This is a genomic window from Janthinobacterium sp. 61 (assembly GCF_002846335.1).
Taxonomy (GTDB): domain Bacteria; phylum Pseudomonadota; class Gammaproteobacteria; order Burkholderiales; family Burkholderiaceae_D; genus Janthinobacterium.
The window spans coordinates 5,034,526-5,091,313 of the sequence record NZ_PJMQ01000001.1; the positions used below are offsets into that span (position 1 = coordinate 5,034,526).

The 56,788-nt window shown below is 61.9% G+C and carries 50 protein-coding genes, 4 tRNA genes and 2 rRNA genes (2 of these 56 running past the window's edge); 27 read left to right on the forward strand and 29 right to left on the reverse strand.

What is annotated here, in order from left to right; translation table 11 throughout:
• Nucleotides 1-1,245, reverse strand: the 5' portion of a protein-coding gene (ilvB, locus tag CLU92_RS22815) for a biosynthetic-type acetolactate synthase large subunit (RefSeq protein WP_101483721.1). It extends 507 nt beyond the left edge of the window; 1,245 of the gene's 1,752 nt are visible here — the first part of the coding sequence; the start codon lies at nt 1,243-1,245; its stop codon lies beyond the left edge, outside the window.
• Nucleotides 1,246-1,344: 99 nt separating this feature from the next.
• On the opposite strand from ilvB, the gene CLU92_RS22820 reads away from it, so the two are divergent.
• Both CLU92_RS22820 and CLU92_RS22825 read left to right on the forward strand, forming a co-directional pair.
• Complete coding sequence (locus CLU92_RS22820; RefSeq protein ID WP_101483722.1) at nt 1,345-1,806, forward strand: Lrp/AsnC family transcriptional regulator; 462 nt, start codon at nt 1,345-1,347, stop codon at nt 1,804-1,806.
• Between the two features lie 93 nt (nt 1,807-1,899).
• Nucleotides 1,900-4,392, forward strand: a complete 2,493-nt coding sequence (locus CLU92_RS22825; protein WP_180338573.1) for a TonB-dependent receptor — start codon at nt 1,900-1,902, stop codon at nt 4,390-4,392.
• 128 nt (nt 4,393-4,520) lie between these two features.
• Here CLU92_RS22825 and CLU92_RS22830 read toward each other — a convergent pair whose 3' ends face one another.
• Entirely contained in the window at nt 4,521-5,195 is a 675-nt protein-coding gene (locus CLU92_RS22830; RefSeq protein WP_257561418.1) for a response regulator transcription factor, read from the reverse strand.
• A complete protein-coding gene (locus tag CLU92_RS22835; protein WP_180338574.1) occupies nt 5,192-6,100 on the reverse strand; it encodes a histidine kinase in 909 nt (302 codons plus the stop codon). The genes CLU92_RS22830 and CLU92_RS22835 overlap by 4 nt, the downstream gene beginning before the upstream one ends.
• 285 nt (nt 6,101-6,385) lie before the next feature.
• On the opposite strand from CLU92_RS22835, the gene CLU92_RS22840 reads away from it, so the two are divergent.
• The 3 genes from CLU92_RS22840 to CLU92_RS22850 are packed head-to-tail and all read left to right on the forward strand — an operon-like array spanning nt 6,386 to nt 8,430.
• On the forward strand, nt 6,386-7,039 hold the full coding sequence (locus CLU92_RS22840; protein ID WP_101483725.1) for an AIM24 family protein: 654 nt from the start codon (nt 6,386-6,388) through the stop codon (nt 7,037-7,039).
• A gap of 8 nt (nt 7,040-7,047) precedes the next feature.
• On the forward strand, nt 7,048-7,689 hold the full coding sequence (locus CLU92_RS22845; protein ID WP_101483726.1) for an AIM24 family protein: 642 nt from the start codon (nt 7,048-7,050) through the stop codon (nt 7,687-7,689).
• A 3-nt stretch (nt 7,690-7,692) separates the two neighbouring features.
• Nucleotides 7,693-8,430, forward strand: a complete 738-nt coding sequence (locus tag CLU92_RS22850; RefSeq protein ID WP_101483727.1) for an AIM24 family protein — start codon at nt 7,693-7,695, stop codon at nt 8,428-8,430.
• A 6-nt stretch (nt 8,431-8,436) separates the two neighbouring features.
• Here CLU92_RS22850 and CLU92_RS22855 read toward each other — a convergent pair whose 3' ends face one another.
• Both CLU92_RS22855 and CLU92_RS22860 read right to left on the reverse strand, forming a co-directional pair.
• Nucleotides 8,437-9,243 (reverse strand): enoyl-CoA hydratase, encoded by an 807-nt coding sequence (locus tag CLU92_RS22855; RefSeq protein WP_101483728.1) that lies wholly within the window; start codon nt 9,241-9,243, stop codon nt 8,437-8,439.
• A gap of 37 nt (nt 9,244-9,280) precedes the next feature.
• Nucleotides 9,281-9,910 carry a head GIN domain-containing protein gene (locus CLU92_RS22860; RefSeq protein WP_101483729.1) on the reverse strand — a complete coding sequence of 210 codons (630 nt, stop codon included), beginning with the start codon at nt 9,908-9,910 and terminating at the stop codon, nt 9,281-9,283.
• A 178-nt stretch (nt 9,911-10,088) separates the two neighbouring features.
• Here CLU92_RS22860 and CLU92_RS22865 point away from each other — a divergent pair, with 178 nt between their 5' ends.
• Entirely contained in the window at nt 10,089-10,646 is a 558-nt protein-coding gene (locus tag CLU92_RS22865; RefSeq protein ID WP_101483730.1) for a flavin reductase family protein, read from the forward strand.
• Between the two features lie 60 nt (nt 10,647-10,706).
• On the opposite strand, the gene gdhA is transcribed toward CLU92_RS22865, so the two are convergent.
• From gdhA to CLU92_RS22885, 4 genes are all read right to left on the reverse strand, one after another.
• The gene (gdhA, locus tag CLU92_RS22870) at nt 10,707-12,050 is read right to left on the reverse strand and encodes an NADP-specific glutamate dehydrogenase (protein WP_101483731.1); all 1,344 of its coding nucleotides are present in this window, start codon (nt 12,048-12,050) and stop codon (nt 10,707-10,709) included.
• A 248-nt stretch (nt 12,051-12,298) separates the two neighbouring features.
• Complete coding sequence (locus CLU92_RS22875; protein ID WP_101483732.1) at nt 12,299-13,546, reverse strand: DUF819 domain-containing protein; 1,248 nt, start codon at nt 13,544-13,546, stop codon at nt 12,299-12,301.
• Nucleotides 13,547-13,729: 183 nt separating this feature from the next.
• Nucleotides 13,730-15,091, reverse strand: coding sequence for a tRNA 5-hydroxyuridine modification protein YegQ (yegQ, locus tag CLU92_RS22880; protein ID WP_101483733.1), 1,362 nt, complete (start codon nt 15,089-15,091; stop codon nt 13,730-13,732).
• Between the two features lie 89 nt (nt 15,092-15,180).
• On the reverse strand, nt 15,181-15,819 hold the full coding sequence (locus tag CLU92_RS22885) for a TetR/AcrR family transcriptional regulator (protein WP_101483734.1): 639 nt from the start codon (nt 15,817-15,819) through the stop codon (nt 15,181-15,183).
• 105 nt (nt 15,820-15,924) lie between these two features.
• Here CLU92_RS22885 and CLU92_RS22890 point away from each other — a divergent pair, with 105 nt between their 5' ends.
• The gene (locus tag CLU92_RS22890) at nt 15,925-17,145 is read left to right on the forward strand and encodes a TCR/Tet family MFS transporter (RefSeq protein ID WP_101483735.1); all 1,221 of its coding nucleotides are present in this window, start codon (nt 15,925-15,927) and stop codon (nt 17,143-17,145) included.
• 29 nt (nt 17,146-17,174) lie between these two features.
• Here the strand turns inward: CLU92_RS22890 and CLU92_RS22895 are convergent, their stop codons facing one another.
• From CLU92_RS22895 to CLU92_RS22910, 4 genes are all read right to left on the reverse strand, one after another.
• Nucleotides 17,175-17,426 (reverse strand): DUF1059 domain-containing protein, encoded by a 252-nt coding sequence (locus CLU92_RS22895; RefSeq protein WP_101483736.1) that lies wholly within the window; start codon nt 17,424-17,426, stop codon nt 17,175-17,177.
• 66 nt (nt 17,427-17,492) lie between these two features.
• A complete protein-coding gene (locus CLU92_RS22900; RefSeq protein ID WP_101483737.1) occupies nt 17,493-19,847 on the reverse strand; it encodes an acyl-CoA dehydrogenase in 2,355 nt (784 codons plus the stop codon).
• 123 nt (nt 19,848-19,970) lie between these two features.
• Nucleotides 19,971-20,330 (reverse strand): hypothetical protein, encoded by a 360-nt coding sequence (locus tag CLU92_RS28450; RefSeq protein ID WP_101483738.1) that lies wholly within the window; start codon nt 20,328-20,330, stop codon nt 19,971-19,973.
• A gap of 279 nt (nt 20,331-20,609) precedes the next feature.
• Nucleotides 20,610-20,685: transfer RNA gene (locus CLU92_RS22910), tRNA-Phe, on the reverse strand.
• A 117-nt stretch (nt 20,686-20,802) separates the two neighbouring features.
• On the opposite strand from CLU92_RS22910, the gene CLU92_RS22915 reads away from it, so the two are divergent.
• Nucleotides 20,803-21,573, forward strand: a complete 771-nt coding sequence (locus tag CLU92_RS22915; RefSeq protein WP_143452638.1) for a hypothetical protein — start codon at nt 20,803-20,805, stop codon at nt 21,571-21,573.
• Nucleotides 21,574-21,615: 42 nt separating this feature from the next.
• Here the strand turns inward: CLU92_RS22915 and CLU92_RS22920 are convergent, their stop codons facing one another.
• The 5 genes from CLU92_RS22920 to CLU92_RS22940 form a co-directional block, all read right to left on the reverse strand.
• Nucleotides 21,616-22,053, reverse strand: coding sequence for a hypothetical protein (locus CLU92_RS22920; protein WP_101483740.1), 438 nt, complete (start codon nt 22,051-22,053; stop codon nt 21,616-21,618).
• A gap of 172 nt (nt 22,054-22,225) precedes the next feature.
• Nucleotides 22,226-24,643, reverse strand: coding sequence for a S9 family peptidase (locus CLU92_RS22925; RefSeq protein ID WP_180338575.1), 2,418 nt, complete (start codon nt 24,641-24,643; stop codon nt 22,226-22,228).
• A 104-nt stretch (nt 24,644-24,747) separates the two neighbouring features.
• A complete protein-coding gene (locus tag CLU92_RS22930) occupies nt 24,748-27,039 on the reverse strand; it encodes a bifunctional diguanylate cyclase/phosphodiesterase (protein WP_257561434.1) in 2,292 nt (763 codons plus the stop codon).
• A gap of 86 nt (nt 27,040-27,125) precedes the next feature.
• On the reverse strand, nt 27,126-27,536 hold the full coding sequence (locus tag CLU92_RS22935) for an energy transducer TonB (protein WP_101483742.1): 411 nt from the start codon (nt 27,534-27,536) through the stop codon (nt 27,126-27,128).
• A 90-nt stretch (nt 27,537-27,626) separates the two neighbouring features.
• Nucleotides 27,627-27,932, reverse strand: coding sequence for a PsiF family protein (locus CLU92_RS22940; RefSeq protein ID WP_101483743.1), 306 nt, complete (start codon nt 27,930-27,932; stop codon nt 27,627-27,629).
• 265 nt (nt 27,933-28,197) lie between these two features.
• Here CLU92_RS22940 and CLU92_RS22945 point away from each other — a divergent pair, with 265 nt between their 5' ends.
• From CLU92_RS22945 to CLU92_RS22955, 3 genes are all read left to right on the forward strand, one after another.
• A complete protein-coding gene (locus CLU92_RS22945; protein ID WP_010393404.1) occupies nt 28,198-28,737 on the forward strand; it encodes a DUF2058 domain-containing protein in 540 nt (179 codons plus the stop codon).
• A 252-nt stretch (nt 28,738-28,989) separates the two neighbouring features.
• A complete protein-coding gene (locus tag CLU92_RS22950; RefSeq protein ID WP_306821383.1) occupies nt 28,990-29,133 on the forward strand; it encodes a DUF2256 domain-containing protein in 144 nt (47 codons plus the stop codon).
• Nucleotides 29,130-30,479, forward strand: a complete 1,350-nt coding sequence (locus CLU92_RS22955) for a DASH family cryptochrome (protein WP_101483744.1) — start codon at nt 29,130-29,132, stop codon at nt 30,477-30,479. Before CLU92_RS22950 ends, CLU92_RS22955 begins: the two co-directional genes overlap by 4 nt.
• Nucleotides 30,480-30,592: 113 nt before the next feature.
• Here the strand turns inward: CLU92_RS22955 and CLU92_RS22960 are convergent.
• A tRNA-Phe gene (locus CLU92_RS22960) sits at nt 30,593-30,668 on the reverse strand.
• A 186-nt stretch (nt 30,669-30,854) separates the two neighbouring features.
• Between CLU92_RS22960 and dkgB the strand changes: the two genes are divergently transcribed.
• The 9 genes from dkgB to CLU92_RS23005 all read left to right on the forward strand — a co-directional run bounded on the left by dkgB (nt 30,855) and on the right by CLU92_RS23005 (nt 41,583).
• Nucleotides 30,855-31,679 (forward strand): 2,5-didehydrogluconate reductase DkgB, encoded by an 825-nt coding sequence (dkgB, locus tag CLU92_RS22965; RefSeq protein WP_101483745.1) that lies wholly within the window; start codon nt 30,855-30,857, stop codon nt 31,677-31,679.
• Between the two features lie 7 nt (nt 31,680-31,686).
• A complete protein-coding gene (locus CLU92_RS22970; RefSeq protein ID WP_101483746.1) occupies nt 31,687-32,622 on the forward strand; it encodes an LLM class oxidoreductase in 936 nt (311 codons plus the stop codon).
• Nucleotides 32,623-32,688: 66 nt separating this feature from the next.
• Complete coding sequence (locus CLU92_RS22975) at nt 32,689-33,921, forward strand: FAD-dependent monooxygenase (RefSeq protein WP_257561441.1); 1,233 nt, start codon at nt 32,689-32,691, stop codon at nt 33,919-33,921.
• A gap of 149 nt (nt 33,922-34,070) precedes the next feature.
• Nucleotides 34,071-34,787 carry a DsbC family protein gene (locus CLU92_RS22980; RefSeq protein ID WP_101483748.1) on the forward strand — a complete coding sequence of 239 codons (717 nt, stop codon included), beginning with the start codon at nt 34,071-34,073 and terminating at the stop codon, nt 34,785-34,787.
• A gap of 132 nt (nt 34,788-34,919) precedes the next feature.
• Nucleotides 34,920-35,378, forward strand: a complete 459-nt coding sequence (locus tag CLU92_RS22985) for a (2Fe-2S)-binding protein (protein WP_034753534.1) — start codon at nt 34,920-34,922, stop codon at nt 35,376-35,378.
• 10 nt (nt 35,379-35,388) lie between these two features.
• Entirely contained in the window at nt 35,389-37,653 is a 2,265-nt protein-coding gene (locus CLU92_RS22990; RefSeq protein WP_101483749.1) for a xanthine dehydrogenase family protein molybdopterin-binding subunit, read from the forward strand.
• Nucleotides 37,654-37,666: 13 nt separating this feature from the next.
• Nucleotides 37,667-38,245 (forward strand): NTP transferase domain-containing protein, encoded by a 579-nt coding sequence (locus tag CLU92_RS22995; protein WP_101484845.1) that lies wholly within the window; start codon nt 37,667-37,669, stop codon nt 38,243-38,245.
• A 48-nt stretch (nt 38,246-38,293) separates the two neighbouring features.
• On the forward strand, nt 38,294-40,192 hold the full coding sequence (locus CLU92_RS23000) for a M61 family metallopeptidase (protein WP_257561446.1): 1,899 nt from the start codon (nt 38,294-38,296) through the stop codon (nt 40,190-40,192).
• Nucleotides 40,193-40,407: 215 nt separating this feature from the next.
• Nucleotides 40,408-41,583 (forward strand): GGDEF domain-containing protein, encoded by a 1,176-nt coding sequence (locus CLU92_RS23005; RefSeq protein ID WP_101483750.1) that lies wholly within the window; start codon nt 40,408-40,410, stop codon nt 41,581-41,583.
• Here CLU92_RS23005 and CLU92_RS23010 read toward each other — a convergent pair.
• The 7 genes from CLU92_RS23010 to rpe all read right to left on the reverse strand — a co-directional run bounded on the left by CLU92_RS23010 (nt 41,534) and on the right by rpe (nt 47,656).
• Nucleotides 41,534-42,007, reverse strand: coding sequence for a hypothetical protein (locus CLU92_RS23010; RefSeq protein WP_133988718.1), 474 nt, complete (start codon nt 42,005-42,007; stop codon nt 41,534-41,536). The two genes, CLU92_RS23005 and CLU92_RS23010, sit on opposite strands and share 50 nt — an antisense overlap.
• A 20-nt stretch (nt 42,008-42,027) precedes the next feature.
• Nucleotides 42,028-42,828, reverse strand: a complete 801-nt coding sequence (gene trpC, locus CLU92_RS23015; RefSeq protein ID WP_101483752.1) for an indole-3-glycerol phosphate synthase TrpC — start codon at nt 42,826-42,828, stop codon at nt 42,028-42,030.
• A 34-nt stretch (nt 42,829-42,862) separates the two neighbouring features.
• The gene (gene trpD, locus CLU92_RS23020) at nt 42,863-43,906 is read right to left on the reverse strand and encodes an anthranilate phosphoribosyltransferase (protein ID WP_101483753.1); all 1,044 of its coding nucleotides are present in this window, start codon (nt 43,904-43,906) and stop codon (nt 42,863-42,865) included.
• 65 nt (nt 43,907-43,971) lie between these two features.
• Complete coding sequence (locus CLU92_RS23025; RefSeq protein WP_101483754.1) at nt 43,972-44,535, reverse strand: aminodeoxychorismate/anthranilate synthase component II; 564 nt, start codon at nt 44,533-44,535, stop codon at nt 43,972-43,974.
• 1 nt (nt 44,536) lies between these two features.
• Nucleotides 44,537-46,033, reverse strand: coding sequence for an anthranilate synthase component I (gene trpE / locus CLU92_RS23030; protein ID WP_101483755.1), 1,497 nt, complete (start codon nt 46,031-46,033; stop codon nt 44,537-44,539).
• A 232-nt stretch (nt 46,034-46,265) separates the two neighbouring features.
• Nucleotides 46,266-46,982, reverse strand: coding sequence for a phosphoglycolate phosphatase (locus CLU92_RS23035; RefSeq protein ID WP_101483756.1), 717 nt, complete (start codon nt 46,980-46,982; stop codon nt 46,266-46,268).
• Nucleotides 46,982-47,656 carry a ribulose-phosphate 3-epimerase gene (gene rpe, locus CLU92_RS23040; protein WP_101483757.1) on the reverse strand — a complete coding sequence of 225 codons (675 nt, stop codon included), beginning with the start codon at nt 47,654-47,656 and terminating at the stop codon, nt 46,982-46,984. The genes CLU92_RS23035 and rpe overlap by 1 nt, the downstream gene beginning before the upstream one ends.
• A 169-nt stretch (nt 47,657-47,825) precedes the next feature.
• Between rpe and apaG the strand changes: the two genes are divergently transcribed.
• Nucleotides 47,826-48,200 carry a Co2+/Mg2+ efflux protein ApaG gene (gene apaG / locus CLU92_RS23045; protein WP_034753698.1) on the forward strand — a complete coding sequence of 125 codons (375 nt, stop codon included), beginning with the start codon at nt 47,826-47,828 and terminating at the stop codon, nt 48,198-48,200.
• A gap of 24 nt (nt 48,201-48,224) precedes the next feature.
• Here apaG and CLU92_RS27895 read toward each other — a convergent pair whose 3' ends face one another.
• Nucleotides 48,225-48,371, reverse strand: coding sequence for a hypothetical protein (locus CLU92_RS27895; RefSeq protein WP_166674646.1), 147 nt, complete (start codon nt 48,369-48,371; stop codon nt 48,225-48,227).
• 97 nt (nt 48,372-48,468) lie between these two features.
• On the opposite strand from CLU92_RS27895, the gene CLU92_RS23050 reads away from it, so the two are divergent.
• Complete coding sequence (locus tag CLU92_RS23050; RefSeq protein WP_306821374.1) at nt 48,469-49,650, forward strand: murein transglycosylase A; 1,182 nt, start codon at nt 48,469-48,471, stop codon at nt 49,648-49,650.
• Between the two features lie 40 nt (nt 49,651-49,690).
• Here CLU92_RS23050 and CLU92_RS23055 read toward each other — a convergent pair whose 3' ends face one another.
• A complete protein-coding gene (locus CLU92_RS23055) occupies nt 49,691-50,128 on the reverse strand; it encodes a universal stress protein (RefSeq protein ID WP_101483758.1) in 438 nt (145 codons plus the stop codon).
• 137 nt (nt 50,129-50,265) lie between these two features.
• The gene (locus CLU92_RS23060) at nt 50,266-51,567 is read right to left on the reverse strand and encodes an MFS transporter (RefSeq protein ID WP_257561456.1); all 1,302 of its coding nucleotides are present in this window, start codon (nt 51,565-51,567) and stop codon (nt 50,266-50,268) included.
• Nucleotides 51,568-51,643: 76 nt separating this feature from the next.
• Between CLU92_RS23060 and CLU92_RS23065 the strand changes: the two genes are divergently transcribed.
• From CLU92_RS23065 to CLU92_RS23085, 5 genes are all read left to right on the forward strand, one after another.
• Nucleotides 51,644-52,420 (forward strand): enoyl-CoA hydratase, encoded by a 777-nt coding sequence (locus CLU92_RS23065; RefSeq protein WP_101483759.1) that lies wholly within the window; start codon nt 51,644-51,646, stop codon nt 52,418-52,420.
• Between the two features lie 378 nt (nt 52,421-52,798).
• Nucleotides 52,799-54,329 (forward strand): 16S ribosomal RNA (locus tag CLU92_RS23070).
• Between the two features lie 98 nt (nt 54,330-54,427).
• Nucleotides 54,428-54,504 (forward strand) — tRNA-Ile (locus CLU92_RS23075).
• Nucleotides 54,505-54,566: 62 nt separating this feature from the next.
• Nucleotides 54,567-54,642 (forward strand) — tRNA-Ala (locus tag CLU92_RS23080).
• A 249-nt stretch (nt 54,643-54,891) separates the two neighbouring features.
• A 23S ribosomal RNA gene (locus CLU92_RS23085) occupies nt 54,892-56,788 on the forward strand; it runs 993 nt beyond the window's last position.
• The 16S and 23S rRNA genes sit together here with 2 tRNA genes alongside, the layout of an rRNA operon.

Here is a 56,788-nt window from a genome sequence, read left to right on the forward strand (position 1 = left end):
CAAGTGCTGCGCCGCCCACATCTGGTGCTGGCCCACGTCGGTGGATACGATGGCGTCCTGTCCGTCCAGGGCCGCCTGCAGCCGCTGCATCAGCGCCTGCGGCGCGATCACTTCCGGCGTGTCGTCGAAGGCCAGCGAATTGTGCGCGCGCCAGCCATCGATGCGCCGCCACCACGGCTGGCGGTCCGCCAGCAAGCGTCCGCGCAGCTGCGCCAGCAGGGCGGTGAGCACGGGCGCGCAGTCGCCGCGCAGGGCCACGTCGGCGCGCACCACCTTGTCTATCGACGCCGGGTCGATATCGACGTGGATGATCTTTGCGCCAGGACAAAAGGCATCCAGGCGCCCCGTGACCCTGTCGTCGAAGCGGGCGCCGACGCAGACGATCAGGTCCGCATGGTGCATGGCCAGGTTCGCTTCCAGCGTGCCATGCATGCCCAGCATGCCCAGGAAGGCGGGGTGCGAGGCGGGAAAGGCGCCCAGGCCCAGCAGGGTCAGGGTACAGGGCGCGGCCGCCAGCTTGACCAGTTGGCCGAAGGTGGCGCAGGCATCCAGGCCGGAATTGATGAGACCCCCGCCGCCATAGAACACGGGCTGGCGCGCGGAGGCGATCAGGCTGGCGGCCCGTTCCAGGTCAGTACTGTCGGGCAGGGGCGCGGCCGCTGCGGCGACGGGCGGCAGCGGCGTGCTTGCCGCGACCTGCGCCAGCTGCATATCCTTGGGAAAATCGATCAGCACGGGGCCGGGCCTTCCCTGCGTGGCTTGCGCGTACGCTTCCTGCACCACGGCCGCCGTTTCTTCTGCCGTGCGGATCTGCCGGTTCCACTTGGTGACGGGGCGCGAAATGCCCAGCGCATCGCATTCCTGGAAGGCGTTTGTACCGATGCTGGTGGTGGCCACCTGGCCGCTGATGCAGATGACGGGAATCGAATCGCACAGGGCGTCGAGCAAGCCCGTGGTGGTGTTGCTCATGCCGGGGCCGGAGGTGACGAAGACGACGCCGGGCCGGCCCGTGCTGCGCGCATAACCTTCGGCCGCGTGCACGGCTGCCTGTTCGTGGCGCACCAGCACGTGGCGCAAACGGGGCTGGGCGTGCAGCGCGTCGTACAGGGGCAGCACGGCGCCGCCCGGGTAGCCGAAGACGGTGTCGACGCCCAGGGCGAGCAGAGTGTCGATGAGGGTGCTGGCGCCGTTGCGCGGCGCAAGATCGTGGGCGGGAGCGAGGAGGGGGGCGGGATCGGGTTTCATGGGTCTATTTTCTGCTTGCCCTGGCAGAAAAGGCTGCTGGTTTTCTCGGATAGAATGTAGTATTCAGTAAAATTTGCTGTGAAATAAGGATATGACAGAATGAAGCTGGACAAATTCGACCTCGCCATCCTGACGGCCTTGCAGCAGGATGCCCGCATCAGCCTGCACGAGCTGAGCGCCAGGGTGGGCCTGACCTCGTCACCATGCTGGGCGCGCATCAAGCGCATGGAAGACGATGGCGTCATCGAGGGCTATACGGTGAACGTCAACGCGGCCAAGGTGGGGCTGGCCGACACCGTCATCGTGCAAGTCACGCTGGACGACCATTCGGACCAGGCCCTGTTCGAATTCGGCCACGCCCTGGCCATGATCCCGGAAGTGCTGGAAGCGTTTCTCGTCTCCGGCGACTACGATTACTACCTGCGCATCGCCGTCAGCGACACGCGCGACTACGAACGCCTGCTGCGCGAGCGTTTATATAAAATCCCCGGCATCCGCCACAGCAAATCGAGCTTTGTCTTGCGCCAGCTCAAACAGAGTTACTTGCCACTGCAACGTTAATCCCCTGCACGGCGGGAGTTTTTCCCTAGTCCATTGGTGGCCGCTGCCTGATACTGGACAGTAATAAAAACCATGATAAAACTGGGGACCCGCATGAAATTGACTTTATTCGCTGCCGCCGCCATGGCGCTGTGCCAGGCGCAGGCCGCCGACCTTGCCGCTGACGCCAGCACGATCATCGCCGTCGACTTGCCCACCGTCATCATCACGGGCAGCATGCCGCTGCCTACCGTGGATCAGCCGCGCGATACCTTGGCCGCACCCGTGCAGACGGCCAGCGCGCAGCAGATCGCCCGCAGCGATGCGCTCGACATTTCAGCCTTCTTGCGCCGCAACCTGGGCAGCGTGGTGGTGAACGAGGTGCAAAACAACCCGTTCCAGCCCGACGTCAGCTACCGCGGCTACACGGCTTCGCCCTTGCTGGGCACGCCGCAAGGCCTGTCCGTGTATCTGGACGGCATGCGGCTGAACCAGCCGTTTGGCGACGTCGTCAGCTGGGACTTGATCCCGCGCCTGGCGATAGCCTCGCTGACCCTGATGCCCGGCTCGAATCCCCTGTTCGGCCTCAACACCCTGGGCGGCGCGCTGGCCCTGCAAACCAAGGATGGCAAGAGCAGTCCCGGCACCGCCATCGAAGCGCGCCTGGGCTCGAACCAGCGGCGCGCCGTCGAGTTCGAGCATGGCGGCAGCAATGCGCAGGGCTGGCACTGGTATGTGACGGGCAACCGTTTCAAGGAAGATGGCTGGCGCGACGATTCACCGTCCGACGTGCGCCAGGTGTTCGGCAAGCTGGGCTGGAGCGATGCACGCACGGACATTGCCGCCACCGTGGCGCACGCGGACAATGCGCTGACGGGCAATGGCTTGCAGGAACAGCGCCTGCTGGCGCGCGACTACCGCAGCGTGTACACCAAGCCCGATTTGACGCAGAACAAGTCGACCCTGCTGAACCTGACGGGCAAGCACCAGGCCAGCGATGCCTTGCTATTGTCCGGCAATGTGTACTACCGCAAGATCGATACGCACACCTTCAATGGCGACTTGAACGACGAGTCGCTCGACCAGTCCGTCTACCAGCCTGGTGCGGCCGAGCGGGCGGCGCTGGCGGCGGCCGGCTACACGGGTTTTCCCGCCAGCGGGGCGAATGCAAGCAATACGCCTTTCCCCAAGTGGCGCTGCATCGGCAATGTGCTGCTGAACGATGAGCCAGCCGAAAAATGCAACGGCATGATCAACCGCAGCCACACGCAGCAGGAAAACTATGGTTTTTCGGGCCAGTTCACCGTGCTGGCCGACGTGGCCGGCGCGCGCCATGCCGTCACGGCCGGCGCCGCCTTTGATGCGAGCCACGCTACGTTCCGCCAGAGCAGCCAGTTCGGCTATCTGAATCCGGACCGCAGCATCACGCCCGTCGCGTTCTTTGCCGACGGCACGGAAATCGATGACGACGGCACGCCCGTGGACAACCGGGTCGACTTGAGCGGGCGCATGCGCACCTGGAGCGTGTATGCGAGCGATAGCATTACGCTCAATCAAGATTTAACGTTGACCGTTTCCGGCCGCTACAACCGCAGCACGGTGCGCAACCGCGATGCCATCACGCCCGGCGGCGGCAGCGGTTCGCTCGATGGCGACCACCGTTTCAGCCGCTTCAATCCCGCCATCGGCCTGGCTTATGCGCCGGCCGCCGGCATCGGCGCCTACCTCGGTTACAACGAAGGCAGCCGCACGCCGACGGCCATCGAACTCGGTTGCGCCGATCCGGAAAACCCATGCCGTTTGCCCAACGCCATGGCCGGCGACCCGCCATTAAGACAGGTGGTGACGAAGACGTGGGAAGCGGGTGTGCGCGGCAAGCTCGCCAGCGTGGCCCGCTGGAGCGCGGGCGTGTTCCGCGCGGAAAACCACGACGATATCCTGTTCGTGGCCGATAACCAGGCCGGCTTTGGCTACTTCAAGAATTTCGGCAAGACGCGCCACCAGGGCGTCGAGCTGGCGGTCGATGGCAAGGCGGGCGCGCTGGATTTCGGCGTCAATTACACGTGGTTGCAGGCGACGTATCAAAGCCGCGAGCTTGTCAACGGCAGCGCCAACAGCAGCAGCGACGCGCAAGCGCCCGGCCTCGAAGGCAATATTGTCATCACGCCTGGCAACCGGATTCCCCTGACGCCCAGCCATATTTTCAAGGCGCACGTGGATGTCCAGGGCGGACGCGACTGGACGGTGGGCCTGGCCATGACGGCCGTCTCCAGCGCCTATGCGCGCGGCAATGAAAACAACCAGCACCAGGCAGGTGGACCAGCGTATCTGGGATCGGGCAAGAGCGGCGGCTATGCCGTGGTCGAGCTGAATGGCAAATACCAGCTGACGCCGCGGCTCAGCATATTTGCCCAGGTGAATAACCTGCTCGACCGGAAATATGCGACGGCGGCCCAACTGGGCGCGACGGGTTTCGATGCCAGCGGCAATTTCAGTGCCCGGCCGCTGCCCGCCGTGAACGGCGCGTATCCGATGGTCAACGCGACCTTCTATGCGGCCGGGGCGCCGCGCAGCGTGAATGCGGGCTTGCGCTATGTATTTAATTAGGTTTTCTTGACACTCAAGATGCCTGACAAAACCGTAGCGAGCGGATGGGATTTGTGGCTAAGAAGCGCAACCGTACTCTAGTACGGTGAGCATCGCAGGCCGCAAAGCGTGCCGCGCAGTAGGTTTGGTCAGGCATTCGGCAGAACGTGTTCGATGACCCCGTTGCGTAAGGCCAGGTGGACCAAAGCGGCGGGGCCGGGCACGTCGAGCTTTTCCTTGATGCAGGTCTGGTGGTTGGCCACCGTCTTGCTGCTCACGTGCAGCAGGCGGGCGCAGTCGGCGGCGCTGCGGCCTTCGGCCAGCAGGCGGAAGATTTCGAATTCGCGCTGGCTCAGACTGCTCAAACGCTGCGCTTCCATGCGGGCCGTACCCTGTAGCACGGCGGGGGCGCTATGCGGGTCGAGGTAGCGCCGGCCTGCGTGGGCGGCGCGCACGGCATCTACCAGGTGCTCCGGGTCGGCTTGCTTGCTGACGAAGCCGCAGGCACCACCATCGAGTGCGCGCGCGATCAGCTGCGGCGTGTCGTGCATGCTGAATACCAGCACGCGCGCGTCGGCATCGCGGGCCAGCAGCTTGCGCAGCAATTCCAGGCCGCCGATGCCGGGCATGGACAAATCCGTCACGCACACATCGGGGGCCTGCTCCAGATACAGGGCATACGCCGTTTCGCCATTTCCCGCCTCGGCCACGACGGCGATGTCGCCGCCCTGTTCCAGCAGGCGCCGGTAGCCCGTGCGCACCACCGGGTGGTCATCCACCAGCATCACGCGGATCGCTTGCAGGGCGCTGTTCATGGCGTTCATGCCGCGCACCGTGCCGCCAGGGCCACTTCGATGCGCAAGCCGTTGCCCAGCGCGCTGATCCAGCGGATATGGCCGCGCAGGCCCGCCACTCTTTCACGCATGCCCAGCATGCCGAAGCCATCTGCTGGCGTTTTTTCCTGGGGCAAACCCTGGCCATTGTCTTCGATGGCCAGGTGCAGCAAGCCGTGCGTATCGGCGCGCAATTCCACCGTGGCCTGGTCGGCGCCCGCGTGGCGCGCCACGTTCGTCAAGCCTTCCTGCACCAGGCGGTAGATGGCGGTGGCGGTGCTGTCGTCGAGGTCGGCGGGGATGGCGTGCGGCGCGAAATGGCAAACGATGCCGTGCTGCTGCGCCCAGCTGTCGCACAGCGTCTGCAGGGCCGCTTCCAGGCCCAGGCTGTCGAGTACGGGCGGGCGCAATCGGCGCAGCATGGTGCGCACCATCGCATGCAGCGTTTCCGCCGAGCGGGCGATACTGGCGGCGCAGGCTTGCACGTTCGCCTGGTCGCCATCGCGCGCGCGCAGGATGTAGCTGGCGGCGGCGCGGATGGCCGTGCAGTCTTGTCCCACTTCATCGTGCAGCTCGCGCGCCAGCGCGCAGCGCTCCTCCTCCTGCGCGCGCAGCAGGCGCTGCGTGAGGGCGCGGTTCTGCGCCAGCAGCAGGGCCACCTGCCGCCCGCGCTGCACGGCAAAGGCAGCCATCGCCAGCACCAGCAGCAGCAGGCTCAGGGCTAATTCGTCGAGTTGCCAGTGTTCCTGGCGCCAGAGGGCGTGCGTCAGCCGTTCGGCCAGGTCCAGCCTGGCGGCCAGCAGGAAAAAAGCCAGTGCCAGCGCGCAGCACACGATGCTGCGCCGGACCGGCCGCGTGCCTGAGCGGCCGCTGACGGCCAGTTGGTAGTGTTCCATGATGCGGCTCCCTGAGCACGGTCGATCCCCTTGTTGTGCAAGCTTCATGCCATCGGCACAGGAGGGGGCTGGGGCGCAAGGGGTGCGTCTGGCGGAGCGCCTGCGGACCAATACCTGTTCCAGGATGGAACAGGTGTACCGCGATGTGACGGTGCGGCAAGCGCGGCATTTCAGGCGCGAGCGCAAGGCACGCCCCCGGGCACGCTTTTTTCTATTCAAACACCCCCGTCCGGGAGGAATAGCACTTGCATGGCGCTAAGGCCCCCGGTATCTTGTCGGATAGCCATGGCTTTGTGCCCTGGCATTCTTGGGGAGTCGCGCGTGACCAGTTTCCGCACCAATACCGACCGCCTGCTGGAAGTGCGCCTGCAGGATGAAAAAGTGCTGGCGATCGCCGGCGCCATGGTCGCCTATACGGGCAGCATCAAATTTGAAAAATCCTTGCTCGGTGGCGAGGGCATCTTCGGCGCGCTCAAGCGCAAGGTGACGAACGAAGGCATGCAGGTGATGCAGGCCGCCGGCACGGGCACCGTGTTTTTTGCGCAGAATGCGGCCGAGATCACCGTCATGGCGCTGGCCGGCGAAAAGCTGACCATCGAAAGCAGCAGCCTGCTGGCCTACGACACGAGCCTGAAGACGGGCACCAGCTTTGCCGGCCTGCGCGGCGCCAGTTCGGGCCAGGGCCTGTTTTCCACCACCGTCGAAGGTCACGGCAACCTGGCCGTCATTTCGCGCGGCAACCTGATCATGCTGGAAGTGACCCCCGCGCACCCGCTGCGCGTGGACCCGGACGCCTTCGTCGGCTTCAAGGGCGATATTCGCCAGGAATTCGTCTTCGACGTCAACTGGCGCACCATGATCGGCCAGAGCTCGGGCGAATCGTACCAGCATAAATTCACAGGCCAGGGCGTGGTGTTCATCCAGCCCGCCGAACGCTAGGAGTCGCCATGCCTGTCTATCAGCAAATCAACGAAAAGATGCTTGAGGTCAAACTCGGCAATGAGGAAGTGTTTGCGCGCAAGGGCGCCATGGTGTCTTACCAGGGCGACGTGGCGTTTAGCCGCTCCTTCCTGGCGGGCCAGGGCGTGCAAAGCCTGGCCATGCGCGCCGTCACGAATGAGGGTTATGCCCTGATGTCGGCGCGTGGCACGGGCAGCGTGTTTTATGCGCAGGGCGGCCTGTTCGTCAGCATCGTGCCCGTGCGCGGTGAAACGTTTTATGTGGAAAGCGATTCCCTGCTGGCCTTCGATGCGCGCCTGACGGCCGGCACCATGTTTCTGGGCAACCAGGGCGGCGTGCAGGGCGTGGTGCGCGGCATGGCCTCGGGCCAGGGCTTGTTTACCACCACCTTGCAAGGCACGGGCGAAGTGGCGATTTTGTCGGATGGCAATGCCATCGGCTTGCCCGTCACGCCGGACGTGCCCGTGTTTGTCGATCCGCAAGCGTATATCGGCCACACGGGGCAGCTGAGTTCAACCATCGTCACGGACCTTAACTGGAAAACCTTTGTCGGCCAGGCGTCGGGCGAGTCGTACCAGGTGAAGTTCACTGGCCAGGGTACGGTCTACATCCAAGCGAGCGAAAGGTAAGCCATGACGATTTACAATCCCGATACCTTGCCAAAGAACGATAATCTGAACCGCTTTTCGTATGTCATCGACGTCAAGGAACAGATCTTCATCCGCAAGGGCAAGATGATCGCCTTCTATGGCGAGTTGCGCTTCGAAGCCATGGGCAGCAGCGTGCTCGACTTGATCGTGCGCAATGCCTTCAATGCGCCCAAGTATGTGCACCACTTTGTCGTGGCGCAAGGCCAGGGCCAATTGATTTTGGGCGACAACGGCAATGACCTGGCGTGCTACGACCTGGACAGCGCCAACATGACCATCCGCGCGAAAAACCTGCTGGGCTTTACCAAGGATGTGATTTGCCAGGAATCGACCCTGCCCGGCTATCTGACCATGATAGGCACGGGTAAAGTCATCGCCTCGTCGAACGGTCCCGTGCACTTCCTGGAGTTGCCTTGCCGCGTGGATGAGCAGGCCGTGCTGGGCTGGGCCGACTGCCCCAGCCCTTCGTATCACTACGACTATGCCCACGTTCAGGGCTGGGCCTCGGCCGCCGGCGCGCTCACGGGTTTTACCCTGTCGGGCGAGGAAAAGCAGATCGACTTCACGGGCGTCGGCACGGTGCTGGTGCAGTCGTCCGAGCTGGACGTGACGGGCAGCTCGGCCCTGATGCAGCTGCTGGCGCAATTGCCACTGCTGGGCAAGGAAGACCTGGGGACCTTGAGTCTTTCCGTCCAGCAGCAGATGAAGCAAGAGCGTTAAACTACTTTACGGCCGCGCCCAGCTGGGCGGCCGTTTCTCCAGGAAGGCGGCGACGCCTTCCTCCGCATCCTCTTCCATCATGTTGCGCGCCATCACGTCGCCCGCATACGCATACGCGTCGTCCAGCGGCAGCTGGCGCTGCCGGTAGAACATGGCTTTGCCATAGCGGATGGCTGTCGGGCTTTTCGCCATGATTTGCTGTGCCAGGCGCGCCACGGCTTCGTCGAGCGCCGCGTCGGCCACCGTTTCATTGATCAGGCCCCAGTCGACGGCCGTGTCGGCGTCGATGAAGCGGCCCGTCACCAGCATGTCGAAGGCCCGCTTGGGCGAGACATTGCGCGACAGGGCCACGGACGGCGTGGCGCAGAACAGACCCACGTTGATGCCGGACACGGCGAAGCGGGCGGACGCGCCCGCCACGGCCAGGTCGCAGCTGGCCACCAGCTGGCAGCCGGCCGCCGTGGCGATGCCATGCACGCGGGCAATCACGGGCACGGGCAAGGACTGGATGGCTTGCATCACGCGCGAGCATTGCGCGAACAGGGTTTGATAATACTCAAGCTCACGCGTGGCTTGCATCTGGCGCAAATCGTGGCCCGCGCAAAAGGCCTTGCCTTCGGCGGCCAGCACCACACAGCGCACCTGCGGTTGCTGCGCGATGCTATCGAACGCCTCTTGCAACGCCGCCAGCATGGCGACGGACAGGGCGTTGAATTGCAGCGGGCGGTTCAGGCGCAGGGTGACGAGGCCATCGTGCTCCTCGCGCAGCACCAGCGGTGCGTCGGTATCTTGGGTATCGGGTGTTGCGGTCATGGGGTCTCCAGTGGCCTGATGGCTTTGTCAGGAAGTCTTACTTGGCGGCGTTGACGCTGCCGATGCCGGCGATCGATTTGTGCACGATCTTCGGCTTGCCGTAATACGTCAGTTCGCCCATGCCGCGCACCACGGCGTTCAGTTCGCCCGAGGAATACACCTTGACGGAGCCGATGCCGTCGAAATTGACATCGACGTTTTTCGCCAGCAAGGCTTTCGTATCGACTTCGCCCACGCCTTGCGCCTTCAAGCGCAGCCAGTCGACCTGGCCTTCGGCGGTCAGGCGGCCCGCGCCCTTGTAGCTGATGTCGACCCTGGGGCCATTGAGCTTGGTCAAGATCTTCTCGCCTGCGCCTTCCGCGATCAGCTTGCGCAAGGCGGGCATGGTGATGATGACCCGCGGGTCGCCCTCGGTCTTCTTGATATCCTTGTCTTTCATGGAAATTTTCAACTCGCCATCGACCACCTCCGTGATCACGCCGCTGAGGAACTTCTGGTCGCCGCGCAGCAGCAGGCTTTGCTCCTTGCCCGATTCCACCTCGATGCTGATGGGGCCACGGATGTCGATGGCGTTGAAGGCGGCGACCGTGCGGCTTTGCTCGTCGGCATGCGCGAGGGTGGAGAGGCAAGCGAGGGACAGGACTGACAACAGGAACAGAGGACGCATGGCGGTTTCCTTGAGTAGTTGATCAGTGTATTCTAGGGCGCAAGTTCTCCGAGAGGGAGAAATTTGCGATGAACTGCACAAATCTCGGCGCGGATGCCACCGCGCGGCCATCGGCCAGGCGCGCGCCCGCCGAGGCGCCATTGGTCTATGCTATGGCGTACCGCGTCCTGGAGAGCAGATGAAAAATTACCACAAAGAAGATTATCCCGTCGCCGATATCCGGCGCTTCCTCGAGCCCGGGCCGGTGGTGCTGGTCAGCTCCACCTGGAAGGGCGAGAGCGACGTCATGACCATGGCCTGGCACATGCTGATGGAATTGTCGCCATCGTTGCTGGGCTGCTTCATTTCCGACGCGAATCACAGCTATGAAATGATCAAGCGCAGCATGGAGTGCGTGATCAACCTGCCCACGGCCGACATGGTCGACCAGGTGGTGGCCATCGGCAATTGCAGTGGCGAAGACACGGACAAGTTCACGGCCTTCGGCCTGACGCCGCAGCCGGCCGAGCGGGTGGGCGCGCCCCTGATCGCCGAGTGCTACGCCAACTTCGAATGCAAGCTGGCGCAGGTGGCGGGTAATCCGAAGGGCGGCTTTTTCATTTTCGAGTGCGTGAAGGCCCACGTGGCCACCTCGCCCAAGCTGCCCGAAACCCTGCACTACCGCGGCAACGGCGAGTTCATGGTGTCGGGCCGCACCATCAGCCGCAAGAGCCTGATGAAGCCTGAAATGTTGTAGGTCGGCGTAGGTCGGATTAGGCGCAAGGCGCCGTAATCCGACAACACCGTTGGCCGATGATTAAATCACCCCTTGCGCCAGCATCGCATCGGCCACTTTGACAAAACCGGCGATATTGGCGCCATCCACATAGCTGACGGTGCCGTCAGGACGCGTGCCGTACTGCTTGCACGCCGCATGGATGCCTTGCATGATCTGCAGCAAACGCGCGTCGACTTCTTCGCGCGGCCACGCCATGCGGGCCGCGTTCTGGCTCATTTCCAGGCCCGACGTGGCCACGCCGCCCGCATTGCTGGCCTTGCCCGGCGCATACAGCACGCCGGCCGCCTCGAACGCCTTGGCCGCCTCGATGGTGGTGGGCATGTTGGCGCCCTCGGCCACGCACTGCACGCCATTGGCAATGAGTGTGCGCGCATCGTCGATGTTCAATTCATTCTGCGTGGCGCAGGGCAGGGCGATGTCGACCGGCACGTGCCATGGCGACACGCCCGCCTCGAAGCGCACCCCCGTGCGCTCGGCGTAATCGCTGACGCGGCCATACAGGTGGTTCTTGATTTCCATCAGGATGGCCAGCTTTTCCGGCGTAAAGCCGTCTTCGTCGATGACGGTGCCGCTGGAATCGGAGACGGTGATGACTTTCGCGCCCATTGCCATGGCTTTCTCCACCGCGTACTGCGCCACGTTGCCCGACCCGGAAACGGACACGCGCATGCCTTCGAACGAGCGGCCCTGCGTTTTCAGCATTTCTTCGGCGAAATAGACGGTGCCGTAGCCCGTCGCTTCAGGCCGCATCAGCGAGCCGCCAAAGCTGGCGCCCTTGCCCGTAAACACGCAGTCGGCGCGGTTGCTGAGCTTTTTCATCATGCCGGCCATGTAGCCCACTTCGCGGCCGCCCACGCCGATGTCGCCAGCCGGCACATCCGTGTCCGAACCCACATGGCGGAACAGTTCACTGACGAAGGCTTGGCAAAAGCGCATCACTTCGCCCGGGCTCTTGCCCTTCGGATCGAAATCGGCGCCGCCCTTGCCGCCGCCCATCGGCAAGGTCGTCAGGGCATTCTTGAACGTTTGCTCGAAGGCGAGGAATTTCAGCACCGACAGGGTGACGGACGGATGGAAGCGGATGCCGCCCTTGTACGGCCCGATGGCCATGCTGTGCTGGATGCGGTAGCCGCGATTGACTTGCACCTGGCCATGGTCATCGACCCACGAGACGCGGAACATGACCACGCGTTCCGGCTCGATCAAGCGTTCCAGCAAGCCTTGTTCCGCGTATTTCGGGTGCTGCTCGAGGAACGGCCACAAGCTCTCCATGACTTCGGTGACGGCTTGCAGAAACTCGGGCTGACCTGGATTGCGTGCGGCGACATGCTGGACATACTCGTGAGCAGATGCGTATTTCATCAGAATTCCATGGAGGTGATCGGTTATTTGGGCAACTATCATCGCAGATTTTGCACGAAAATAGTGCAAAAATTTGGTTTTGAGGGGTTTCTGCTACATTTTGGGGATTTTTTGGAGGCTCTCAGGCCGAAGCAAGGGCGAATGCCTTATTGCGAAAAAACACGTGACGAGGCGGTTTCAGCGGCATGCCAGGCCCACAAACGACAACGCCAGCCCTAAGGCTGGCGTCGTTGTCATGGCCGGGTGAATCACCCCGCCATGGCGCGCAATATCAAACCCGTGATGTAAGCGCCATACGTGCCCAGCGCGTAGCCGAGCACGGCCAGCAGCACGCCGACGGGGGCCAGGGCCGGGTGGAAGGCGCTGGCGATGACGGGGGCGGAGGCGGCGCCGCCGATGTTCGCTTGCGATCCCACGGCCATGAAGAACAGCGGCGCACGTATCAGCTTGGCGACGAGCAGCATCAGGCCGCCGTGCACGGCGATCCAGATCAGGCCCAGCAGGAACAGGAATGGCTTGTCGAACAGGGCTTTCAAGTCCATGTGCATGCCGATGGTGGCCACCAGCACGTACAGCATGGCCGAGCCGATGGTCGAGGCGCCCGCGCCTTCCAGGCTGCGCGCCCGGGTAAAACTGAGCAGCAGGCCGAAGGTAGTGGCGAGCACGACGATCCAGAAGAAGTTCGACGTCAGGCTGTAGTCCTGCAGGCGCCATTCGGCGGGCAGGGTGTTGATCCAGCTGATGATGGGGCCGGCCAGGAAGTGCGACAGGCCCGTCACGCCCAGGCCCACGCCGAGGATGATCATGATGTCGGTCAGGCTGGCAACGCGCGCATGCTGGGCCCGGTAGCTCTCGATGCTGTCCTTGAGCGCATTGATGGCTGTCAAGTCGGCGCCCGTCCAGCGATCGAAGGCGCCCGCGCGGCCGGCCAGGAACAGCAGCACGGCCGTCCAGACGTTGGCCACCAGCACGTCGACAGCGACGAACTGGCCGAACAGGGTGGCGTCCACTTCAAACACTTCCTTCATGGCCGCCTGGTTGGCGCCGCCGCCTATCCACGAGCCGGCCACGGTGGTCATGCCGCGCCAGGTGTCGCCCGCCACCGTTTCCGGGTGGATCAAACGCAAGGCTTCGAACGAGACAAGGGCGCCCAGCATGACGCCAAGCGTGCCAGTGAGAAACATGATGATGGCTTTGGGCCCCAGGCGGATGATGCCGCCGAAATCGATGGCCACGCACAGCAGGACCAGCGCGCTGGGCAGCAGATAGTCGCGCGCCACGGCGTACAGGCCGGACGTGTTGCCATCGATGATGCCGAAGGTGTTGAGCAGCGCCGGGATCAGGTAGCACATCAGCAGCGACGGGATATACGTGTAAAACTTTTTCCAGAAGCCGTTCGTTCGGGAAGCGGTCCAGAAAACGGCCCCCAGGGTCATGGCGAGCAGGCCGAGGACGACGGCGTCATTGGTGATCAGGGCAGGTGTGGCAGGTGGCATCGGGGATTCCGGTGAACGTGTCAGGAACGCCCGGGATGCCGATAAGGCTCCCGGACGCAGGGTGGCCGTATCGTATAGTAATGTTGAGGCTTAAACAAATTGTTTAAGCGGTGCCGTGTGGATTTTTACTTGTCAAATCAAACACTTAGAAACTGCTCGCCACAGCGCGCACTAGACTGGTGGTTACAAATAGCGGGCCAGCAAGGCCTTGTCGAGGGCACCGTCGAGTTCGATGCGCACGAAGTGGCCGCTGCCGGGCGCGACCTGGATTTCCTTGCCGTCATCGCTGAGCATGCGTGCTATGGTGAAATCGCGGTTGCCGCCCGGATGCAGGGCCTCGATGCGGTCGCCCACGGCGAAGCGGTTTTTCACTTCCACCCTGGCCCAGCCGTCCGCCACGCCCAGCACGTCGCCCACGTACTGGCTGCGGTCCGCTTCCGAGGCGCCGCGCATGTAGTTCTGATGTGTTTGCGTGTGGTGGCGCTGGTAAAAACCATCCGTGTAGCCGCGATTGGCCAGGCCTTGCAGCTGGCCCAGCAGGCTGATGTCGAAAGGACGGCCCGCCACGGCGTCATCGATGGCCTGGCGGTAGACTTGCGCCGTGCGCGCCGCGTAGTACAGCGATTTGGTGCGGCCCTCGACCTTCAGCGAATCGACGCCGATCTTGACCAGGCGCTCGATATGCTCGACAGCGCGCAAGTCCTTCGAGTTCATGATGTAGGTGCCGTGCTCGTCTTCGAGTATCGGCATCAGCTGGCCAGGGCGCTGTGCTTCTTCAATGAAATAGGGCTGGTCGGCCAGCGGATGGCGCGGCTGCTGGTGCAGGGCCGAAAACGCATTGTTGTCGGCCTCGGCCAGCGCCTGGTGAAATTCCAGCGGCACCACCTGCATGCCGCCCAGATCGCCGCTGGCGTCTTCCGAAGCATTTTTCACCTTGTAATCCCAGCGGCAGGAATTCGTGCACGTGCCCTGGTTCGGGTCGCGGTGGTTGAAATAGCCGGACAGCAGGCAGCGGCCAGAGTAGGCGATGCACAGGGCGCCGTGGACGAACACTTCCAGTTCCATCTCCGGGCAGCGCTGGCGGATTTCCTCGATCTCGTCGAGCGACAGTTCGCGCGACAGAATCACGCGCGTCAGGCCCATGCGGTGCCAGAATTTCACATCCGCCCAGTTCACGGCATTCGCCTGCACGGACAGGTGGACAGGGACGTCCGGCCACTTGTCGCGCACCATCATGATCAAACCCGGGTCGGCCATGATCAGGGCGTCGGGACGCATGGCGATCACAGGTTCCATGTCGCGCAGATAGGTTTTCAGCTTGGCATTGTGGGCGAAGATATTGCTGGCGACAAAGAATTGCTTGCCACGCGCATGGGCGCCATCAATTCCCTCCTGCAAGGCTTGCAAGGTTGAAAAATCGTTATTGCGCACGCGCAAGCTGTAGCGCGGCTGGCCCGCGTAGACGGCATCGGCGCCATAGTCGAAGGCGGCGTGCATCTTGGCCAGGGAGCCGGCAGGAAGGAGGAGTTCGGGAGCGTGGCGCATGGAGGAGGAGCAAAGCCGGCGATTGTAGGCGGCTTGGCGCCAGATTGCCTTGCCTTGGGTCAAGGGATTGACAGCCGGCACCAAGGCGCTCAGGCGTAAGGCGAGCCCGCCAGCGCCGCGTTCAAGCCGATATGTCCCTGGTCCAGCAGCGCGAGAAAGCTGGCCTTGGCCTGCCGCGCGTCGCCATGCTGGCGAAAGTGCCGGTGCGCTTCGATGAGGGCGGTGCTCCAGGTTGCCAGCAGCAGGCTGGCCGCAAGTTGTGCCAGAGGATCGTGCGCGTCGCGCCCGGTGCTCTCGGTCAGTGCCTGCGCCACCACGTGCGCCAGCTCGTCGCGTATCGCCCGCGCCCGCGCTTTCAGGGTATCGCTGGCCTCGATGGTGGCAATGAAACCCTGGCCGGCGGCGGAAAATGTGATGTAGGGACTGTCCTCCAGTACCAGCCGGTGCGCCAGCAGGCGCAGGGTGTCGATAGGCGCGATGGCGGGATCGCGCTGGCGCAAGGCGGCACGCAGCAGTTCGCGTCCCTCTTCCTCGCGGTCGAAGAACATGTCTTCCTTGCGCGGGAAGTGGTTGAACACCGTCATGCGTCCCACGCTGGCGGCCGCTGCGATCTCGTCCACCGTCACTTGCTCGAAGCCGCGTACGAAGAACAGGCGCGTGGCGGCATTCGAGATGGCTTGCCGGGTGGCAAGGCGTTTGCGGGAGCGGAGGTCGGCAGGAATCGTCATGTTGCCGCAATCATACACCAGGTGTACTGAGTACAGATAAGGCTTGATGACACAGTCAGGCGGGGCGTATTATTTATGTACTGAGTATATATTTGGATTGAGTATATGAAGCCATCCGTTCCGGCGACAGCGCTGTCTGTCATCTTCGCCACGGTCGTGCTCGATGCCGTCGGCATCGGCCTGATCTTCCCCATCCTGCCTGCACTGCTGCGGGATGTCACGCATGCCGCCAACGTGGCGCCGTATATCGGCATCATGACGGCCTTGTACGCGCTGATGCAGTTCATCTTTGCGCCCGTACTGGGAGCGCTGAGCGACCGCCTGGGGCGGCGCCCCGTGCTGCTGGTTTCGCTGGCGGGCGCCGCCGTCAACTACCTGTTCCTGGCGTTTGCGCCCAGCCTGTGGATGCTGTTGCTGGGGCGCGCCATCGCGGGGCTGACGAGCGCCAACGTCTCCGTGGCCACGGCTTACATCAGCGATATTTCGGCCGAGAAGCAGCGGGCGCGCCGCTTCGGCTTGCTCAACGCCATGTTCGGCGCAGGCTTCATCATCGGCCCCGTGCTGGGCGGTGCGCTGGGCGATTACGGGCTGCGCCTGCCGTTCATGGCGGCGGCCATCTTGAATACCGGCAACCTGTTGTTGACGTTTCTTACCTTGCCCGAGTCACGTCCCCCCATGCGTGAGCCCACGCGCGCGAAAATTGACCTGGCGGCATTGAATCCCTTGCGTCCGCTGCGCTGGGTTTTCTCGCAGAAAACCTTGCTGCCGATCACCGTCATCTTTTTTACCTTCAGCGCGGCCGGTGAAGTGTATGGCGTGTGCTGGGCCTTGTGGGGCCACGATGCGTTCGAGTGGAACGGGCTGTGGATCGGCCTGTCGCTGGGCGCCTTTGGCGTGTGCCAAGCGCTGGCACAGGCCTTCTTGCCCGGCCCGGCCGTGAAACTGCTGGGCGAGCGCGCCACCATCCTGACCGGGGTGGCCTGCGCCTGCCTGGCGCTGGTCGTCATGGCCTTTGCCAGCCGCAGCTGGATGATCTTCGCCATCATGCCTGTGTTCGCCTTGGGCGGCATCGGCGCGCCGGCCCTGCAGTCGCTGGCCACGCGGCAAGTGGCCGACGACCGGCAAGGCCAGTTCCAGGGCGTGCTGGCCTCGTCCGTAAGCCTGGCGTCCGTGCTCTGCCCGCTGGTGTTTTCCAGCCTGTATTTTGTGTTCAGGGAACACTGGCCCGGCGCCATCTGGCTGTCGGTGATCGTCGTGTACGCGGCGCTCGTGCCGCTCGTACTGGGTCTGGACATCAGGACGCCAGCCAGCAAGCTGGCATCCTGAACTAGCAAGCCGGCGTGGCCGGCACGGACTTAATGTGTGTGCGTGTGCGCGGCGCTGCTGCTGCCGGCCTGCCCCGCCATGGGCAGGTGTTCGGGCGGCATGCCGTCCTTGAACAGTTGACGCAGCTGCTGGCGCAGCTCCGGCGTGTCGTGGTGATGGTGTACCGAAACCGCGTGTTCCACAGCAATTCCCAATAGCTCTTCCTCGCTGTCGGCCGAGATGGCCACCGAGCAATGCGTGTCGCTTGGAAATTCCCGGCAATCGATGAATTTGCGTGTCATGATCGACTCCTTTCTGCCAAGAGCGGGTACCGTACCCGCTCCTTTTAGTATAGGCCGCAATCTGGCCTAGGCCACGCGGCTGCTGGCATTCGTCCTGTGCGCAGGCAAGTGTCTGGGCTGTGCCGTATCGGCGGGGAAATCGTTGACCTGTATCAAGCCATCGACCAGGCGCGCATATTCCAGCAAGGTATTGTGCTCCTGGCAGCTGACCAAGTTTGCTGGCTTGGCCGCAGCCAGCCACTGTTGCATGGCAGACAGGCTTTGCGGCAGGCGCCTGAGGGACGCCCCTTCGGGCGTGTCTTTCAGGCGTTTTTCGATGTGCAGCACGTCGGGCAGCAAGGCCAGCGCCCGTTCGGCGCAAGCCAGCGCATCGTCGGTGTCGCTGGCGACATGGCCGTCGGCCAGCAGGCGCTCGCGGTCGGCGCCCGGCGTTTGCAGGGCCAGCGCCACCTCGCTGCCCAGTTCGTCGGACGGCGGACGATGGGGCAGGCCGAAGGGCAAGAGCAGCATGCGCAGCAACACCGCCAGCACGCGCGCGGGAAAATTATCCAGTACACCCGTCAAGCCCTGCTGCGCCTTGACCAGCGCATCTTGCAGCGACCAGTGCACGTAAGGCAGGTCGGCGGCGAAACGGCCATCGTCCTCGTAACGCTTCAGCACGGACGACGCCAGGTACAGTTGCGCCAGCACGTCGCCCAGGCGGGCGGACAGCCGCTCGCGGCGCTTGAGCTCGCCACCGAGCACGAACATCGACATATCCGTCATGACGGCAAAGGCCGTCGACATGCGCGTCAGCGCGCGGTAATAGGGAGCCAGTACGGGTGCGCTGGCGTCGGGGACGGCCACCAGGCGCGCGCCGCCCAGTGCGTACCACAATCCCCTGGCCAGGTTGCCCAGCACAAAGCCTACGTGGCCAAAGAAGGCCGCATCGAAATCGCGCACGGCTTTGCGGCCATCGCTTTCGCTGACGGCCGCCATTTCCCGGAGTACATACGGATGCGCGCGGATGGCGCCCTGGCCAAAGATGATCAGGCTGCGCGTGAGGATGTTGGCACCCTCAACGGTAATCGCGATGGGGATTTGCTGGTAGGCGCTGGCGAGGAAATTGTCCGGCCCCACGCAGATGCCCTTGCCGCCCAGGATGTCCATGCCGTCATTGACGAGCGCGCGTCCCCGTTCCGTGACGTGGTATTTGACGATGGCGGAAATGACGGCCGGCTTTTCGCCCAGGTCGACGGCGTGCGCAGCCAGGGTGCGGGCCGCGTCCATCAGGTACAGATTGGCGCCCATGCGGGCCAGCGCTTCCTGCACCCCCTCGAATTTGCCGATAGCCATGTTGAACTGGCGCCGCACGGCCGCATATGCGCCGGTGCCGCGCACGGCCATCTTGCCCATGCCCACGCTGGACGAGGGCAGGGAAATGGCGCGCCCGGCCGCCAGGCATTCCATCAGCATGCGCCAACCTTTACCCACTTGCGCCTGGCCGCCGATGACCCAGTCGATGGGGATGAAAACATCGTTACCGGACGTGGGGCCGTTCTGGAACGCGGCGTTCAAGGGGTGATGCCGGCGGCCGATCACCACGCCGTCGTGGCTGGCGGGGATCAGGGCGCAGGTGATGCCCGGCGCATCGTTGTCGGAGAGCAAATGATCGGGGTCGCTGGTCTGGAATGCCAGCCCCAGCAAGGTCGCCACGGGCGCCAGGGTGATGTAGCGCTTGTTCCAGCTGAGGCGGAAACCCACAGTGGCGCGCCCTTCATGCATGCCCATGCACACGATGCCAAGGTCGGGAATGGCAGCCGCATCGGACCCCGCATATGGGCTGGTCAGTGCAAAGCAGGGAATCTCCGTGCCGGAAGCCAATCGCGGCAGGTAGTAATCCTTTTGTTCTTCGGTGCCGTAGTGCAGCAGCAGTTCGGACGGTCCCAGCGAATTGGGCACCATCACGGTCACGGCCAGCGCCGAGCAGCGGCTCGACAATTTCATCACCACCTGCGAATGCATGTAGGCGGAGAATTCCTTGCCGCCGTATTGTTTCGGGATGATCATGCCGAGGAAACCCTGCGCCTTCATGTAGGCCCAGGCTTGCGGCGGCAAATCCTGCGCCTGCTGCGTTTCCCAGTCGTTGACCAGTTCGCACAGCCGCTCGACGTCGTGGTCAAGAAAATGGCGCTCGTCGGCAGTGAGCGAGGCGCGGCCATAAGCCAGCAGCCTGGACCAGTCGGGCCGGCCGGAAAACAGCTGGGCATCCCACCAGGTGGTGCCCGCCTCAAGGGCGTCGCGTTCCGTGTCGGACATGCTCGGCAAGATGCGCTTGAACAGGGCCAGCAAGTGTGGGGTAATCAGGGCGCGGCGCACGGGGCCGGGCGCGAACAGTGCAAGCAGGCCCAGCAGGGCCACCATCAGTACGATCGTCAGCATGCGATATCTCCCTGTGTAATAAGTACAGGGTAGGCCGATATGGCCGATGTTACTGTGCGGTACTGCGCATACGCACAACGCCAACCGGATGGGTTGGCGTTGTGGTGTGTGGCGTGAGGCGTATTAGCGTTGTGGAACGACAATCACCGTGTCGCCTGTCTTGCCCTTGGCACCGTCGTCGCCCTTGGCACCGTCGTTGCCTTGGACACCATCGTTGCCTTGAACACCATCGTTGCCTTTTGCGCCAGTGGCGCCCTTGGCGCCATCATATCCGGCGGCACCGCTGTCGCCGGTCTGGCCAGTGGCGCCGGTCGCACCGGTTGCGCCGGCAGGAGCTTCGGCACCCGTGGCACCCGTTGCGCCGGCTGGACCAGGCGCGCCGGCAGGGCCGGGGACGACTTGCACGACGGGTGGCGCTTCGCGCTGGCAAGCGGTCAAGGCGAGGGTAGAGGCGAGCGCGAGCAATATCAGGGTTGTTTTCATGATGCATCCTTTGGAGTGTGCCGTTATGTACGGAACGGCTCGACGGCGTCGGGCGCGAGTTTCGCATGGCGGGGAGAGATGACCAGTTGACCCGTCTGCCGTGTTGCGCATGGCGCGGACGGCGGGAAGGGAATTAGTGGTCTGCCTGCAGCATGTGCTCCTGGACGGCTGCAGTCCGTACGTTTGCGTACACAGCGGTGGGCGCGATGGTGGTTTTGTGCAAAGACAAACAAAAACGCCACCCGAAGGTGGCGTTTTTGATAAGTTCTGCTGAATTCTTGGTGGCCCGGGGCGGAATCGAACCACCGACACAAGGATTTTCAATCCTCTGCTCTACCGACTGAGCTACCAGGCCAAGGCGGCGAATTATAGCAGAAAGACTTTCCACCTGACCAGAGCTAGCTGTGTTCAAATGCAACAGATGGCCAAAACATGGTGTTTTGGCATCGATATGCGACATAAGGATGCGACGATGCAGCGACGTATTGGAGTGCAAGGCTTGGCGGTGGCGGGCTTGTTCAGTTTGTTTTGCAGTACGGCGCGGGCCGACGGGCTGGCCGATTTGAATGCGGCGCTGGCGCGCTTGCAGGGGCAGATGCCTATCAAGGCACAGGTGGAATCGAAAACCTGGCGCCGCGAGGGCGAAGGCAAGGCGGCGGAAGAGGATAGTGGTCAGGCCATGGTGACTGTCGACGGCGGGTCGGCGGGCTTGCAAGTGCTCTACGGCAAGGATTTGCTGGCGAAAGTGGAAGCCGAGCAGCGCGCCAAGGTGAAGGATCCCAAGGTCAAGACGCCGATCGGCTTTGCGCTGGGGGAAATGAAGGCGACGGAGCTGCGTTCCATGGTGTCGGCGGCGGATGCCCTGTCGCGCGAGATCGAGGAAGCCGTGTTCAGCGGCGAAAAAATGGATAGCTACAAGGGCAAGCCGGCGCGCCTGATCAGCTTTACCCTGTCGCTCGACAAGGTGCCTGAGAAAGACCGCAAGTATGTGAAGAAGTTCGAAGGCGGCATCGAGGTATGGATCGCTGCAGACGGCACGCCGCTGGCCAGCCATTTCCACGTGGATGTGAGCGGACGCGCCTTTGTCGTCATCAGCTTTACGCAAAAGACGGATGAGACGCGCCAGTATGGCGTCAGCGGTGACCATTTATTGTTGCTGCGCAAGGAAAGCAAGAACGCCACCTCGGGTGCGGGCGAGAAGGTGGAAAGCAAAATTATCAAGACCTTGCAGCTGCAATCCTGAAGCGTTGCAAAACCTCCCAAGCCGCTGATCCAGTGGCTTTTTTTACATCGCCGAGCTGCCGCCCATGACGCTCTTTTGCAGTACGCAGCGTCCCGCTTCGCAGGTGGCGCCCGGGTCCGTGACGATGGAGCAGGTCGACATCATGCCATCCGCCTGCTGCTGCTTGCGGCTGGCCTCGGCTTGCGCCTGGGCCAGTGCCTTGAGTGTCTTGCCGTCATGGTCCTTGCTGGACCACGCCAGATAGCGCTCGGGCCCACCGCAGGCCTTGGCGCCGATGGCGAGGGTGTGGCATTGCTGGGTGGAGTCGCAGGCGGCGGCACCCACTTCCGCCTGGATTTGCGCCAGCAAGCCGGCATTGCCGGGGGCGGGCGGCGCATCCTGTGCGGGGGCGCTGCCACAGGCACTGGCGGCCAGCAGCACGATGGAGGAGCACGCGGCGCGCAGCAGTGGTAACAGGATGGGGGAGGTAGGTATATGCATGCCTTCATCATGTGCCACGCTTGCCCGAATGGCAAGCGCGATTCGCACGCTGGACGCACATGCTGTTGCCGATCCTGCCGTCATCGAGCGACACGACGCCGCGGCCCCTGCCGTTTGACTGACGTCAAGATGCCGTACATAAAAATGCCCGCATGAAAGCGGGCAGTTAAACTTACTTCAGCGTGCGCTGGAACAACTGATAAATCCTGCGGTACTCGTCATACCACGCTTCGGGCTGCACGAAGCCGTGGCGCTCCATGGGGTAGCTGGCCATTTCCCAGTTATCCTTTTTGAGCTCGATCAAACGCTGCGACAGGCGCACGGAATCCTGGTAAAACACGTTGTCGTCGATCATGCCATGGGCAATCAAGAGGTTGCCCGTCAGTTTGTCAGCGTATTCGATCGGCGAGGAGATTTTGTACGCTTGCGGATCGATGTCCGGCGTGTTCAGGATATTGGCCGTGTACTCGTGGTTGTAGGTAGTCCAGTCCGTCACGGGACGCAGCGCTGCGCCGGACTTGAACACGTCCGGCGCGCGCATCAGGGCCATCAGGCTCATGAAGCCGCCATAGCTGCCGCCATAGATGCCCACGTTCTTGATGTCGCCCTGGTGCTGTGCTGCCAGCCAGTTGGCGCCGTCGAGGAAATCTTCCAGTTCCGGGTGGCCCATCTGGCGGTAGATGGCCGTGCGCCACGCGCTGCCGTAGCCCATCGAGGCGCGGTAGTCGACGTCGAGCACGATATAGCCTTGCTCCACCAGCAGGTTGTGGAACATCTGTTCGCGGAAGTACACAGGGTAGCGCTCGGTCACGTTCTGCAGGTAGCCGGCGCCGTGCGCGAACATGACGATGGGATAGCGCTTGCCCGCTTCCAGCTGCGCAGGGCGGTACAGCTTGGCCCAGATGGGCGCCGCGCCATGCGTGGACGGCACTTGCACCAGTTCCGGCATGACCCAGCTGCGCGCCTTGAAGGCCTCGCTGCGCGTATCGGTCAGGATAGTCGCCTTGCCGCCTGCAACGGAAATCGTCGCCAGCTGGGCCGGCAGGTAGCTGTTCGAGTAGCGCAGCAGCAGCTTGCCGTTATCCGGCGACAGGCCGAAGTTTTCCACGCCTTTCAAATTTGTCACTTCGCGCACGCCGCCCTCCCTGGCCGTGCTGGCGCACACTTCATAGGTGCCGGGCGCCTGCGGGTTGCACATAAAGTAGGCGGTCTTGCCGTCGCGGCTCCACTCGACGGCGCTCACTTCCCATTTGCCTTGCGTCAACGCGCGCGCCGGAGCCGCGCCCGTTTTTGTGTACAGGTGGGCGTAGCCGCTTTCCTCGGACAAATACCACAGGGTGGCGTTGTCGGGCAGCCAGCCGAATTCGTCGGCGCGGCGGTTGACCCACGCCGTGTCGCTCATGCGGTGGACGGGCAGGAGGGCGCCATTGGCCAGATCGACGTTGGCGATCCAGCGGTCCTTGTTGTCGATGGCGCGCACGCGCACGGCCACGCGCGAACCGTCATCGGTCCAGGCGATGCCGTCGCGCTGGGCGTCGATGCGCACGGGACGGTTGCCTTTCAGTGGCGGCAGCTTCTGTTCGGCGCGCAAGGCCGCCAGCGGATCGGTGGCGATGCCGGGCAGGCTGTCGAAAGCGATCTCGCGCACCTGGCCCGTGCGCAGGTCGGCCAGTTTCAGGCTTTGCGCGATGGGCATGTTGCGGCCCACGCGCGTACGCTCGTCATCCGCTTCCGGGTAGCCTGTTTCCGTGACGTAGCGGGCCAGTTTGCCCAGCTTGCCTTTTTCGGCGGCCTTGTCTTGCGTGACGAACAGCAGCCAGCGGCCATCCGGCGACAGGGCGCTGCCCGATATCGTCACTTTTTCGCCCAGGTAAATCGGTTCCGGCGCGCGCGTGGCGTCCAGGCGGCGCTCTTCGTGGCGGCGCTCGCGGCTTGCGTCGCGATCTTCCTTCTGGCGCGCCAGGTTGACGATCAGGCGCAGTTGCAGCTCGCGCAGGGCGTCCGCTTCCGGCTTGGCATCCGGGTCCTTGGCTGTGCGCAGCAGGGCGACGGGCGCGCTCAGGCGGTCAACGCGGCTCCAGCTGAACCAGTCGCTGCCGCTACGGTACTGCACTGCGCTGCCGTCGGCGGAGTATTGCGGGTCGCTGATGGCCGAGACGCCGCGCGTGATCTGGATCAAGGCACCGTTTTTCAGGTCGCGCTCGAACAAGTCGCCATTGCGCAGCAGGATGGCGCGCGTGCCGGCCCGGTTGACGACCATCTGCTGGCCATCGAGGTTCGCCAGTTGCGCATCGTCAACCTTCTTGCCGCTATTGAGCTTGGCGTTCGCGCCTGCCAATTGATAGGTGTCGCGCAGAGGCGAACTAAGACGTTTTTGCTTGTAATACAGCTGGCCATTCCAGCCCCACCACGCCGCTTCGACGGGTGTGCCGATCCAGTCGGGATCGGCCATGGCCTGGTCCAGGGTGATGGACGTTGGGGCTGCGGTAGTGGATGGGGCCGCATGGGCGGCGGGCAGGGCGGCGGCCAGCAGAGACAGCAGCAGAGGTGTCAGCAGGGGTTGGGCCAACAGGGGAAGAACCAGACGCATCGGGGATCGCTTTATTTGACGAGATGATAAAAGGGGATGGTGAAGGTACAGGCCATGAGGCCGGTATTCTAGCGGAGGAGTTTCGTGCAGGAAATGTCGGAAAGCTAAGCTTGATGTTGGGCCAGCCAGGCGAGAAAGTCCTCAAGCGGCATGGGCCGCGCATACAGGTAGCCCTGCAAGCCATCGCAATCGTGGGCGACCAGGAAGTCGGCCTGCTCCTGCGTTTCCACGCCTTCGGCCACGACGCGCAAGCTCAGATGGCGCGCCATGGCCAATATCGCTTGCACGATGGCCGTATCGCGCGCATCGCGCGGCGTGTCGTCGATGAAGCGCTTGTCGATTTTAAGTTCGTACAGCGGCATCGAGGTCAGGTAGGCGAGGCTGGAATAGCCGGTGCCGAAATCGTCGATGGAAAAGCGGATGCCCAATGCCGCCAGTTCGCGCATGCGCGCCAGCGAGGCGTCGCGCTGGTCGATCAGCAGGCCTTCCGTCAATTCCAGGATCAGGTCGCCGGCCGGCGTGCCGTACTCGGCCAGCGCCGCCTGCACGCGGGCGGCGAAATCAGGCTGGCGAAATTGGGCCGGACTCACGTTTACCGACAGCGCCACGGGCGATCCCGCCTGCGCCAGCAGGCTGGCGGCGCGGCACGCTTCGCGCAGGGCCCAGTGCCCCAGCCTGACGATCAGTCCCGATTCCTCGGCGATGGGGATGAAGACACCCGGCCCGATATGCGTGCCGTCCGCCTGTGGCCAGCGCATCAGCAGCTCGGCCCCCGTCACCCGGCCTTGGCGGTCGACCTGCGGCTGCACGTGCATGCATAATTCATGCTCATCGAGGGCGCGCGCAAGCGCCCGTTCCAGGGTCAGGCGCCGTTCCACGCCTGCCTGCATGGCCGCTTCAAAGAAGGCGATGCCGTTGCGCCCTTCCGCCTTGGAGCGGTACATGGCGATGTCGGCTTCGCGCAGCAGGTCGTGCGCCTGTTGGCCCGTTTTTGGCAGCAGGGTCACGCCGATGCTGGCGCTGCAATGATAGGACTGCCCCTCGATATCGAAGTCGCGCGCGATGGCGGCGCGGATTTTCTCGGCCACCTGGGCTGCCGCGCGGGCGGCGCAGTCCAGGTCATTGGCCAGGTGCGCCAGCAGCACGACGAATTCGTCACCGCCGATGCGCGCCACCGTGTCGGCTTTGCGCATCAGCTGCGCCAGTCGTTCACCGGCCAGGCGCAGCAGCGCGTCGCCGGTGGCGTGGCCGCGCGCGTCGTTGATGTGTTTGAAGTGGTCGAGGTCGATGAACATCAGCGCGCTGATTTTATTGTCGCGCGGCGCGGCGGCCAGCAGGTGGGCGATGCGGTCCATCAGCAGGCGCCGGTTGGGAAGGCCCGTCAGCACGTCGTAGAAGGCCAGGCGGTGGATGTCCGCTTCCGATTTCTTGCGCTCGTCAATTTCGCGCTCGACAGCCACCCAGTGCGTCTGCCTGCCGTCCGCATCCGTAAACGGCACCAGTTCCGCTTCGACCCAGTACGCCTTGCCGGCCTTGTTGTAGTTCAGTAACTCCGCCCTGGCCGGCTGGGCGCTGGCCATGGCGGCGGCGACGCGGGCCAGTTCGTCCGCATCGGTGGCGGGGCCCTGCTGGAACAGCAGGCTGCGGCCCAGCACCTCGGCACGCGTATAGCCGCTGCTGCGCGTGAAGGCGTCGTTGACGAAGATGATGCGCGTGGCCGGCACCGCGCCGGGGCCGGGCGGGCCGTCCAGCACTTCGGCGATCATCACCATGTCGTTCAGGCGGGCCAGCGCCGTGGCCGTCAAGCGCAGCTCGGCGTTGCGTTGCGACAGGGCCTTGCTGCTGTCTTCCAGGTGGCGCAGCAGGAAGGCGCAGGACAGGGTCAGCACGGCGGCGATGAACAGGAAATTCAGGGCCACGATCAGCGCGCGCAGCGCGGGAGAATCAGGCGTGCCCGGCAAGTGCAGGGCGACGTCGGGATACAGGCCCAGGAAAAAGATGGTCAGAGACGTCAGGGCCAAGGTTGACAGGGCTGGCCGCATGCCCAGCAGCAGTGCCGCCAGTACGGGCATGAGCATCATGTAGATCTGGCTGACGGGGCCGATTTTCAGCAGCAGGCCCACGCCCACCAGGTAGGCGACGATCAGGAACTGCCACACGCGCCAGCGGTAGGACATGGCACGCAGATGCCAGATGACGCCGACCCAGCCGATGGCCAGCAGGTCGAGGACGACAATGGACCAGATGGCTTCGCTCGCGGCCAGCAGTGCGCTGGGAATGGCCGTCACGAAGCCAAGCAGCAGAACCACCTGCAGCAGGCGCTTAAAGACCTGGCCGCGCCAATGCGCGAGATCGTTCGACGCCACCACGCTGCCGTCCTTTCTCCAGAATGCCATGTAACCGTACTGAGCAGTAGGTTGATTAAATACTACGCGCTATCTTTCCTCATGTCATCTTGATCATTCATCATGATTGCCGGCGTTCAGCGTTCAGCGTTGTCGACGGATTCATTGATCCATTGGTAGGGCATGATGACCTTGCTGGCGACGGGCTTGCCGTCCAGCGTTTCAGGCTGGAAGACGCACTTGCCCAGCGCATCGCGGGCCGCCTGGTCGAGAGCGGGATAGCCGCTGGAGCGGATGACAGCCGCTTTGCTGACCTTGCCGTCTGCTTCTACCGTGAAGTGCAAGGTCACTCTGCCTTGGGCGCCGCGACGTTTCTCGCCCGGGGGCCAGGCTGGCTGGGTGCAAGCGGCCGGCATGCTGGCTGGCACGCGCACGGCCGGTGTCGAAATGGGCGCCGGCGTGCTTGTGTGACAGCCTGGCAAGAGAATGGCGAGGCAGGTGGCGGCCAGCAGGCTGCCGGCAGTGGAAGGGGACAGGCGATAGGGCAAGAGGAGACTCCAGGTGGTGGGAACAAAAAAAAGCCAGCCTTTCGGCTGGCGCTGTGGGGTGAAGCGCACACTGGCGCTTCGAACCGGCGCTTATTTCTTGGGCGCGCTCAGGCATTCTTTCATGAACGCCTTGCGCGCGTCGCCCTTCATGTCCTTGGCGTCGGCATTGCACGTTTTCATCTTGGTTTGCTGCGTCATGGCCGGCGCCGGCTTGGCGCTCAGGCATTCCTTCATGAAGGATTTGCGCTCATCGCCTTTTTTGCCTGCGGCATCGGCATTGCAGGTGGTCATTTTCGACTGTTGCGCCGTCTTGGCGGCGGGGGCCGCTTCCGGTGCGGCGGCAAAGGCGGTGCTGGCAAACGCGGCAGCGATGCAGAGGGCGATTAATTGTTTCATGGCAAATCCTTGTAGACGCAGGCGATGGAAGGGGACAGGCAATCGGCAGCTCACTGCCGATATACAGAACGTAACTAACTATATGACATTTATCAACAAAATTTCCAATCGAGTGTGTCTTTTTGTTACTGCCGGGCGCCAGGCGTCGACCGGCAGGCCCGGCCAGTCATTCTGCGGCGGCAGCGGCCCTGTTTTTTGCTATGCTAACGTCTTTCCACCGGCCGATGCCGCAGTCTCGGCTGGCGCACCCTCATACGGAGTAGTTATGGTCTCGTTGCAAGAGCAGTTTTTAAAGGCCGGCCTGGTCGACAAGAAGAAGGTCAAGCTGGCCAACCAGGACAAGAGCAAGCAAAAAAAGGACGAGCGCAAGAGCGGCACGCAAAGTGTCGACGAGGTGCGCCTGGCCGCGCTCGAGACGCAGCGCAAGAACGCCGAGCGCGCGCGCGAATTGAACGCGCAGCGCGACGCGGCCGCCAACCAGAAGGCCATCGTGGCGCAGATTGCGCAAATGGTGCAAAAGAACCGTCAAAGCAAGGGCAACCACGGCGAGCTGCCGTACAACTTTACTTTTAACAACAAAATCGAGCGCATCTATGTGACGGCTGCCGTGCAAGCCCACCTGGTGGCGGGCCGCCTGGTGATCGTCTGCCTGGGCGGTGCCGTGGAGCTGGTGCCGCGCATCATCGCCGACAAGATCGCCGAACGCGATCCGGCCATCGTCGTACGTGTAAAACAGGCCAGCACCGAAGTGGACGAGGACGATCCGTATGCGGCGTTCCAGATTCCTGATGATTTGATGTGGTAAAGCGGATTGCCCGGCGCCAGGTGCGTCGGCTGATGTAGCGAGCGGGCCGGAGATGGCTCGTTCAGGACGGCGCTTATAGCAGCGCCAGATCCGTTTTTTCCGTAAGATTGTGGCACCGCCAGAATGTGGCATGCTCGATCGTGCTGGCCGTCAGGCCGTCCAGTGGCGGCCGGTTTCTGCTTCGGTTGCCTCCTGCGACACCCTGCGTCCTTCGTCCTTCGTTCTACGTTAGCCAGAGTGATCAACATGCGTATGCGAAAAAAATCTGACCTTCCGACCAAACGCTGTCAGCAATGCCAGTTGTCGTTTGCATGGCGTAAAAAATGGGAAAAGGTCTGGGACGAGGTGAAATACTGTTCAGATCGCTGTCGCCAGGATAGCAAGCGTCAGACATGAATACCGACCCCGCCGCAAGGTCGGCACAAACGCATATTTACTGGTTCCGCAATGATTTGCGGCTCGAGGATAATCCGGCTTTGCGCCAGGCCTGCCAACGCGCCGGCCATCTGTTGTTTGTGTATTGCCATCGCAGCGCGCCGGTCGCGACGCGCTGGAATGTGCCGCGCACCAGCCCGCATCGCCAGCATTTTCTCCGCTCGGGCCTGGCGGACTTGGCGACGCAGCTGGGGTCGTACGGCAGTCAGTTGCTGGAGGTCGAGGGCGACCCCGCCCAGGTGTTGTTGGCACTGGCGCACTCCATCGGCGCGACGACTATCCATTGCGAGGAGATTGCCGCGCCAGAAGAGCAGGGCGACCTTGCCGCACTGCGTGCTGCAGGCCTGACAGTTGAAGCGCTGTGGCAATCGAGCTTGCTCGATCCGGCCGCGCTGCCGTTTCCGTGCGCTGCCTTGCCTGATGTATTCACCAACTTCCGCATACTCGTAGAGCGAGAGCAGGTGGCGCCGTCGGCCCCGCTCGCGCGGCCGACGACGATTCCGCCCTTGCCGCCGGACTTCGAAGCACTGGCTGAAACCTGGGCTGTGGTGCCGGACGTGCTCCAGGACGCGCATCTTGCCACCGCACGGTCGTCGTTCCCGTACGCGCTACCGGCTTTTTACGGTGGCCCGAGTGCCGCCGCTGCACATCTGCGCCAGTATTTCGGTGGCGAGCTGGCGCACACCTACAAGCTCACACGCAATGGTTTGACCGGCGTGGACTACTCCACCAAATTTTCTCCATGGCTAGCCTGCGGCGCACTATCCGCGCGCGTGGTGTGCGCCGCGCTCAGGCAATTTGAAGCAGAGCACGGCGCCAACGACAGCACATACTGGATCTGGTTTGAATTGATGTGGCGCGACTATTTTCGCTTTCTGCACCTGCAGCATGGGGGCGCGCTGTACCGGGCGCAAGGCTTGAGCAGCCTGGGCCAGCCCAGTCACGATGCGCATCGATTCGAAGCATGGTGCCAAGCCCGCACCAGTGAGCCGCTTGTCAATGCGGGCATGACCGAGCTCAGTGCCACCGGTTATCTCTCCAACCGGCTGCGTCAAATTGTTGCCAGTTACCTGGTGCACGATCTGGGCTGCGATTGGCGCGCCGGCGCTGCCTGGTTTGAAGCGCAACTGATCGACTACGACGTTTACAGCAATCAGGGTAACTGGCTGTACGTTGCCGGCCGAGGAACCGACCCGCGCAATGGGCGACGGTTCAACCTGCAAAAGCAAATGCGTGACCATGATCCATATGGGGCCTATCGGCGCCTCTGGGCGACGCAAGGCACGGCGCAGGTCGAGCTGAAGTGAGGGATGTCAACGGGGCGCAGCTTTTGCGCCGGAAATGAACCGGCGCCAAGGACTGCGCACCCCGGAAACGACAACGCCCACTAACATGAGTGGGCGTTGCGTGAACGAATTCTTGGTGGCCCGGGGCGGAATCGAACCACCGACACAAGGATTTTCAATCCTCTGCTCTACCGACTGAGCTACCAGGCCAAGGTGGCGAATTATAGCAGACCAAAACGGGAATGCAAGAGCCGGCTGTGACTTTTCCCGGATTTCTTGCAGCGGCAGGTCTTTACTTGCCTGTGGGTCAAATATTATTTGAGGTAAGCGGTATTTTTCTCAACAAAAGAACGGTGCATAGTGTGCTCATCGTTACTGATTTGAGAGGACTACCGCATGAACGCCACTACCAATCGCACCGCCATCCCCGCCATCGGCCTGGGCACTTTCCGCCTGCAGGGGCAGGTCGTCATCGATTCCGTCGCCACGGGCCTGGACGTCGGCTACCGCCATATCGATACGGCGCAAATCTACGGCAATGAAGCCGAAGTGGGCCAGGCGATTGCCGCCAGTCCCGTCCCGCGCGACGAACTGTTCGTCACCACCAAGATATGGATCGACAATCTGCAGCGCGACAAACTCATTCCAAGTTTAAAAGACAGCCTGCACAAGCTGCAACTGGAGCAGCTGGACCTGACCCTGATCCATTGGCCGTCGCCGCAGGACGCGATTCCCGTCGCCGACTACATGGCGGCGCTGCTGGAAGCCAAGGCGCAAGGGCTGACCAGGGCCATCGGCGTATCGAATTTCACCAACGCGCAGCTGCGGCAAGCCATCGCTACCGTGGGCGCCGGGCAAATCGCCACGCAGCAGGTCGAGATCCACCCGTTTCTGCAAAACCGCACCGTCATCGATTTCGCGCGCAGCCAGGGCATCCACATGACGGCCTATATGCCGCTTGCGTATGGCAAGGTGGTGATGGACCCCGTGATTGCGGCCATCGCCGCCAAACACGGCGTGACGCCAGCGCAAGTGGCACTGAGCTGGTCGCTGCAGCAGGGCTTTGCCGTGATCCCGTCGTCGACCAAACGCGCCAACCTGGAAGCAAACCTGCATTTCCAGCGCATTACCCTGTCGCCGGACGAGATGGCGCAGATGGCAACTCTGGAGCGTGGCGAGCGCCTGGCCAACCCTGACGGCCTGGCGCCGCAGTGGGATTGAGGAGAAGATGATGACTGCGATGAACAAGCTGGGGCAGGGCGGCGGATTGAGTATCGGCCTGGAATTGCCGCTTGATAATGACTGGTCGTCCACGGGGCGCCAGGCGAATGCGGCGTCCGTCCGCGTGCCGGGCGAGCCTGACATGAAGCAGCACGCGGCGCTGGCGCAGCTGGCCGACCGCCTGGGTTTCAGGGCCCTGTGGCTGCGCGACGTGCCCCTGTATGACCCCTCGTTCGGCGACGCGGCCCAGGTCTTCGAGGTGTTTACCTACCTCGGCTACCTGGCTGGCATCACCGAGAACATCTTGCTGGGCACGGCCGCCGTGGTGTTGCCGCTGCGCGAACCCGTATTGACCTTGAAGGCGGCGGCCAGCGTCGACCAGTTGAGCGGCGGGCGCCTGCTGTTGGGCGTGGCCAGCGGCGACCGGCCCGTCGAGTATCCCGTGTTTGGCCGCGACTTCGACCAGCGCGGCGCCGCCTTCCGCGAGCAGGTGGCCATGCTGCGCGACTGGGGCGTAACGCGCCTGCCGTCCGGCATCCGCCTGTTGCCCAGGCCAGCCGCGCGCTTGCCGCTGCTGGTGGCAGGGCTGGCGCAGCAGTCGCCCGCCTGGATCGGTGAACAAATGGATGGCTGGCTCGCCTATCCGGGGACGCCCGACGACCATGCGCGCCGTTCGGCACAATGGCGCGCCGTGGCCGGTGGCGACAAGCCGTATGTCAGCTTCATCCACCTGGACCTGGACGAAGATCCCGCCATGCCGCTGCAGCGTTTCCGCTTTGGCGGGCGCACGGGGCGTGATGGCCTGATCGCGGAGCTGCACGCGATGCGCGAGGCCGGCGTGCGGCATATCGGCCTGCAACTGCGGCAGAACCGCCGCCCGCTGGCCGAGACCTTGCAGGAGATCGCGGACCACGTGCTGCCTGTATTTCATGGAGCCGCTTGATCTGGGGCACGCGTCCTGTACTTCCGGACTATCTGAAAAGGGTGGGGCAAACGCTATAATGGCCGTATGAACAGTCCCACTCCCCCCACCATGCGGCGCTTCATGCATAGCCACAGCGACGTTTGCATCGTCGGCGACGGCGCCATCGCGAAAACCACGGCGCTGGCGTTTGCCCAGGCAGGACAAAGCGTCACCCTGTTATCCCCGGTGAGCCCTCCGGCACCCACCGTCAAGCCGGTCGAAGCCAGCTGGGATGTACGCGTGTATGCGCTCAATCACACGGCGCACCAGTTGCTGTCGTCGCTGAAGGTGTGGGGCGCTTTGGCGGCCGACAGGGTGGCGCCCATCGATGCCATGCTGGTCAACGGCGACGGTGCGCAGGCGGGCGGACTCGGTTTCGACGCTTACGGCGCCCATGTGGGCACGCTGGCGTGGATCGTCGAGGACCGCAACCTGGGCCAGGCGCTGGACGCCGCGCTGAAATTCGCACCTAACGTCAATGTGGTGCAGGGCCGCGCCAGCCGCCTGGAATGGACGAATGATACGGCCATCGTGCACCTCGATGGCGGCGACACCATCACCTGCGCGCTGGTGGTGGGCGCGGACGGCGCCCAATCGTGGGTGCGGGGCCAGTGCGACATCGGTCTCGATTACCGCTCGTATGGCCAGCGCGGCGTGGTCAGCAACTTCGCCTGCGAAAAGCCGCACCATGGCGCGGCCCACCAATGGTTTACCGGCAGCGAAGGCATCGTCGCGCTGCTGCCGCTGCCGGGGGACCGCGTTTCGCTGGTCTGGTCGGCGCCCGATGCGCTGGCCGATACCTTGATGAGCGAATCGGCCGACGCCCTGGCCGAGCGCCTGGCCGCGTATTGCCACGACAAGCTGGGCAAGCTGATACCTTTGCAGCCGGAACTGGTGCGCGCGTTTCCACTGACCCTGATGCGCCCGCACGCCATGGTGGCGCCACGCGTGGCCCTGGTAGGCGATGCCGCCCACGTGGTGCACCCGATGGCCGGCCACGGCATGAACCTTGGCTTTGCCGACGTGGCGCAACTGGTCAAGACGATCAGCGAACGCGAGGCGCACCGCGGCATCGGTGACGAGCGCGTGCTGGCCCGCTATGCCCGCGCGCGCAAGGAAGACGTGCTGCTGATGCAGCTGGCGACCGATGGCCTGGCGCGTTTGTTCGGCGCCGATCTTGAACCGTTGCGCGTGGTTCGCAATTTGGGATTAAACTTGCTGGATAAATTACCTGCCCTGAAGCGAAAAATGATTTCTCACGCGTTGGGACATCATTAAGTCTTAAGATATCGCTGGATAATGGAAGCAGTGAAAATTCAAGGTCGCCGCAGCTGGTCTGCGGCGCTCGTTTTGTTAAGAAGATAGTTGCGCCGGGCCAGAGGCCAGTTCCGCCAGGCGTTTCAAGTGGAGAAGTGATAGTGATAAAAATGAGTAGAATCGCATTAGTGCTGGCCTCGGGCCTGATGATGTCGTGCGCCGGCGCGGAAACGCCTACGGAAGCGAGCATTAAAAAGCTGATCGAACCGCGCCTGGGCGAAGGCGCCAAGGTTGATTCGGTCAAGGAAACCCCGTATGGAGGCCTGTACGAAGTGCGCACGGGTGGCGATATCCTGTACACGGACAAAGCCGCGCAATACCTGTTCGTGGGCCACGTCTTCGACGCCAAGACGTCGCAAGACCTGACCAAGGTGCGCCTGGACGAAGTCAACCGCATCAAGTTCTCCGACCTGCCGCTCGATTCGGCCATGAAATCCGTCAAGGGCAATGGCAAGCGCGTAATCGCCGTGTTCGAAGATCCGAACTGCGGTTATTGCAAGCGTTTCCGCCAGAACGCGCTGAAGGAAATCGACAACGTCACCGTCTACACCTTCATGTACAACATCCTGTCACCGGACTCCATCGTCAAGTCGCGCAACGTGTGGTGCGCGCCGGACCGCAACAAGGCCTGGGACGACTGGATGCTGAACGGCAAGGCGCCAGCCACGGTCGCTGCCAATTGCGCCAACCCGCATGAGAAAATCCTGGCCCTGGGCCAGCAATTGCGCGTCTCGGGCACGCCTGCCATCTTCTTTGCCGACGGCAGCCGCATTCCGGGCGCAGTCGATGCGAAAACGCTGGAACAGAAATTCTCGACCATTAAGTAATCCGGGCTGTCGCCAGGAAGGCTGGACGGCGCGCCCTCGCAAGGCGCGCTTTTTTTTGCACTTTTTTCCGCTGTCGTATTATCAAGTGTTGTTTGTAGACGCCATAACAATCCAAAAAAGGGGAAGCAGCAGATGATTACCTTGAATATCAACGGACGAGACACGCAGGTCGATGCCGATCCTTCCACGCCCATTCTGTGGGCGCTGCGCGATAACCTGAACATGACGGGCACCAAATTCGGTTGCGGCGCGGCCCTGTGCGGCGCCTGCACGGTGCACCTTGACGGCCAGCCTATCCGCTCGTGTATCACGCCGATTTCCTCGGTCGGCGCGCAAAAGATCACCACCATCGAAGCGATGGAAAACGACCAGGTGGGCAAAGCGGTGCAGGCGGCGTGGGTGCGCCACGACGTGCCGCAATGCGGCTACTGTCAAAGCGGCCAGGTGATGAGCGCCACAGCGCTGCTGCGCACCAACAAGGCACCCAGCGATGCCGACATTGACGGCGCCATGAGCGGCAATATCTGCCGCTGCGGCACCTATCAACGGATCCGCGCAGCCATCAAGGACGCGGCCAAGACCCTGGCCTGAGGAGAGCGACATGCGTATCGAATGGTTGAATCAGGAAGCATTGCAGCATGGCGGGGTGACCCTGGGCGCGGCGCTGGCATCGGCCCCGGTGGCGCTTGCCGATGGTGTGTCGCGGCGCGGTTTCATGAAAGCCGGCGCGGTGGCGGGCGGCGGCTTGATGCTGGGCTTTTTCCTGCCCGGCGCAGGGAAACTGGCACGGGCGGCCGATGCTGCATCCGCCAAGCCCGCGTATGCGCCGAACGCCTTTTTGCATATCGCCCCCGATAACACGGTGACAGTACAGGTGAACCGCCTGGAATTTGGCCAGGGCGTGCAAACGAGCTTGCCCATGCTGATCGCCGAGGAACTCGACGCCGACTGGAGCCTGGTGCATGGGGCGCTGGCGCCAGCCGGCGAACAGTACAAGGATGCCGCCTACGGCATGCAGATGACGGGAGGCTCCGGCAGCATCGCCCATTCGTTCACGCAGTACCGCGAAATTGGCGCCAAGGCGCGCGCCATGCTGGTAGGCGCCGCCGCCGCACAGTGGAAAGTCAGTCCCGACCAGGTGCGTGCCGCGAAAGGCGTGCTGTATGGCCCCGGCGGGCAAAAGGCGACATATGGCGAGTTTGCCGACGCGGCCATGCGCCAACCCGTACCTGCCAGCGTCAAGCTGAAGGACCCGCGCGACTTTTCCATCATCGGCAAACCCGTGAAACGGCTCGACGCGGCTGCCAAGTCCACAGGAAAACAGCAGTTCGGCATCGACTTCAAGCCGCCTGGCGCGAAAGTGGCCATGGTGGCCCGCCCGCCCGTGTTTGGCGCGAAAGTGGCGAAATTTGACGCCAGCAAGGCCAAAGCCATCAAGGGCGTGCTGGAAGTACTGGAAGTAAAGACCGACCGTGGCGGTAGCGGCGTGGCCGTCATCGCCGACGGCTACTGGCCCGCCAAACAAGGGCGCGACGCGCTGGTGATCGAGTGGGATTCGAGCGCCGTGGAAAAAGTCAGCAGCGTCCAGCAACTGGCGGCCTTCAAGGCGCTCGCCAAAACGCCGGGTACTGTCGCCAAACCTGCCGACATGGGCAAGTTGGCCTCCGCGCCGAAAAAGATCGAGGCCGTCTATGAATTCCCTTACCTGGCACATGCGCCGATGGAACCGCTCAATTGCGTCGTCGACCTGCAGGCCGACAAATGCACGATGTGGGTGGGCTCGCAATTCCAGACGGGCGACCAGGCGGCGATTGCTGCCACCTCTGGCCTGAAACCGGAGCAGGTGACCTTGCACACGATGATGGCGGGCGGCGGCTTCGGCCGGCGTGCCGTGCCATCTTCCGATTACGTGGTCGAAGCCGTCAACGTCGCCAAGGCTTATCGCGCGGCGGGCAAGAGCGGTCCATTGAAGCTGATGTGGAGCCGCGAGGACGACATCAAGGGCGGCTACTACCGGCCGTCGCATGTGCACCGCGCGCAGATCGGCCTCGACGCCAAAGGCAAGATACTCGCCTGGGACCACACCATCGTGGGCCAGTCCATCATGGCCGGCACGCCGTTCGAAGCCTTCATGGTGAAAAATGGCGTCGACGGCACCATGGTCGAAGGCATGGGCGAACCGTACACCCTGCCGATGAAGCTGTCCGTGCACACGGCCAAGGCGAACGTGCCCGTGCTGTGGTGGCGTTCCGTCGGCTCGACGCATACGGCCTTTGTCATGGAAACCCTGATCGACGAAGCGGCGCACGTGGCGAAGATGGACCCCGTCGCCTACCGCAAGCAGCTGATCGACGCCAAGCATACGCGCCACATCGCCGCGCTGGACCTGGCCGTAGCCAAGTCCGGTTATGGCAGGAAGAAGCTGCCGAAGGGACAGGCCTGGGGCGTGGCCATGCATGAATCGTTCAATTCCGTGGTCGCCTACGTGGTGACGGCGTCGGTGGTCGAGGGCGCGCCCAAGCTGCACCAGGTATGGGCGGGCGTGCATTGCAACCTGGCCGTCAACCCCCTGACGATCGAGGCGCAAGTGCAGGGTGCCGCGCTGATGGCGCTGGGCATGACCATTCCCGGCGCGGCCATCACGCTCAAGGATGGCTTGGTGGAGCAGCAGAACTTCGGCGACTATCCGGTGCCGCGCATGCCCGACATGCCGGTGATCGAGGTGCATCTGGTACCGTCGGGCGACGCGCCGACGGGCATGGGTGAACCCGGCGTGCCGCCGCTGGCGCCCGCTTTCGCCAATGCGTTGTTCGCCCTGACGGGCAAGCGCCTGCGCAAGCTGCCGTTTGATCTGGCGGCCGCATGACGGTAGCAGTTTTTTGAGTACGGTCGGCATCCTGCTGGCAGCCGGAAGGGGACGCAGGTTCGACCCTTCCGGCGCACAGAACAAATTATTGCAGCCTTTGACGGAAGGCCCGCATGCTGGCTTGCCGGTGGTGGTGGCGGCCGCAAAGTCCATGCTGGCGGCCTTGCCGCGCGTGCTGGCCGTGGTGCGCGCCGACGACACGCAGGTGGCGCGCGCACTTGGTGCGCTGGGCTGCGAGGTGCGCGTCTGCCATGATGCTGACACGGGCATGGCGGCCTCGCTCACCTGCGCCATCGATTACGTGCGCGGCGCGCCGGGTTGGCTGATCGCCCTGGGCGACATGCCTGGTGTGGAAGCGGCTACAATCGCCGCCTTGTCGCAAGCCATCGGCGATGGCGCACACATCGCCGTGCCCGTCTTTCAGGGGCGGCGCGGCAATCCTGTCGCGTTCAGTGCCTTTCACTTGCCGCTGTTGCTGGCGCTCGATGGCGACCAGGGCGCGCGCAGCATCGTCAACAGTCATGCCGTATGCGAAGTGACAGTGGACGACAGCGGCATCTTGCGCGATATTGATACACCTGACGATTTGTAAGGCGGGGCAGTGGCGCTCCCGGGAAGACAAGCCAGACACGAGGAAAACATGAAAAAAGCTCCAATTAAAAAAAGCATCGCCAAGGCAGGAGCCAAGGCGAGCGGCAAAGCCACAAGCAAAGCCGCGGCGAAAACCACAGTGAAAATCACACCGGCCGCCGGCATCATCTACAGCATCGCCGCCCTTGATCTGGCGGGCCACATGTTCAAAGTGACGTTGACAGTCAAGTCGCCGGCCGCCATCGGCCAGGTCTTGTCCCTGCCGGCCTGGATCCCGGGCAGCTACATGATCCGCGAATTTTCGCGCAACATCGTCAGCATCCGCGCCGAGTCCGGGGGCAAGGCAGTCGCGCTGACCAAGCTGGACAAGCACTCGTGGCAAGCCGCGCCTTGCCAGGGCGCCCTGACGGTCGAATATGACGTCTACGCCTGGGATTTGTCCGTGCGCGCCGCTCACCTGGACCAGAATCATGGCTTCTTCAACGGTACCAGCGTGTTCTTGCGCGTGCTGGGCCAGGAATCCGACGCCCATGAAGTGCACATCGTGCAGCCGAAGGATGCGGCCTGCAAGACCTGGAGAGTCGCCACCACCCTGCCGGAACTCAAAGCGAAACGCTATGGCTTCGGCAGCTACCAGGCGGCCAACTACGATGAGCTGATCGACCACCCGGTGGAGATGGGCGACTTCGCGCTGGCCACCTTCAACGCGCATGGGGTGCCCCACGATATCGTCGTCACGGGCAAGGTGCCGAACCTGGACCTGGACCGTCTGTGCCGCGACCTGAAAGCCATCTGCGAAACGCAGATCGCCTTCTTCGAGCCGAAAACCAAAAAAGCGCCGATGGACCGCTATGTGTTCATGACCATGGCCGTCGGCGACGGTTACGGCGGCCTGGAACATCGCGCCTCGACGGCGCTGATCTGCGCACGCGCCGACCTGCCGACGACGGCTTCAAACAGCACCGAGATCGGCGACGGCTACCTGAAATTCCTGGGCCTGTGCAGCCACGAGTACTTCCATACCTGGAACGTCAAGCGCATCAAGCCGGCTGCCTTTGCGCCGTATAACCTGCAGGCGGAGAGCTACTCGCCGCTGCTGTGGCTCTTCGAGGGTTTCACCAGTTATTACGATGACCTGATGCTGGTGCGCGCGGGCCTGATCGACGAGGCAGCCTATTTCAAATTGCTCGGGAAAACCGTCAACAGCGTGCTGCGCGGCAGCGGCCGCACCAAGCAAAGCGTGGCCGATTCCAGCTTCGACGCCTGGGGCAAGTACTACCGCCAGGATGAAAACGCGCCGAACGCCATCGTCAGCTACTACACCAAGGGTTCGCTGATCGCGCTGGCATTCGACCTGACGATCCGCGCCAAGACGAACGGCGAAAAATCGCTGGACGACGTGATGCAGGCACTGTGGCAGCGCTATGGCCGCGATTTCTACAAGGGCAAAGCGCGCGGCGTGACGCCGGCTGAAGTCGAAGCCCTGTTCGATGAGGTTTCCGGCACGCGCATGAAACCGTTCTTCGAGCGCTACATCCGCGGCACGGACGACGTGCCACTGGCGCGCCTGCTGGCGCCATTCGGCGTGAAATACAGCGACGCGCGCAAGGCCGAAAAAGCCAGCCTGGACGTCAACCTGGGCCGCGACGGCAACGATGCCAGGCTGGCGCAGGTGCACCAGGGCGGTGCCGCCCACCTGGCTGGTCTGTCTGCCGGCGACGTGCTGGTGGCTGTCGATGGCTTGCGCGTGACGGGCAACCCGGCCAACCTGGACACTTTGCTGGGTCGTTATGCCGTCGGTGCCAGGGTGGCGATCCACGCTTTCCGCCGCGACGAGCTGATGACGTTTGCGGCCGTGCTGCAAGGCGACCGCGTGCCGGGTGTCAGCCTGGCGTTGCTGCCGGCGCCAAAGAAAGCCACGGGACCGAAGCGTCCTAGCGCGGCATGATGGTGTTTGTCGTGCAGTAAGACAGAAAACCGGCCTTTACTGGCCGGTTTTTTCTTTCAGGATATATTTCCTCAAATGTAATTCACCTGCCGACACTGCCGGGTTGCCATCATATTTCCTGCAAATGAACTAATTTTTCTTTAACTAAACTAAAATTGCCGCACTGTCTCTTTTAGATCGCGCCCAACGTGCAAACCCTCGATCCACGAACGATTATGTTGATGACGACCCTGATGTGCGGGGCGATGTGCATCGTCATGTTCTCGGTCTATCACAGCTTCCGGCGCGAGGTGCATGGCCTTGGGCATTGGGCGGCCGGTTTGCTGTTGCTGGTGTGCGCGTCCCTGCTGTTCGGCACCCGCGAGGTGCTGCCGCCTGAATTGTCCATGATCGCGGCCAATGCGGCGCTGGTGGCCGGCATCGGCCTGTCGATGCTGGGCACGGAGAAATTCTTTGGCCTGGCGCCCAGCCGCCGCGCTTATTGGCTGATACTTGCCCTGGCCATCGCCGGCAATAGCTGGTGGCTGCTGGCGCGCCCCGATTTCTCGGCGCGCGTGGCGGTCTTCTCCCTGCTGGTCTTCCTGTTTTATGCGCGCCAGGTGCAACTGGTGTGGCACCATGGCGAGCGCCATTTCTCAAGTTTTTTCTTTGGGGCGCTGATGCTGCTGCAAGCTGTCGTGGTGCTGGCGCGCGGCGTGTCGGCGTTGCTGCATGGCGGCGCCAGCGTGAACCTGGCGGTGGCAAGCACACCGGCCGGCATCTATCTGGCGGTCGCCAATTTCATGGCCCTGCTGCTGACGGTGGGCTTCATGACGGTGGCGACGCGCCGTCTGCAGCAGATACTGGAGCGCCGCTCGACCCACGATCCATTGACGCAGGTGCTGAACCGGCGCGGTTTTGGCGATGCCTATGCCCGCGAGATAGGCAATCTGCGCCGCCGCCGTTTACCGCTGACACTGCTCAGCATCGACCTCGATTACTTCAAATCGATCAATGACCGCTACGGTCACGCGGTGGGTGACCAGGTGCTGGCGCATGTGGCCACCGTCATCGGAGGCGCCCTGCGCGAATCGGATTGCGTGGCGCGTTTCGGCGGCGAGGAGTTCGTCGTGCTGATGCCGGATATGCCTGTGCATAATGCCTTGGGTGTGGCCGAACGCATTCGCACCTTGCTGCGCGAGTCCAGTCATGCGGGACTGCCTTCGTGTACCGTCAGCATTGGCGTCGCTTGCCAGGCATCGGTGGTGGAGGGGCTGGAAGGATTGCTGTCGCGCGCCGATGCGGCCCTGTACCTGGCCAAGGAGCGGGGACGCGACCGCATCGAGCTCGATGCTGCCGCGTTTACTGAGGACCGGACAATGTCCGCAGCTGGAATCGGTACTGCTCGTTGAACAGGAAGGTTTCGGAAAAATCGAAGGTTTTGGCGCGGCTGTGCATCAGGTGTGCGGCCGGCGGAAAGAGGGTTTGCACGCGCCGCACGGCGGCCAGCGCCACGGCCGATGCTTCGCTGTCGCGTGAACGGTGTACATGCACGCTTTTCAGCGCGCCGTCTGGGCCAACGCTCAGGTCGAGTACGACGATGGCCGGCAACATGGGCGGCAAGCGCCCGCTGAATGTGTATTCCACATTGGCCGCCATGATCTGCTGGGCCACCAGCGACTTGTAGGCGTCGATGTTGGCGGCAAGCTGTATCGCGGCTGGCGTGCCAGGGGGCGTGCGCTCCAATGGCGAGGGTCTGCGCTCCCCTGGAGGGGATGCAGTCTGGCAAGCCGACAGCAGGACAGTGGCGGCAAGGGCGATGATCGCGTGTCTCATGGCTGCCAGACTAGCATGTTTTAACTAAACAGGCGTTCCAGCTCCACGCCGGGGTCTGGCGCGCGCATGAACGCTTCGCCCACGAGGAAGCTGTGGATGTGCGCATCGCGCATGCGCTTCACGTCGGCCGTGCTGTGGATGCCCGATTCCGTGATGATCAATTTGTCTTGCGGGATGCGCGGCAAGAGATTGATGGTCGTGTCGAGCGAGGTCTCAAACGTGCGCAGGTTGCGGTTGTTGATGCCGATCAGCGCGCTCTTGAGCTTGAGCGCTGCCGTCAGTTCTTCGCCGTCGTGGCTTTCGATCAGCACGCCCATACCCAGTTCGTGGGCGCACGATTCCATTTCGGCCATCAGGCCGTGGTCGAGCGCGGCTACGATCAGCAGGATGCAGTCCGCACCCATGGCCCGCGCTTCATAGATCTGGTACATGTCGACCATGAAATCCTTGCGCAGCACGGGGATGGCGCAGGCGGCGCGCGCCTGCTGCAGATAGTCCACGGCCCCCTGGAAGAACTGCTCGTCTGTCAGCACGGACAGGCAAGCCGCGCCATGCGCCGCATAGCTGGCGGCGATGTCGGCCGGGCGGAAGTCCGCGCGGATCACGCCTTTCGATGGCGACGCCTTTTTTACTTCGGCGATGATGCCGGGCTTGCCGGCGGCGATGTGCTGGCGCAGGCTCGCTTCAAAGCCGCGCAGGCCGGCGCGCAGAGCGCTGTCGCTTTCCACGTCGCCGCGCAGGCTGGCCAGGCTGCGGTGGGCTTTGGCCTTGGCCACTTCGTCGGCCTTCACGGCCAGGATTTTATCGAGTATGTCGGACATGATGGTCGCTATTCTAAAAAGGAGGGCGGGGAGCTTACGCCTGCGCCGGGGTGCCCAGTTGCTGCGTCACCTGCACGAACTGATCGAGTTTCGCCAGCGCGGCGCCCGAGCTGACGGCCTTGCGCGCACGGGCCAGGCCGTCTTCGATCGAACTGGCCACGCCGGCCGCGTACAGCGCCGTGCCCGCATTCAGGGCGACGATGTCAGCTGCCGCACCGGGTTCGCCTCGCAGCGCTTCCATCATCTTGGTCTTCGATTCGATGGAATCGGCCACTTTCAGGTTGCGGCTGGCGATCATCGACATGCCGAAATCTTCGGGATGGATTTCATACTCGCGGATCTCTCCGTTGATCAATTCGCCCACCATGGTGGCTGCGCCCAGCGACACTTCATCCATATTGTCGCGGCCATACACGACGATGGCATGCTGCGCGCCCAGGCGCTGCAGCACGCGTACCTGGATGCCGACCAGGTCGGCGTGGAACACGCCCATCAGAATGTTCGGCGCGCTGGCCGGATTCGTCAGAGGCCCCAGGATATTGAAAATCGTGCGCACGCCCAGTTCCTTGCGCACGGGCGCCGCATGCTTCATGGCCGCGTGGTGGTTCGGTGCGTACATGAAGCCGATGCCCGTCTGCGCGATCGACTGGGCGATCTGCTCGGGCTGCAGGTTGATGTTGACGCCCAGGGAGTCCAGCACGTCGGCGCTGCCGGACGAGGACGAGACGCTGCGTCCGCCATGCTTGGCCACGCGCGCGCCGGCTGCCGCCGCCACGAACATCGAGGCGGTGGAGATATTAAAAGTGTGCGCGCCGTCGCCGCCCGTGCCGACGATGTCGAGCAGGTTGGTGGTGTCGGCCATGGGCACCTTGGTGGAAAACTCGCGCATCACTTGCGCGGCGGCGGCGATTTCGCCGATGGTTTCCTTTTTCACGCGCAAGCCCATGGTGAGCGCCGCGATCATGGTGGGCGACATTTCGCCGGACATGATCTGGCGGAACAGGTAGAGCATTTCGTCGTGAAAGATTTCGCGGTGTTCGATGCAGCGCAGCAGGGCTTCTTGTGGGGTGATCGGCATGATGCTTCCTTCTTCAATGATGGCGCAGGAGGACACTGATGGCACGCCGTGGCGTGCGCATGGAATCAGCGCTCGAGGAAATTCTTCAGCAGGGCGTGGCCGTGCTCCGAGAGGATCGATTCGGGGTGGAACTGCACCCCCTCGATATCGTATTCCCGGTGGCGCACGCCCATGATTTCGCCGTCGTCCGTCCACGCCGTCACTTCCAGGCAGGAAGGCAGCGAGGCGCGTTCGATCGCCAAAGAGTGGTAGCGGATCACTGTGAAGGGGCTGGGGATGTCCTTGAAGACACCCACACCCGTATGCGCGATGACGGAAGTCTTGCCATGCATGACCTGCTTGGCGCGGATGACCTTGCCACCAAATGCTTCGCCGATGGCCTGATGGCCCAGACAGACGCCCAGTATCGGTTTCTTGCCGGCGAAGTGCTTGAGCACTTCCACCGAAATACCCGCCTGCTTTGGAGCTTTCGGGCCGGGCGAGATGCAGATGCGGTCCGGGTTCAGCGCTTCGATCTGTTCGATCGTGATTTCATCGTTGCGGTAGACCCGCACGTCTTCGCCCAACTCGCCGAAATACTGCACGATGTTGTAGGTGAAGGAGTCATAGTTGTCGATCATCAGCAGCATCTTAAAACTCCCCATCCAGGCCATCTTGCACTTGTTCGGCGGCGCGCAATACGGCGCGCGCCTTGTTTTCGGTTTCCTGCCATTCCATTTCGGGGATGGAGTCGGCCACGATGCCGGCCGCAGCCTGCACGTACAGCATGCCGTCCTTGATCACGCCCGTGCGGATGGCGATCGCCACGTCCATTTCGCCGCCAAACGACAGGTAGCCGCATGCGCCGCCATAGATGCCGCGCTTGGTGATTTCCAGCTCGTCGATCACTTCCATGGCGCGCACTTTCGGCGCGCCCGTCAGGGTGCCGGCCGGGAAGGTGGCGCGCAGCACGTCCAGGTTCGACAGGCCGTCTTTCAAAGTGCCTTCCACGTTCGAGACGATGTGCTGCACGTGCGAGTATTTTTCGATGACCATGCGGTCGGTGACTTGCACGCTGCCCGTTTCGGCGATGCGGCCGATGTCATTGCGGGCCAGGTCGATCAGCATCACGTGCTCGGCGATCTCTTTCGGATCGGCCAGCAGTTCGGCCGACAGCTCGGCGTCGCGCTCTGGCGTGGCGCCGCGCGGACGGGTGCCGGCGATGGGGCGCAAGGTGACTTTCTTGCCGCCGTCCGCCAGCTTCTCGTTGCGCACCAAAATCTCGGGCGAGGCGCCGATGATCTGCATGTCGCCGAAATTATAGAAGTACATGTACGGCGAAGGATTGAGCGACCGCAGGGCGCGGTACAGGGTCAGCGGAGAATCGACATACGGTTTGCGGATGCGCTGGCCGATCTGCACCTGCATCAAGTCGCCGGCCATCACGTATTCGTGCGCCTTGGCCACCGCCTTCAAATAGTCTTCCTTGGAAAAATCGCGGATGGTTTCCGTACGCACGGAGGCGCTGGTAACGGGCGCATCGACGCCGCGGCGCAACATCATGCGCAAGTCTTTCAGGCGCTGGCGAGCCTTGCTGAACGACTCGGGCTGCGTGGTGTCGGCGTAGACGATCAGGTACAGTTTGCCGGACAGGTTGTCGATGACCGCCAGTTCCTCCGTCACCATCAACTGGATGTCGGGCAGGTTCAAGTCGTCTTTCGGCGCGCCCCCTGCCAGTTTTTTCTCGATGTGGCGTACGGTGTCGTAGCCGAAGTAGCCAGCCAGGCCGCCACAGAAACGCGGCATGCCAGGGCGCAGGGCCACCTTGAAGCGAGACTGGTACTGTTCGATGAAGTCGAGCGGATTGCCTTCGTGCTCTTCGATCACGGCACCGTTCTTGACGATCTCGGTGCGGTTGCCATGGCTGCGCAAGACGGTCGTGGCGGGCAAGCCGATGAAGGAATAGCGGCCGAAGCGTTCGCCGCCGACGACGGATTCGAGCAGGAAGGTGTTCTTGCCGCCTTGCTGGGTTTGCGCCAGTTTCAGGTACAGCGTGAGCGGGGTTTCCAGGTCGGCAAAAGCTTCAGCGATCAGGGGGATGCGGTTGTAGCCTTGTTGGGCCAGCGATTTGAATTCGAGTTCGGTCATGTGTCTCTCCATGCCGCCAGGGTACGCGTGTGCGTCGTGCTTATAAAACACAAACCCTGCGGTGGGTTATCAAAAAACCTGCCGGTGCGCGCGCGCAGCCGACAGCAATCTTACACGGCTCGGCCCTTAGGCCTGCCAGGATTGCCAGCGTCGCCAAAGCCAGGCCTCAATCGAGCCGGTTTGGGTGACATTGTGTTTTTTGATGAGAAACGTGTTCACGATGTGGTGTTGGTCAGTATGCTGGTCTGTTGTGCATGCTTATAAAATGCGCTGCTTCGAGCAGCGTATTTACTATACCATCGGAATCGGTGTCGTGTATAGAGTGTCCGTGGTTGTAACCATACGGTACGGTCAAGACGGGGCAAGCCGCAGCCCGTGCCGCTTGCGCGTCATTCGAGGAGTCGCCGATGGCCACCACTTTGGCGGGCGCCAGATCGAAGTCCGCGCACACTTGCAGCAGTGGCATGGGGTGTGGTTTTTTCTTCGGCAGCGAATCGCCCCCGTAGACGATCTCGAAATACTGTGCCAGGTTTTTCTGCTTCAGCAGGGGCAGGGCGAAGGCGATCGGCTTGTTGGTGACGCAGGCCAGGCGCAGGCCCGCCGCCTTCATTGCCGCCAGCCCTGCTTCCACGTCCGGATACAGGGTGCTGAACTGGCCATTGATGGCCAGGTAGTGGCGCTGGTAAGCCTCCATCGCCTGCTCGAAACGCTGTTCCACGCCGGCCGCATCGAAGTCGAGCGCCAGCACGGTGCGGATCAGGTTTTCCGAGCCCTTGCCCACCATCAGTTTGATGGCGTCGGCGCTGATGGGCGCCAGATCCAGTTCCGCGCGCATGCCATTGATGGCGACATGAAAATCGGGCACGGTGTCGAGCATCGTGCCATCGAGGTCGATGATGGCGGCGCGCACGCCGGCCAGTACGTGGTCTTTCACCGTGCCCGCTTGCATCAGGCGCCCTTCACTTTTACCAATTCGGCACGCATGGCGTCGATGACTGCCTTGTAGTCAGGCTTGCCGAAGATGGCCGAACCAGCGACGAAGGTGTCGGCGCCGGCAGCGGCGGCAGCGGCGATGTTGTCGATCTTGATGCCGCCATCGACTTCCAGCATGATGTCACGTCCGGATTCGTCGATCATGCGGCGTGCGTCTGCGATTTTCTTCAGCGCTTGTGGAATGAAGGACTGGCCGCCGAAGCCCGGGTTGACCGACATGATCAGGATGATGTCGATCTTGTCCATCACGTGTTCCAGGTAGTGCAGCGGCGTGCCAGGGTTGAAAACCAGGCCCGATTTGCAGCCATTGTCGCGGATCAGCTGCAAGGAACGGTCAACGTGATCCGACGCTTCCGGATGGAAGGTGATGATGTTCGCGCCAGCCTTGGCGAAATCCGGGATAATGCGATCGACAGGCTTCACCATCAGGTGCACATCGATGGGTACTTGCACGTGCGGGCGGATAGCCTCGCACACCAGCGGGCCGATGGTCAGGTTCGGCACATAATGGTTATCCATCACGTCGAAGTGGATGATGTCGGCGCCGGCGGTAACGACGTTGCGCACTTCTTCGCCCAGACGGGCAAAGTCGGCGGACAGGATGCTGGGAGCGATACGGAATGTTGTCATGGTGGCTAAGGGCTTAGAGTAGAAAATGCGAAGATGCGCTATTTTACGCTTGGCGCCGTTACCATGCTTCATTGAAGTACAGTGAAACTCAGAATACGCATCGCGCGATGGCCAATTCGGCGCGCGCGACACACAATACACGACTGGCAATGTCTGAATAGGAATGACGATGGCGACTTATGAATTTACGGTAACGGTCAAGACGCAATATCTGCCCGAGCAATCGGCACCGGACCAGGGGCGGCACGTGTTCAGCTACACGATACGCGTCGTCAACACGGGCACAGCTGGCGCGCAGCTGATTTCGCGCCACTGGGTCATCACGGATGCGAACAACAAGGTGGAAGAGGTGCGCGGCCTGGGCGCCGTCGGCCACCAGCCGTTGCTGCAGCCGGGCGAGCAGTTCGAATACACGAGCGGTACCATGCTGGGTACGCCGCAAGGCTCGATGCACGGCGAATACTTTTGCGTGGCCGAGGATGGCCATCAATTCGAAGCGCCGATTCCCGAGTTCGTGCTGTCGGTGCCGCGCACCCTGCATTAACGAGTGACGTGGGGCTCGCGCCCCTTATTTCAGTTTTTCGGTGCGGTCCTGTTCTTCGCTGAGCTGCTTGCGTGCAGGTGGCGCGGGTTTTTTACCCGAATACATGGTCCACCAGACTATAAATGCCAGCAAGAAGAACGCCACCAGCGCCTCTATCATCAAGATCCACATACGCACCCCTATGTTATTTACCCGCAGCTTAGTATTTACCCGCCGTCTACTGACACGCGGTAGTCTACCCGTTTCAATCGGCGCCGTCGCGCTTGCTTTGTCCGCATGCACCACGCCGCCCACGCCGTCCGCTGCCTCCAGCGGCAAGGCGCCCGCCATTGCTCCGACCGTCGTCAAGCCTGTACCTGCCAAGCCGGCGGATGCCAAGGATGCCACGGATGTGGCGGCGCCCACTTTTGTGCCCGCCAAGTTTGCCGCCTTGCCAGGTTGGGCCCGCGACGACATGCGCGCCGCCTGGCCAGCGTTCATGGCTTCGTGCGGGGTGCTGGTGAAACGCCCGGACTGGAAGGAGTCGTGCACGATTGCGCGCCAGGTGAATGCGGATAGCGACAAGGCCATCCGCCTGTTCTTCGAGACCTTCTTTGTGCCCAATCAAGTCGTTACCGCCGATGGCGCCAGTACCGGTTTGGTGACCGGCTATTACGAACCGCTGCTGCACGGGGCGCGCAAGCGCGGCGGTCCATATCAGACACCGCTGTACAAGGTGCCCGACGATCTGGTCTCGGTCGATTTGTCCGGCGTATATCCGGAATTGAAGAATATGCGCTTGCGCGGCAAGCTGGTCGGCAAGAAGGTGATACCGTATGCGACCCGTGCCGACATCGAGCGCGCCACGTCCGTCACGGGTAAGGAATTGCTGTGGGTGGATGACGAAGTCGAAGCGTTCTTCCTGCAGGTGCAGGGTTCCGGGCGCGTGCAGCTGACCGATACGCAGGAAACCGTGCGCGTGGCGTACGCGGACCAGAACGGTCACCCGTACAAATCGATCGGACGTTACCTGGTCGACAAGGGCGAGCTGACGCTGAGCCAGGCGTCCGCGCAGGGCATCAAGGCGTGGATCGCCGGCCATCCCACGCGCAAAGATGAATTGTTCAACGCTAACCCGAGCTATGTCTTCTTCAAGGAAGAGCGCCTGCCCGATCCCAAAGTGGGACCGAAGGGCGCATTGGGCGTGCCGTTGACGCCGCAGCGTTCGGTCGCCATCGATTCGCGCTTCCTGCCGCTGGGTGCGCCCGTGTTCCTGTCCACCACGCAAGCGAATAGCGAGATTCCCATGCAGCGCCTGGTGATGGCGCAGGATACGGGCGGCGCCATTCGCGGGCCCATCCGGGTCGATTACTTCTTTGGTTTCGGTGCGGAAGCGGCGGAGAATGCGGGCCGCATGAAGCAGAGCGGCGCCGTGTGGGTGTTGTTGCCGAAGCAGGCGCCGGCGCGCTGAGTTTGTCGCGGCGCCGGGCGGGGATTGCGCTAGCGCAAGGTTAGCGCAGGACCATGACTGGCAGCTGTGTATGCGCCAGTACTTTTTGCGTTTCGCTGCCCACGAACAGCTTGTTCAAGCCTTTGCGGCCATGCGAGGCCATCAGGATGATGTCGCAATGGTAGGTTTGCGCCGCATTGACGATTTCCTCGTGTGGGCTGGGCGAGACGACGACTACGCCTTCGAAGGGCACGCCGACAGCGCGTGCCGCTTCGCCGATCTTGTCAACGGCGCGTTGCGATGATTCCTGCATTTGTTGCTCGTACAAACCGGCGTCGAGCACGATGCCGCCATCGGCCATCGGCGAGAACGGGAAGGGCTGCACCACGCTGATGGTAACCAGCTTGGCCTTGTTCAATTGAGCGAAGGCGAGGGCCGTCTCGGCGGCTTTGTCGGACAGCGGCGAACCGTCGGTGGGAAATAAGATGGTGTTAAACATGACGTGCTCCTAGAGTGATGTAAGACAGCTTATGGATTTACATCAATGAAAACCTTGATGTAAATCAAACCTCATAGGCTTTGGCATGAATAGTGTCGCCAAGGCAATCTTTCAGCAGTGTATGCCCGTTCGTCGCTTCAGGTGCGCACGCTACGCAGCGGCGTGCACCACACCATGGCGATGGTCAGTGCAATGCCGCCTGCCGCGATGCACGCCAGGCCATTGCGCACGCCAAAGTGTTGCGCTACCCAGCCGGCAGCCAGCGCGCCCAGCGGCGCCGTCGCCACCGTCAGGAAACGCATGGTCGAGGTCATGCGGCCCAGCATGGGGTCGGGCGTAACCTTCTGGCGCAAGCCCAGGTAGGGAATAAAGAACAGCATCACGCCGCAATCAAAAAAGAACATCAGCACGGCATATGCCACGGCGCTGGCGGCTGTGCTGCCGAACAAGGCGGCGGGGATGGTGGGCGTCAGGGCAAAGCACACGGAGGTGGAAGCGAGTCCGATCAGGATGGTTCTGCCGGCGCCATAGCGGCGCGTCAGCGGCTTGACGATAAAGGCGCTGAGCAGTACGCCGGCGCCACCGAGCATCTGCGTCATGCCCAGCACGCCAGGACTCATGCCCAGGTCGCGCGTGGCGAACAGCACCGTCAAAGCCATGCTGGCGTAAAACAGGAAGTGCCAGATGCCGGCGCCCCAGGCCAGCGCGCGCAGCAGTGGTTCACGCCAGACAAACAGCAAGCCGTCAGCGATGTCGCGCAGGGCGTGCTTGTCGGACGGCGCGGGACGCGGGTCGCGCACGCTCATGGCGCGCAGGTTGCAGACCGAAACCAAATAGCCACAAGCCGTGCACAGGATGGCGACGGGCGCCGACAAGACCTGAACCAGCACGCCGGCCAGGCCGGGACCGATCAGGCGCGAAGCCGATTCGGTGGCGGCAAATTTCGACTGCGCATCGATCAAGCCATCGCGGCCCACCAAAAAGGTCAGGAAAACCTGTTCGGCGCCGCCACCGACGACAAAGCCCGTGCCGATGATGAATCCCACTATATATAACCACGGCATCGACAGCACGCCGCACCAGTAGGCGACCGCCACGCTGGCCAGGGCCAGGCCCGACATGCTTTCGCTGAGCAGCATGATGGGGTGCTTGCTGCGCCGGTCCAGCAGTACGCCGACGGGCAAGCCGAAGAGGGCGAACGGCAGCGCCTGCAGGGCGACCAGCACCCCCATCTGTTCCGGCGTCGCATGCAGTAGCAGCACCGCGCACAGGGGCAGGGCCAGCGAGGTGATCTGGGCGCCGAAGCAATTGAGGCCGTTGCTGAACCATAGGCGGCGAAAATTGACGCTGGCGACGCTGCCGTCGCCGCGCAGGTAGCGGGCGCAGTACTGGAAGAGGGAGGTGAAAATACGCTGCTCGATAAAGGTGATCGGGCTCACAATAATAGCAGTGCGCCTGTCGCACCGCTGCCGTTAGCCGCTACAATCGTCACACCGTTCATCGAGAGGAGACACTATGCAATACGAAGACCTGATCATCGACATCCAGGACAAAGTGGCGGTCATCCGCCTGAATCGCCCGAAGGCGCTCAACGCCTTGAACGACAACATGATGAATGAGCTGGGCGACGCCCTGTTGAAGTTCGACGCGGATGACAATATCGGCTGTATCGTGCTCACGGGCAGCGAAAAGGCGTTTGCCGCTGGCGCCGACATCGCCGCCATGGCCGATTACACCTATCCGGACACCTTCACCCAGGGTTATATCAGCCGCAACTGGGAGCATATCTTGCGCGTGCGCAAACCCGTAGTGGGCGCCGTAGCGGGTTACGCACTCGGTGGCGGCTGCGAACTGGCCATGATGTGCGACTTCCTGATCGCTGCCGACAGCGCCAAATTTGGCCAGCCGGAAATCAAGGTGGGTGTCACGCCAGGTGCTGGCGGCACGCAGCGTCTGCCGCGCGCCATCGGCAAGGCCAAGGCCATGGATCTGCTGCTGACGGCACGCACCATCGATGCAGTGGAAGCGGAACGCATCGGCCTGGTATCGCGCGTGGTACCGGCCGATAAATTGCTGGAAGAAGCGCTGGCCGCTGCCAAGACCATCGCCGCCATGCCCACCTCGGTCGCCATGATGATCAAGGATTGCGTCAACCGCGCCTTTGAAACCACCCTGACTGATGGCGTTGCCTACGAGCGTCGCTTGTTCCAGGCCGCCTTTGGTACGCCCGCGCAAAAAGAAGGCATGCACGCTTTCTTGGAAAAGCGCTTGCCAAACTTCGACGGTCTTTGATATGATTCGGCTCCCCGATGAGACGCACTAGTTTGCGGCACAAAAGGGACAGCCTTCAGGGGCTGGGCAGTAAAAGAGGGAGTTGACGATTGTGCTGAAATGCTTCATACTCTTCCTTCTTCGCAGCTGACAAACACAACGCTTTGTCGATAGCGCGAAAGCAGTAACCGAATACAGTTCTTTAACAATTAACAGTCGATAAGTGTGGGCATTTGATGTAAGTGCAGCGTCAATCTTCGGATTGGCGTCTAACTTAAAATATCAAATGTTCACAAGAAATAATGAAATAGGATACTTCTTCGGAAGTAGCCTGTCAGTTTTTTGAGTGAGCGACCCGTCGCAAGACGGTGCCAATAAAATGGCAAAGTAACAGAGATTAAACTGAAGAGTTTGATCCTGGCTCAGATTGAACGCTGGCGGCATGCCTTACACATGCAAGTCGAACGGCAGCACGGAGCTTGCTCTGGTGGCGAGTGGCGAACGGGTGAGTAATATATCGGAACGTACCCTAGAGTGGGGGATAACGTAGCGAAAGTTACGCTAATACCGCATACGATCTAAGGATGAAAGTGGGGGATCGCAAGACCTCATGCTCGTGGAGCGGCCGATATCTGATTAGCTAGTTGGTAGGGTAAAAGCCTACCAAGGCATCGATCAGTAGCTGGTCTGAGAGGACGACCAGCCACACTGGAACTGAGACACGGTCCAGACTCCTACGGGAGGCAGCAGTGGGGAATTTTGGACAATGGGCGAAAGCCTGATCCAGCAATGCCGCGTGAGTGAAGAAGGCCTTCGGGTTGTAAAGCTCTTTTGTCAGGGAAGAAACGGTGAGAGCTAATATCTTTTGCTAATGACGGTACCTGAAGAATAAGCACCGGCTAACTACGTGCCAGCAGCCGCGGTAATACGTAGGGTGCAAGCGTTAATCGGAATTACTGGGCGTAAAGCGTGCGCAGGCGGTTTTGTAAGTCTGATGTGAAATCCCCGGGCTCAACCTGGGAATTGCATTGGAGACTGCAAGGCTAGAATCTGGCAGAGGGGGGTAGAATTCCACGTGTAGCAGTGAAATGCGTAGATATGTGGAGGAACACCGATGGCGAAGGCAGCCCCCTGGGTCAAGATTGACGCTCATGCACGAAAGCGTGGGGAGCAAACAGGATTAGATACCCTGGTAGTCCACGCCCTAAACGATGTCTACTAGTTGTCGGGTCTTAATTGACTTGGTAACGCAGCTAACGCGTGAAGTAGACCGCCTGGGGAGTACGGTCGCAAGATTAAAACTCAAAGGAATTGACGGGGACCCGCACAAGCGGTGGATGATGTGGATTAATTCGATGCAACGCGAAAAACCTTACCTACCCTTGACATGGCTGGAATCCCGGAGAGATTTGGGAGTGCTCGAAAGAGAACCAGTACACAGGTGCTGCATGGCTGTCGTCAGCTCGTGTCGTGAGATGTTGGGTTAAGTCCCGCAACGAGCGCAACCCTTGTCATTAGTTGCTACGAAAGGGCACTCTAATGAGACTGCCGGTGACAAACCGGAGGAAGGTGGGGATGACGTCAAGTCCTCATGGCCCTTATGGGTAGGGCTTCACACGTCATACAATGGTACATACAGAGCGCCGCCAACCCGCGAGGGGGAGCTAATCGCAGAAAGTGTATCGTAGTCCGGATTGTAGTCTGCAACTCGACTGCATGAAGTTGGAATCGCTAGTAATCGCGGATCAGCATGTCGCGGTGAATACGTTCCCGGGTCTTGTACACACCGCCCGTCACACCATGGGAGCGGGTTTTACCAGAAGTAGGTAGCTTAACCGCAAGGAGGGCGCTTACCACGGTAGGATTCGTGACTGGGGTGAAGTCGTAACAAGGTAGCCGTATCGGAAGGTGCGGCTGGATCACCTCCTTTCTAGAGTTTGCACGAATCAGTAATGATTCACGCATCAAATGTTCACACTTATCGGCTGTTTAATTAAGAAGAAACAGTAGTCGTAGTAGTTCCGCGTTGGGGCTGTAGCTCAGCTGGTTAGAGCACCGTGTTGATAACGCGGGGGTCGTTGGTTCGAGTCCAACCAGCCCTACCAGTAAAACAAACCCGGGGGTAAGGTGGACACTAGTCCAGCCAGACCTTCCAGTAACACACCCAGGGGGATTAGCTCAGCTGGGAGAGCACCTGCTTTGCAAGCAGGGGGTCGTCGGTTCGATCCCGTCATCCTCCACCAAGTTTTACTCGAAAGTGCAAACGTAAGCCAGTCAACAAGACTTGGGTTTAGGTTTGATCTTTTAGCGATCAAAGCTGTTTCGTTCTTTAACAATCTGGAAGAAGTAAAGATTATTTATTGATTGGTTTGCCGTAAAAAGCAAATCGATGGGTAATGATTGTATGTATCAACAAACAAGCAACAACGTTGTACTTTCTTATCCCTGTAGCGCTCTTTCATTATGCAAATAATGAGAGGCTAACGTTATAGGGACAAGCGAATAAGTGCACATGGTGGATGCCTTGGCGATTACAGGCGATGAAGGACGTAGTAGCTTGCGATAAGCTGCGGGGAGTGAGCAAACACACTTTGATCCGCAGATTTCCGAATGGGGCAACCCACCCTTTTAGGGTATTGCATACTGAATACATAGGTATGCAAGGCGAACGCGGCGAACTGAAACATCTAAGTAGCTGCAGGAAAAGAAATCAACCGAGATTCCCAAAGTAGCGGCGAGCGAAATGGGAAGAGCCTGTACGTGATAGTCGGACTGATAGAAGAATCCTCTGGAAATAGGAACCGTAGCGGGTGATAGTCCCGTATTCGAAATCAGACCGGTGATACTAAGCGTACGACAAGTAGGGCGGGACACGTGACATCCTGTCTGAATATGGGGGGACCATCCTCCAAGGCTAAATACTCGTAATCGACCGATAGTGAACCAGTACCGTGAGGGAAAGGCGAAAAGAACCCCGGAAGGGGAGTGAAATAGATCCTGAAACCGTGTGCATACAAACAGTAGGAGCGGACTTGTTCCGTGACTGCGTACCTTTTGTATAATGGGTCAGCGACTTACATTCAGTGGCAAGGTTAACCGCATAGGGAAGCCGTAGAGAAATCGAGTCCGAATAGGGCGATCAGTCGCTGGGTGTAGACCCGAAACCAAGTGATCTACTCATGGCCAGGATGAAGGTGCGGTAACACGCCCTGGAGGTCCGAACCCACTAATGTTGAAAAATTAGGGGATGAGCTGTGGGTAGGGGTGAAAGGCTAAACAAACTTGGAAATAGCTGGTTCTCTCCGAAAACTATTTAGGTAGTGCCTCAAGTATCACCATCGGGGGTAGAGCACTGTTATGGCTAGGGGGTCATTGCGACTTACCAAACCATTGCAAACTCCGAATACCGATGAGTGCGAGCTTGGGAGACAGACGTCGGGTGCTAACGTCCGGCGTCAAGAGGGAAACAACCCAGACCGCCAGCTAAGGTCCCAAAGATTGGCTAAGTGGAAAACGAAGTGGGAAGGCTAAAACAGTCAGGATGTTGGCTTAGAAGCAGCCATCATTTAAAGAAAGCGTAATAGCTCACTGATCGAGTCGTCCTGCGCGGAAGATGTAACGGGGCTAAGCCAGTCACCGAAGCTGCGGATATTGTTCTGTGATTTATCACAGATATATATGGTAGGAGAGCGTTCTGTAAGCCTGCGAAGGTGTCTTGTAAAGGATGCTGGAGGTATCAGAAGTGCGAATGCTGACATGAGTAGCGATAATGGGGGTGAAAAGCCTCCACGCCGTAAGCCCAAGGTTTCCTGTTCAACGTTCATCGGAGCAGGGTGAGTCGGCCCCTAAGGCGAGGCAGAGATGCGTAGCTGATGGGAAGCAGGTTAATATTCCTGCACCGTCGTATGATGCGATGGGGGGACGGATCGCGGAAGGTTGTCCAACTGTTGGAATAGTTGGTTTTTGGCTCATAGAAGGCACTTAGGCAAATCCGGGTGCGGAATTCAAGGGGTTGAGACGAGTGAACTTGTTCACGAAGCAATCGGAAGTGGTTCCAAGAAAAGCCTCTAAGCTTCAGTCATACGAGACCGTACCGCAAACCGACACAGGTGGGCGAGATGAGTATTCTAAGGCGCTTGAGAGAACTCGGGAGAAGGAACTCGGCAAATTGGTACCGTAACTTCGGGAAAAGGTACGCCCCGGTAGCTTGATTGGTTTACTCCATGAGGGTGAAAGGGTTGCAATAAACTGGTGGCTGCGACTGTTTAATAAAAACACAGCACTCTGCAAACACGAAAGTGGACGTATAGGGTGTGACGCCTGCCCGGTGCTGGAAGATTAAATGATGGGGTGCAAGCTCTTGATTGAAGTCCCAGTAAACGGCGGCCG

Bases quoted from the DNA above. Each gene is read 5' to 3' on its own strand.
- CLU92_RS22925 (WP_180338575.1), bottom strand. From the start codon at position 24,643: ATGCGTCTGGTTCTTCCCCTGTTGGCCCAACCCCTGCTGACACCTCTG.
- CLU92_RS22920 (WP_101483740.1), bottom strand. From the start codon at position 22,053: ATGCATATACCTACCTCCCCCATCCTGTTACCACTGCTGCGCGCCGCG.
- CLU92_RS23000 (WP_257561446.1), top strand. From the start codon at position 38,294: ATGAAAAAAGCTCCAATTAAAAAAAGCATCGCCAAGGCAGGAGCCAAG.
- CLU92_RS22955 (WP_101483744.1), top strand. From the start codon at position 29,130: ATGAATACCGACCCCGCCGCAAGGTCGGCACAAACGCATATTTACTGG.
- CLU92_RS22915 (WP_143452638.1), top strand. From the start codon at position 20,803: ATGCAGCGACGTATTGGAGTGCAAGGCTTGGCGGTGGCGGGCTTGTTC.
- rpe (WP_101483757.1), bottom strand. From the start codon at position 47,656: ATGACAACATTCCGTATCGCTCCCAGCATCCTGTCCGCCGACTTTGCC.
- trpC (WP_101483752.1), bottom strand. From the start codon at position 42,828: ATGTCCGACATACTCGATAAAATCCTGGCCGTGAAGGCCGACGAAGTG.
- CLU92_RS23055 (WP_101483758.1), bottom strand. From the start codon at position 50,128: ATGTTTAACACCATCTTATTTCCCACCGACGGTTCGCCGCTGTCCGAC.
- trpD (WP_101483753.1), bottom strand. From the start codon at position 43,906: ATGCCGATCACCCCACAAGAAGCCCTGCTGCGCTGCATCGAACACCGC.
- CLU92_RS23025 (WP_101483754.1), bottom strand. From the start codon at position 44,535: ATGCTGCTGATGATCGACAACTATGACTCCTTCACCTACAACATCGTG.
- CLU92_RS22840 (WP_101483725.1), top strand. From the start codon at position 6,386: ATGGCTTTGTGCCCTGGCATTCTTGGGGAGTCGCGCGTGACCAGTTTC.
- CLU92_RS22885 (WP_101483734.1), bottom strand. From the start codon at position 15,819: ATGACGATTCCTGCCGACCTCCGCTCCCGCAAACGCCTTGCCACCCGG.
- dkgB (WP_101483745.1), top strand. From the start codon at position 30,855: ATGAACGCCACTACCAATCGCACCGCCATCCCCGCCATCGGCCTGGGC.
- CLU92_RS23010 (WP_133988718.1), bottom strand. From the start codon at position 42,007: ATGAGACACGCGATCATCGCCCTTGCCGCCACTGTCCTGCTGTCGGCT.
- trpE (WP_101483755.1), bottom strand. From the start codon at position 46,033: ATGACCGAACTCGAATTCAAATCGCTGGCCCAACAAGGCTACAACCGC.
- CLU92_RS22940 (WP_101483743.1), bottom strand. From the start codon at position 27,932: ATGAAACAATTAATCGCCCTCTGCATCGCTGCCGCGTTTGCCAGCACC.
- gdhA (WP_101483731.1), bottom strand. From the start codon at position 12,050: ATGAAATACGCATCTGCTCACGAGTATGTCCAGCATGTCGCCGCACGC.
- CLU92_RS22945 (WP_010393404.1), top strand. From the start codon at position 28,198: ATGGTCTCGTTGCAAGAGCAGTTTTTAAAGGCCGGCCTGGTCGACAAG.
- CLU92_RS22980 (WP_101483748.1), top strand. From the start codon at position 34,071: ATGAGTAGAATCGCATTAGTGCTGGCCTCGGGCCTGATGATGTCGTGC.
- CLU92_RS23005 (WP_101483750.1), top strand. From the start codon at position 40,408: ATGTTGATGACGACCCTGATGTGCGGGGCGATGTGCATCGTCATGTTC.
- yegQ (WP_101483733.1), bottom strand. From the start codon at position 15,091: ATGCGCCACGCTCCCGAACTCCTCCTTCCTGCCGGCTCCCTGGCCAAG.
- CLU92_RS22900 (WP_101483737.1), bottom strand. From the start codon at position 19,847: ATGCTGACGATCGTACTGATGGTGGCCCTGCTGGGCCTGCTTGCACTG.
- CLU92_RS22890 (WP_101483735.1), top strand. From the start codon at position 15,925: ATGAAGCCATCCGTTCCGGCGACAGCGCTGTCTGTCATCTTCGCCACG.
- CLU92_RS22875 (WP_101483732.1), bottom strand. From the start codon at position 13,546: ATGCCACCTGCCACACCTGCCCTGATCACCAATGACGCCGTCGTCCTC.
- CLU92_RS28450 (WP_101483738.1), bottom strand. From the start codon at position 20,330: ATGAAAACAACCCTGATATTGCTCGCGCTCGCCTCTACCCTCGCCTTG.
- apaG (WP_034753698.1), top strand. From the start codon at position 47,826: ATGGCGACTTATGAATTTACGGTAACGGTCAAGACGCAATATCTGCCC.
- CLU92_RS22830 (WP_257561418.1), bottom strand. From the start codon at position 5,195: ATGAACGCCATGAACAGCGCCCTGCAAGCGATCCGCGTGATGCTGGTG.
- CLU92_RS22895 (WP_101483736.1), bottom strand. From the start codon at position 17,426: ATGACACGCAAATTCATCGATTGCCGGGAATTTCCAAGCGACACGCAT.
- CLU92_RS22865 (WP_101483730.1), top strand. From the start codon at position 10,089: ATGAAAAATTACCACAAAGAAGATTATCCCGTCGCCGATATCCGGCGC.
- CLU92_RS23035 (WP_101483756.1), bottom strand. From the start codon at position 46,982: ATGCAAGCGGGCACGGTGAAAGACCACGTACTGGCCGGCGTGCGCGCC.
- CLU92_RS27895 (WP_166674646.1), bottom strand. From the start codon at position 48,371: ATGTGGATCTTGATGATAGAGGCGCTGGTGGCGTTCTTCTTGCTGGCA.
- CLU92_RS22825 (WP_180338573.1), top strand. From the start codon at position 1,900: ATGAAATTGACTTTATTCGCTGCCGCCGCCATGGCGCTGTGCCAGGCG.
- CLU92_RS22835 (WP_180338574.1), bottom strand. From the start codon at position 6,100: ATGGAACACTACCAACTGGCCGTCAGCGGCCGCTCAGGCACGCGGCCG.
- CLU92_RS22850 (WP_101483727.1), top strand. From the start codon at position 7,693: ATGACGATTTACAATCCCGATACCTTGCCAAAGAACGATAATCTGAAC.
- CLU92_RS22990 (WP_101483749.1), top strand. From the start codon at position 35,389: ATGCGTATCGAATGGTTGAATCAGGAAGCATTGCAGCATGGCGGGGTG.
- CLU92_RS22950 (WP_306821383.1), top strand. From the start codon at position 28,990: ATGCGAAAAAAATCTGACCTTCCGACCAAACGCTGTCAGCAATGCCAG.
- CLU92_RS22855 (WP_101483728.1), bottom strand. From the start codon at position 9,243: ATGACCGCAACACCCGATACCCAAGATACCGACGCACCGCTGGTGCTG.
- CLU92_RS22860 (WP_101483729.1), bottom strand. From the start codon at position 9,910: ATGCGTCCTCTGTTCCTGTTGTCAGTCCTGTCCCTCGCTTGCCTCTCC.
- CLU92_RS22930 (WP_257561434.1), bottom strand. From the start codon at position 27,039: ATGGCATTCTGGAGAAAGGACGGCAGCGTGGTGGCGTCGAACGATCTC.
- CLU92_RS22985 (WP_034753534.1), top strand. From the start codon at position 34,920: ATGATTACCTTGAATATCAACGGACGAGACACGCAGGTCGATGCCGAT.
- CLU92_RS23065 (WP_101483759.1), top strand. From the start codon at position 51,644: ATGCAATACGAAGACCTGATCATCGACATCCAGGACAAAGTGGCGGTC.
- CLU92_RS22975 (WP_257561441.1), top strand. From the start codon at position 32,689: ATGAACAGTCCCACTCCCCCCACCATGCGGCGCTTCATGCATAGCCAC.
- CLU92_RS22970 (WP_101483746.1), top strand. From the start codon at position 31,687: ATGATGACTGCGATGAACAAGCTGGGGCAGGGCGGCGGATTGAGTATC.
- CLU92_RS22820 (WP_101483722.1), top strand. From the start codon at position 1,345: ATGAAGCTGGACAAATTCGACCTCGCCATCCTGACGGCCTTGCAGCAG.
- CLU92_RS22845 (WP_101483726.1), top strand. From the start codon at position 7,048: ATGCCTGTCTATCAGCAAATCAACGAAAAGATGCTTGAGGTCAAACTC.